Source organism: Hymenobacter perfusus, from assembly GCF_003944765.1.
GTDB classification, from domain to species: domain Bacteria; phylum Bacteroidota; class Bacteroidia; order Cytophagales; family Hymenobacteraceae; genus Hymenobacter; species Hymenobacter perfusus.
This window is the reverse complement of sequence record NZ_RWIU01000001.1, coordinates 114965-172635: the sequence shown is the minus strand read 5'-3', so window position 1 is coordinate 172635 and position 57671 is coordinate 114965. Positions and strand designations below refer to the sequence as shown.

Sequence of the window (57671 nt, the reverse complement as noted above, 5' to 3'; positions counted from 1 at the left end):
GCGGGCCATGTACAGATCTTCGTCAATAACGCTGTGCAGACCGCGCATTTTGCGCTTGGAAGAGAAAATGAGCAGGTCAGCATCGGCGTTCAGCGTAGGGCCGTAATCCTCGCGCTGGGAGTTGATGGCGTCGCCCATGCTGGTGTACACGCCCTTGGGCGGCCGGAACGTCGCAATGTTTTTCCGGTACTCTACAATGTCGTAGTACGTGCGCAACGGTACGTACAGATCGGTTTCCTTCTGCTCCAGCGAGTCGTAGTACTGCTGTACTTTGGTCAGGCTCTGGCGGCGGTGCTTGAGGGCGAGGCGGTAGTAGGCCTTGGCGCGGTCTTCGTTGCCGGCCTTCTCCCAGAGCTGGCCCAAGCGCCAGAGCATGTTGGTATCCTTGTAAAAATTCTCAATGCCAAACTGGCTCACGTAGGCATCCAGCAGATTGCGCGAAGCCGCCCAGTTTTTGCGCTTTTCAGCCTTCTGAATCTCGCGAAGCAGCTTCTTGTCCTGGAAATAGGCCACGCGGTTGATGTTCGGGAAGTCGGGCGTGGCATCGGTACGGGCCCGGGCCTGGCGGATGACCTTGGCCGTGAGCTTGCGCTGGGTAGTAGGAAGGCCGTTTTTTTGTTGGGCACGAAGCGCAAAGGGCTGGCTCAGGGCAAGCAGCAACGCACACAAAGTCAGCAGACGGGCAATGGAAAACATAGCAATGATAAAGCACAAAGGCGGTGGGAACCGGCAAGCATCAAAAATAGGAAAATTTGGATGTGAAGTTGATAAGGGAATGGGGGAATTGTTGAACTGCTGAATGGTTGAACTGATAGACGGGCGGATAGCACAGGAGCTGTCATCCTGAGCGGAGCAAAGGACCTTATCACGCGTGAGCAGGTCGTCCCAACGTGATAAGGTCCTTCGCTCCGCTCAGGATGACAGTTCATCTACCCATTCAGCCATCCAACCCTCCACTTCTCCACCTGCCGATGTGGCGGCTTGTGGTGGTGGCACGGCACTTGCCGAATCCGTACCTTCGAAAATGCCCCGCCGCTTAGGGGCCGAAGCTGGCCCGTTGGTCTGTCATTGTGGCACCCGGCTTCGTTTTGCCTGCCTTTCCTCGCATGAGTCGCTATACTCCGCCCAAGTCGCCCTTATCCTCCTTGCTACTGATGACTGAAGACCCCGCCGAAATGGTATCCATTGTGGCCGCCGACCCCGACCAGCCCCTTGGGCCCGATGAGTCGCCGGAGGTACTGCCGCTGCTGCCCGTGCGCAACACGGTGCTGTTTCCCGGCGTGGTGCTGCCCGTGACGGTCACGCGCAAGAAGAGCATCCGACTGGTACGCAAAGCCTACCGGGGTAACAAGATTGTGGGCGTAGTAGCGCAGAAAAACGGCCAGAGCGACGACCCGACGCTGGCCGACCTGTACCCGGTGGGCACAATGGCCAAAATACTGAAGCTGCTGGTGCTGCCCGATGGCAATACCACCATCATCATTCAGGGCCAGTCGCGCTTCAAGATTGAGGAAGAAATCCAGAGCACGCCCTACATGACGGCCCGCGTGAGCTACGCCCCCGAAACGTTTCCCGGCAAAACGTCCAAGGAAGTCAAGGCGCTGGTATCGTCGCTGAAGGAGGCGGCGGCCAAGATGCTCAAGCTCAACCCCGAAATTCCGCAGGAAGCCCAGCTGGCGCTGGATAACATCGAGTCGCCCTCGTTCCTGACGCATTTCCTATCCTCCAACATCAACGTGGAGGTCAGCATCAAGCAGAAGCTGCTGGAAATCAACGACGGCGTGGAGCGCGGTACGCACCTGCTGGAGCTGATGCTGAAGGAGATTCAGCTGCTGGAAATCAAGCGCGAAATCCACACCAAAGTCCACACCGACATCGACCAGCAGCAGCGCGACTATTTCCTGCGCCAGCAGATCAAGGTATTGCAGGACGAGCTGGGCTTCGATGGTCCCGACCAGGAAGTGGACAAGCTGCGTCAGCGTGCCAAAACCAAGAAGTGGCCCGAGAGTGTGGGCAAGCACTTTCTGAAGGAGCTGGACAAGCTCACCCGCATCAACCCCCAGGCTGCCGAGTACCCGGTGAGCCTGAATTATGTGGAGTTTCTGCTGGATCTGCCCTGGGCCGAGTACACCAAGGACAACTTCAACTTGAAACGTACCCAGAAAATCCTCGACCAGGACCACTACGGCATGGAAAAGGTGAAGGCGCGTATCATCGAGTATCTGGCCGTGCTCAAGCTCAAAAACGACCTGAAGGCCCCGATTCTGTGCCTGTACGGCCCGCCCGGCGTGGGCAAAACCAGCCTGGGCCGCTCCATTGCCAAGGCCCTGGGCCGCCAGTACGTGCGCATGAGCCTGGGCGGCGTGCGCGACGAGGCCGAAATCCGGGGGCACCGCAAAACTTACGTGGGGGCCATGCCCGGCCGCATCATCTCCCAGATCAAGAAGTCCGGGGCCTCCAACCCGGTTATTGTGCTGGATGAAATCGACAAGCTGGCCTCCGACTTCCGGGGCGACCCGTCGTCGGCGCTGCTGGAAGTGTTGGACCCCGAGCAGAATTCCACCTTCACCGACAACTACTTGGAGGTAGAGTACGACTTGTCGAAGGTGCTGTTCATTGCCACGGCCAACTCGCTGGAAACGATTCAGCCCGCTTTGCGCGACCGGATGGAAATCATCGACCTCACGGGCTACACTTTGGAGGAGAAAACCCAGATTGCCAAAAAGCACCTCTGGCCCAAAATGCTCCACGACCACGGCCTGACAATTAAGGACGCGGGTATAACCAACGCCGCTTTGCAGCGCGTGATTGACGATTATACCCGCGAAAGCGGCGTGCGCAGCCTGGAAAGGAAGCTGGGCGCCCTCACCCGCAATCTGGCCAAAAGCAAGGCCCTGAAAGAGGAGTTTCCGGCTACGCTGGAGCCCAAAGACGTGCGCCGCATTCTGGGGGCGCCCATCTTCGACCGGGACCAGTACCAGGACAACGAAACCGCCGGCGTGGTAACGGGCCTGGCCTGGACCAGCGTGGGCGGCGACATTCTGTTCATTGAAAGCCTGCTGAGCCGGGGCCGGGGCAAGCTCACCCTTTCGGGCCAGCTCGGCGACGTGATGAAGGAATCGGCCGTGACGGCGCTGAGCTACCTGCGCAGCCGGGCTGAGGAGTTGGATATCGACTACCGCCTCTTCGACCAGTACGACCTGCACATTCACTTCCCTGAAGGCGCCGTGCCCAAAGACGGCCCTTCGGCCGGTATTGCCATTTTCACCAGTATTGCCTCGGTGTTTACGCAGCGCAAAATCCGCAGCCATCTGGCCATGACGGGCGAAATCACGCTGCGCGGCAAGGTGCTGCCGGTGGGCGGCATCAAAGAGAAGATACTGGCGGCCAAGCGTGCCGGCGTGCGCGACATCATCCTCTGCCCCAAGAACAAGAAGGACATCGACGAAATTTCGGCCGAGTACCTTAAGGACCTCACCATTCACTACGCCGACCGGGTGGACGACGTGCTGCGGGTGGCTTTGCTGGAGGAAAAAGTAGCTTACCCCATGAAGCTGGTGGTGCGCGACGAAAACCCGGTTCCGGCTGCGCCCAGCGTGGAAGTTAGCTAAAACGCGGATTATGCGGATTACTCAGATTTCGCGGATTTTGGATACAATTTTCAGTCGTGGGTTCGTTCACTAAACGCAGTGGACCCGATCAGAGCCTAGCTGACTGACGCAAGGATAGGTAACCTTGGCGTGTCCGAAATCCGTGAAATCTGAGTAATCCGCACAATCCGCGTTTCAGCATTTATCTTAGTTGCTGATGAATCTACTCTTACGCCGCGCCGTTGCTGTTTCTGGTCTGCTCCTGTTGGGCCTCGTTCCTGCCGTGCAGGCCCAGATTGGCGGACAGCAAGCCTTTTCCTTTCTGAATCTGCCTACCAGTGCCAAGCTGGCCGGGCTGGGTGGGGCCAACGTATCGGCCCGCGACGCGGATGGGACTATGCTGTACGGCAACCCGGCCCTGCTCAACAGTGAAATGGATGGCCGCCTGGCCTTGGGCTACGTCGATTATCTGGCTGATATCAAGCAAAGTACGGCGGCTTACGTGTTCAATACCCAGAAAGCGGGCCGTTTCGGCGTGGGCCTGACCTACCTGAGCTACGGTAATTTTGAGCAGTTTGACGTGGCTGGCAATTCGCTGGGACAGTTTTCGGTGAATGAGTACGCGCTGAGTGTGGCCGACTCTTATACCACCGGTGTCTTTACTATCGGGGGCACGCTGAAGCTGGCGGGTTCAGGTATTGCCGGCAACCACTCCTTTGCTGCCCTGGCCGATGTCGGGGGGCTTTTTAAACACCCCGATCAGGACTTTACGGTGGGCTTAGTCGTCCGCAACGCCGGTATTCAGTTCAAGCCCTACGACGGAGCCGACCGGGAGCCCATGCCCCTGGACGTACAACTGGGCACGTCTTTTAAGCCCGAGCATCTGCCGTTGCGCTTTTCTTTCACCGCTCATCACCTCCAGCAGCTTGATATCGTGTACCTGGACCCTAACCAGCGCGGTCAGCTGGATGAGAATGGGGAAGAGGTGAAGCCCAAAAAGAGTCTTGGAGATAAAATTGCCCGACATTTTGTGGTAGGAGGGGAGCTGCTGCTGAGCAAGAACCTGAACGTGCGGGTGGGCTACAACCATTTGCAGCGCCGGGAACTGCGCCTGGAGAATACCTCGGGTGGGGCCGGTTTCTCGTTCGGCGTGATGCTGCGCGTAAGTCAGTTTCAGCTCGATTACACCCACGCCGGCTACCACGCCTCGGGCGGAGCCAACTACTTCACCATTGCCCGCAACCTCGATTCGCTGTTCAAAAAACAGCCTTAGCACAACGGTGCGTGCGAAACACAAACTTTTAGCATCCTGCCGTAGTACTACTCCTTCGGTACAGCAGATAGCCTGCTTCTTCCTATTGCCTTATGCTTGATTCCGCTGAGTTTCTGACGCCGGCCCAAATTGTGGCCGAGCTTGATAAGTACATTATCGGCCAGCACGAGGCTAAACGCCATGTGGCCATTGCCCTGCGCAACCGGTGGCGCCGCCTGCATGCCGCCCCCGACATGCAGCGCGAAATCGTGCCCAACAACATCCTCATGATTGGCTCCACGGGCGTGGGGAAAACCGAAATTGCCCGCCGTTTGGCCAGTATTTCCGGCGCCCCGTTCACCAAGGTGGAAGCCTCCAAGTTCACTGAAGTCGGCTACGTGGGCCGCGACGTGGAAAGCATGGTGCGCGACCTGGTGGAGCAGTCGGTGAACATGGTGAAGCTGCGCCGCAAGGAAGAGGTGAAAGCCCAGGCCGCCCAGGCCGTGGAAGACCTTATTCTGGATATCCTGATTCCGCCCGTAACCAATGCGGCCCAGCCCGCCGCCAAGCCGGCGCTGGGCTTTCCGGTAGCTGCCCCGGGCGAAATGCCCGATTCTGACCATGAGCTGAACGAGCGGACCCGGGAGCGGTTTCGGGAGAAAATTCGCAATGGGGAGTTGGATGAGCGCAAAATTGAAATCCGGGTGCAGCACACCAGTGGCCCCGGCATCAGCGTGATGGGCGGCCCCGGCGGGATGGACGAAGCCAGCATGGCCGGCATCCAAGACATGCTGGGATCTATGCTGCCCAAGAAAACCCGCAAGCGCAAAGTTACCGTGGCGGAGGCGCGCAAAATTCTGCTCGATGAGGAAGCCGCCAAGCTCATCGATATGGATGAGGTGAAGGATGAAGCCATCCGGCAGGCCGAAAATGCCGGCATCATCTTCATTGATGAGATAGACAAGGTAGCCAGCCGCAGTGGCAAAGGCGGTGGCGGCCCCGATGTAAGCCGGGAAGGCGTGCAGCGCGACCTGCTCCCCATCGTGGAAGGCTCGGCGGTAAACACCAAGTACGGCATCATCCAGACGGACCATATTCTGTTTATTGCCGCCGGGGCCTTCCACGTTGCCAAGCCTTCTGATTTGATTCCCGAGCTGCAGGGCCGCTTCCCCATCCGGGTGGAGTTGCAGAGCCTGACCAAGGAGGATTTCTTCCGCATCCTGAAAGACCCCAAAAATGCCCTTACCAAGCAGTATGAGGCCCTGCTGCAGGCAGAAGGCGTTGTGCTGACCTTTGACGATACCGCTTTGGAGCGGTTGGCTGAAATTGCTTTTGAGGTCAACAGTGAGGTAGAAAACATTGGGGCGCGCCGGCTGCATACGGTCATGAGCCGCCTGTTGAACGATATTCTGTTCGACGTGCCGGACCGCATCGGCCCCAACGCCCACATCCTCATTACCCGGGAACTGGTAGAAGAGCGGCTGCGCGACATGGTGCGTAACCGCGACCTAAGCCAGTATATTCTGTGAGTTGTCGCACGTTTTTGGCTGTAGTAGCAACAAAAAGAGGCAGTGCATACTGCCTCTTTTTGTTTTATCCCGTATTCCAGACTGCCTCATCTTACCCGAAATCCAATGCATTACTACATCATTACCGGAGCCAGCCGCGGCTTAGGTAAAGCCTTGGCCGAAACTCTGCTGCAGCAACCTGATACCCAGGTCATCGGCGTATCACGCCACGCCACCATCGAGCATGCCCGTTACCGTCACCAGCCGCTCGACCTTTCTGATATGCTGGCTGTGCAGAACAACCTGCATAAGGTCTTTCCTCCTTTACCGGACGCCGCCAGTATCACCCTGATCAACAACGCCGGTGTATTGGGTGATATCGGGTACATCGGGGAGCTACCAAACGAGCATTTTGAGTTCGTGTTCGATGTGAATCTGATTGCGCCGGCTATGCTCATGAATACCTTTCTGAGCACGTATGCCAGCCTTACCGTTTCCCGGACTATTCTCAACATCAGCAGCGGAGCCGCCCAGCGTGCCGTGGATGGCTGGGCCGCCTACTCTGCTTCCAAAGCCGCCCTCGATGCCCTTTCCCGCACGGTGCAGAAGGAGCAGGACCTGCGCGGCACCGGTGTCCGTATCCGCAGCCTCTCCCCCGGAGTGCTCGATACGGCCATGCAGGAGCATATTCGCTCGGCGGATATAGCGAATTTCAGCGAAGCTGAACAGTTTACAGACTTAAAGCAAAGTAGAAACTTGGTGGCACCTGATAAAGCTGCCAGCCTAATTATTCAGTGGCTTCAGCAGCCCATGACTTCTAACGAACCGGTAGTGTTGCGTATGAGAGATCTTCACTAACTAAAAAAGGCCGACTGTTCAGTCGGCCTTTTTTAGTTAGTGAAGATCTCCGATTAATAACCGGGGTTCTGAACCAAATTGGGGTTCTGCTGGATGTCAACCAATGGAATTGGCAGAATAGCTCTGTCGGCACCATAGGTAACCCGGCTGGAGTTACGTTTGTAGCGCATCAGGTCGTAGTAACGGTGGCCTTCGAAGGCCAGTTCCAGACGACGCTCCAGTAGAATAGCATCAATGAGTGCTTGTTTCGTAGCAAAACTGGCTACAGTGTAGGAAGCAGTTGCTGCTGGCTTAGACCGGTCACGTACTTGATTGAGCAACGTAACGGCTTCGCTGCTTACACCGGTTGCCACTTGCGCCAGACCTTCGGCACGGTTCAGCAAGGTCTCTGCGTAACGAGCAATTGGCGCATAATCAGCAGAAGCCTCTCTGTATTTCTGCGTCAGCACCAACGGGCTGTTAGCTGCGCCAGGAATGGCAGTTGGTGACAGCAGTAACAGACGGCGGCGGTCATCTGCCGGAAACTGCGCAACTGGAATCAGCGCGTAAGGATTTACGCTGATGTCCCCGCTACCAGCCCGGCTGCGATAATGCTGGCCAAGTGCGTTGTTGGTATTAGGGTTGTCACTCACGTTATTGGCTACCGAGAAAATCGACTCGGGGTTCTGGAACGTAGCAAGTGTGAATGGTACGGCCGGCGTTGCTGCTAATGAATGGCGTCCGCCAGTGATTACCGTCCCTGCCAGCGCCGCTGCCTCAGTATATTTGCCCTCGTATAGATATACGCGGGATAATAGAGTACGTGCAGCATCTTTGGTAGCCCGTGCCGTTCTTTCGAAAGGAGTAGAATACGTTTCAGGCAAACTAGCAATAGCGTCGTTCAGATCAGTCTCAATCTGAGTGTATACTTCCCGAACCGTAGAACGAGGCTTAGCCTGAGTTGCGTCGAACGCATTGCTGGCATCAGGTGCGGTCAACTGCAATACCACGCCTGGGTGCGAGGCATCGGCCGTGAAGTTGTAAGGTTGAGCGAACAGGTTTACCAAGTGGAAATAAAGCAAAGCCCGGATGAATTTTGCCTCACCAGTATATTGTGCCTCCAACTCAGCAGATACTTTGCCCGTGTTCTTAGGCATTTCCTGCAGGAAGAAATTGGCACCGTACAAAGAGCGGTAACCGCCCGTCCAGGCGGCGGTTACGGTTGCATCATTGGCCAATGCCGTGAACGTGCCGATGCCCCCAAAGAAGGAAGCAGGGTTGGTGTCATCACTGCGAACGTCGCTGTAGATCAGCGCACGGCCACCCAAAAACTCCGGATTTTGAAGCTGGTCATACATGCCAATGGCCGTCTTTTGGATGCGGTCAGCATTAGCAAACGCATCTTCTTGGGTCAAAGCTGCGGGTGGATCTTGGTCTAGGACGTCATCACAGCTGGTTGCTGTGGCCATCAGTAGTGCGCACAACACAAGTTGACGCAGAGTGGAAGTGTGGAACATATAAGGAGGAGAAAGCAAGATTAAATACCCAGGTTGACGCCGAAAGTGAAGCTGCGCGTTGGAGGAACTGAGCGACCATCTACTCCATAAGCTACGTTAGCACCGGTGTTAGCCGCGTTAACGTTGGAGTTTACTTCCGGATCAAGGCCTTTGTATTTGGTGAAGGTGTATACATTCTGCACTAGGGTGTACAGGCGCACATTGTTCAAACCAATACGCTTAGCTATGTCCGATGGCAGGTTGTATCCTAGACTCAACTGACGCAGGCGCAGGAAATCACCGTTTTCCAGCCATCGGGTGGAGGCTATGTTGGATTGCGCATCACGCAACACTTGTTTCGGAATGTCCGTGTTTTGACCAGGCGCAGTCCAGCGGTCTTTGATTTCGTTGATGTTGTTCTGGAAATTGCTGCTGAGCAACGCCTGACGGTAGCCATTGTAAACCTTATTGCCACCGCTGTACTGCAGGAAAACGCCTAACTCGACACCTTTGAAGGCAAACGTGTTATCAAATCCACCGAAGAAAGTTGGATATCCGCTTTCTTTCGTGTATTTGAAATCACCCGCGTTGATAGCTGTAGTGGGTTCTCCGTTGGCATCCAACCAGCGGCCGATAGAGAAGCCAGTGCCGGCTGGAGTTGCCCAGGCAGCATCATACTGCTTGATGTTACCATCCTTATCGTAGAACTGAGCGTTACCATTATCAGGATTTACTCCGGCCCATACCGGCAGGAAATAAACACCTAGGCTTCTACCTACGCTGGCGCGCTGGTTGGCCTGAATGATGTCGTTAGGAGTCGACAGACTAGTTACCCGGTTTTTGATGATGGAACCGTTAATAGAGGAAGTCCAGGAGAAACCATTTTCCAACTGTATGTTCGTCGTGTTCAAGGTCAGTTCCACACCCCGGTTATACATCGAGCCGATGTTGCGGCTGATGGAGGTGTTTGGAACACCTGTGGTCCGCAGGGTTGGGGCCAACAGCAACAGGTCGCTGATGTCGTTGTTGAAATAGTCAAACACAACGTTCACCCGGTTGTTCAGCAAGGAAGCATCAAAACCAATGTCCAGTTTCGTTGACTTTTCCCACTGTAACGAAGGGTTACCTACCTGAGTGATCGTAAAGCCGTTCAGATCGGCGTAGAGGCCACCACCAACAAGAGTACGGGAGGCATAATTGCCTATACCATTGGAGTTACCTACCGATCCATAGCTGGCGCGGAGTTTCAGGTCATTGATGACCGATATATTCTCCATGAAACCTTCCTCAGAAATACGCCAGCCGATGCCACCACCAGGGAATATACCGCTTTGGTTATTAGCTCCAAATACAGATGAGGCATCTCTACGCAGCGAGAACGAAGCGTAATACTTATTCGAGAAAGTATAGTTTGCGCGTCCGAAGTAAGACTGAAAGCCGTTAGCTGCCAGACCACCGCCGCCAGGAGCCTGCGAGGTGAAAACGTTATCGATGATCGACTGGAACTTGGTGTCAGAGAAACCACCAGCAACAGTATAGATCTGCCGGACTTTAGTTTCTTGATATTCAACGCCAGCAGTAACGTCAACCGTATGATTTTCGGCGAATGTATTACTATAGTTGGCATAGTTCTGCCAGTTGAATTGGGTGCGGTCTGTATTGTAATCCTGCACCAAGCCTAGCTGCCCTGGGCCCAACGCAAACCGGCCTAGACCAGCAATACGTGGGTCGCTATACTGTTCTTCGAAGTTAGTAGTGTAATCGACACCATATCGGGTGGTTAGCTGTAGGCCTTTAATCGGCTCTACAGTTAGATAACCGTTGCCCAAGATTCGTTGCGACGTATTCTCGTTTTTGTTGAGATTAAGTACTGCCGGAATATGGTTAAAAGCATTGGGTGCGTAAGAAGCATTTGGCAGCAAGTTGTTACCATTGCCAATGTTGAATACACTATTTAGATAGTAAGAACCATCTGGATTGTATGCTGGCACGTTAGGTGGAGCCGTGTAGCCCGATACCGTTGCACCAGCAAGAGCGGTTTCGCCGTTAATACCTTGGTTGAATGCTTTCGAGTAGCTAAGGCTGACACCTGATTTGAGCCACTTTTTAGGCGTTAAATCCAGATTTAATCGTCCTGAACCGCGCCGTAAGCGGTTGTTCACAATGATACCCTTCTGATCATTCCAGTCGCCGGAACCATAGTAGCTTGCAAACTCATTGCCGCCCGATAGAGCTACTTGGTAGTTCTGTTGCGTACCATCTTGGAAAATCTCCTTGATCCAGTCAGTTTCATCATTGATACCATCCCCGTTTACATCAACAGGCTGTGCGATATTGATGGGAAACGTAGTATTAACGACCCCATTCGAGCTACCGAAGCGGCTATTATTAGCCTTCTCGTTGCTTATGGTCTGAAAGTCAGCGGCATTCAGCAAGTCAGGCGTGCGAATAGCTTGCTGAAATCCGTAGAAAGAGTTAATTGAAATACGGTTTTGACCAGATTTACCACGTTTGGTAGTAATAATAATGACCCCGTTAGCAGCACGCGAGCCGTAGATAGCCGCGGCAGATGCGTCTTTCAACACGTCTACCGATTGAATATCATTGGGGTTGATATCTGCCAAAGGGTTATAGCGTGTGGAAAGCACATTGCCCTGAGGTGCAGTGTTCAACGGAACACCGTCCAAAACATAGAGGGGCTCTGAGCTACCGCTAATGGAGTTGGCGCCACGAACGCGCACAGCAACCCGGTCGCCCAAGGTACCACCCGTGATGTTGGCATTTACGCCAGCCATACGACCTTGCAGTGCTTGGTCAACGCTTTGTACTGGCTGGAGCAACAGTTTCTCTTCCTTCACCTGTGCTACTGAGCCAGTGATGTCTTTCACATCCTGTGAGCCACCGTAGCCAGTAACTACCACCTCACTCAAAGACTTAGTGTCAGGTGCTAAGCCTATGTTGATCGGGCCATCAGTTATAGGGAGTTCAATAGAAGTGTAGCCAACTGAACTGATGGAAATAGTAGTAGCTGACGTAGGTGCTGTTAGCGTAAAAGTACCATCAGAGTTAGTGGATACCCCGTTAGTTGTACCCTTAACCAGTACCGTCACACCTGGCAGGCCATCACCGGTGGTGCGGTCTGTCACCCGGCCGGAAATAGACCGGGTCTGTGCAGTTGCCTGAGTCGCTACTAAGGCAACTAAGGGTAATGTTGTGAGCAGAAGTTTTTTCATGAAGAGCGGGAAAAATTAGAAAGGTGTGTGTGAATTGCTTCTTTATCTAAGGTATTGCTAAAATACTACTTGAATCTTTAATAGAATTGCATTTTGCTGCTTGGCTCTGCCTATTCTCGCTGAATGCGTCCTTTTACCCTGCAAGAGTGCCTGTTTGCATGCTGCAAAGGCATATAAGGCAGTCAAGGCAACAAACATTTTCGGCTAAGAAAAGGAATGCCCCGTGTTGTGAATATTAAAATATAATTTAAAAATTGTATATATTTTATATGATTATTTTGTGATAATATAAATATATATGAGTAGAATGCTAGTGATTTGTACATATCTAACCTTACACCAACCTGCGTCGCTGATTTGCTGTGAGACAAATGAGTGACGCCACCAACATCACGGTTTCCGGTTTGGCTAGCGCAAGTCTGTCGCTGAAATCAACCTCGGAAGACAGGTAATTCCCTGTTAGACCGCTCTTATGCACTGGTCTGCCTCGCGCATAAAGTTCGGCTGCAGAGTTATCCGTAGAGAGGAGAAGAATGCATGTTATGGCATTGAATTGTTTTTAAGCAATTTTTAATATGATTAAATTTACTATTGATGAAGATATGCTTACATAATAGAGCCGCATGGATTAGAGTTTCAATAAATGTTCATGTAGTTGATTACTTTTAGCGAAGAATTAAGAGCAATGGTTGAAACTTTTCAGTTTTGAACATCAAATCCTATCTTGGAACTCAGTTTAACTCACCAAACCTTTTTCACTCACATGCGGAAAATTTTATTGACGGCGGCTCTTGTCGCGCCCGTACTGTTGCAGCAGGCGGCCGCGCAGAACCGGCAAATCTCTGGGCGGGTCACTGACCGCGCTACAGGTCAGGGTCTGCCAGGTGTTACGGTACTCGTAAAAGGCACAACCAACGGGGTATCCACTAATTCTGATGGGTCCTATACCATTAGTGCTCCTGCAACTGCAACTACTCTGTCGTTTTCATCTATCGGCTTCGTAGCGGTAGAGCGTGCCATTGGCGATGCTTCTACTATTGATATCGGACTGGCTACTGATTCTAAGCAACTTAATGAAGTAGTTGTAACTGCCGTAGGTATCGAACGTCAAGAGAAGACGCTGGCCTACTCTGTAGACGTAATCAACAACCGTTCGCTTACGCAAGGCCGTGAAACAAACCCCATAGCAGGCTTGCAGGGTAAAGTTTCTGGCGTGAATATCTCCAAGTCAGGCGGTGGGGTGAACAGCGCTACCCGTATTACCTTACGTGGTCAACGTTCTTTGCAGCAAGATAACCAGCCACTTTTCGTTGTGGATGGTATTCCGATTGACAATTCTAACACTCTAGCTACTAATGCTGGTGTAGATACCGGTAACCGTGTGGGTGATATCAACCCAGATGATATCGAAACCATGACGGTGCTGAAGGGCCCAAGTGCAGCAGCTCTATACGGTTCGCGAGCTTCCAATGGAGCTATCATCATCACTACCAAAACAGGTAAGGATGCCGCAATTCGTGGAAAAAAAGCGGAAATAACTTACACCAGCTCCTTTACCGGAGAAAGTGTTCTGAAATTTCCGGATTTCCAAAATAGCTATGGTAGTGGTTATGACCTGGATACGTACATTCCTTATGAGAATACGAACTATGGACCTCGCTTCGATGGTAGCCCAGTTCAGCTAGGGCCACCAGCACTAGATGGCTCTATTCAAACTATTCCATACTCCGCGGTTAAGGATAACGTTAAGGACTTCTTCAACACGGGTACTACGTTCCAGAACACGTTGGCTTTCCAAGGTGGTACAGCTAAGTCAAACTTTTATCTGTCGTTCTCCGATGCCAAATCAAAGGGCATCATCCCGGACGATGAGTTCCGTCGTAATACGCTCAAACTGACAGCGGCTACATCTTTAGCTAATAAAGTAACAGCTAGCACTTCCATTAATTACAACCACAATAAAACGGATGTAACGTGGAATGAGAGCAATGCTGGTGTAATAAATAACGTATTTCAGGTTTCGCGGCAGGTTGACCTATCTAAGTATAAGGACCTGAACGACAAGTTTTCGAGCCGAGACGGTTTCTTCAATGGTTACTATGCTAACCCTTACCAAACCATTGACGACAACCGGTACATCAGCAATCTTGACCGTGTAATTGGCAACGTTACGCTGGGCTATGCCGCTACGGATTGGTTGAACTTTACCTACCGTATAGGCTCGGACGTTTCTTTTGACCGTCGGAAGGAGCGCTCGGCTATTGCCTCTTACGTTACAAGAGCTGGGGTAGACAGACCAACCGCTACTCCAGGCTACTTACGCGAGGGCTCGATTTTCGTTAGCGACCTGACCAGTGATCTGTTGGCAACTATCAAGCGGGACATTACGCCTGATTTTTCGTTCCAATTGATCTTGGGTAATAACATTCGTTCGCGCAATACCCAATCTACCGGCGTTGTTGCTAATGCTCTGGCTCTACCTGGGTTCTATAATCTGAGCACACGTATCGGTGAATTAGGGGGTGAGGAATCTACTAACAGGAGACGTTTGGTAGGTGCTTATGGTGACCTTACCCTTTCGTTCCGGGATTACTTATTCGTGACAGCTACTGGTCGAAACGACTGGACTTCTACGTTGCCAAAAAGCAACCGTTCCTACTTCTACCCTTCGGCTGGTGTCGGCTTTGTATTCACAGAAGCAATTTCGGCTCTGAAGGATAATACCATATTGACCTATGGTAAACTACGTGCCAGCTACGCGCAAGTAGGTAGTGACACTGACGCATACCAGTTGAACACCACTACTCCAGCTGGGGCAGGCTTTCCCTACGGATCTAATGTTGGTTATACCCTCAGCAACACCAGCAATAACCCCGATCTAAAGCCTGAACGTACTACTTCTTACGAAGGTGGTATTGAATTTGGCTTCCTGGATGACCGTATTGGTGGTGAGGCCACGTATTATCAGTCCAGAACGACGGATCAGATCATTCGTTTGGGCGTGCCTTCTACCACTCTATTCTCTCAAGCTAACCTGAACGTTGGCGAAGTGAAGAATAAGGGGTTTGAATCTTCCTTGCGAATTACTCCCGTACGCACGGAGAGTGGTTTCCGCTGGGATATTGGTGCCAACTTCTCTACCAACAAAAACGAGGTAGTAAGCTTGATCGGTAATATCAGAGCACTGGATATCAGCACCTCTCTTCGTGGGGTGGTAGCAGCAGCCGTAGTAGGAGAGTCATTCCCAATGCTTCGTGGTTCCGCTTTCCTACGGGACCCTCAGGGCCGCGTTGTAGTGAATGGAACGACTGGCTATCCGATTCGGGATACCCAGACTCGCAACTTAGGTCAAGTCAACCCCAAGTATATTATCGGTGGCAACATGACTTTTGCCTATAAAGGGCTTCGGTTGACCGGTGTTATCGATATGCGCCGTGGTGGGTATATGTACTCGGGTACCAAATACAACCTTGCGTTTACGGGGTCTTCTGTTGAAACGGCGGAGTATGACCGTCTGCCGTTTGTATATCCGAATTCGGTAATCCAAAATGCGGATGGCACATTCACGCCGAATACTACGGTGAAAACGGCAGATGGCGGATTCGATCTGTTCTATAGCAACCTGTCCAACGCTGTTGCAGAGTACAATATCATCAAGTCAGACTACTTCAAGTTGCGCGAGGTATCGTTAACCTACGATCTGCCACAAACCCTACTTGAAAAGTCTCCCTTCGGCCGGGCATCTATCGGTGTAAATGGACGGAACTTGCTGCTATTTGTTCCTGGTGAGAACAAGTTCATTGATCCGGAATCCAACCTGCAGGGTAGCTCTAGTAATATTCAGGGTATCGAATACAATGGTATTCCAACAACCCGCAGCTACGGCGCTAACCTCACAATTACTTTCTAATCTTTCTGATTAGAGGGAACTAACGATAGGTTAGTTATGCTAACCTTAAATCACGACTTCTTCTTTTTCATCATATGAAAAACCTCTTTTTGCGCAAATCCGTTCTGGGCGGATTAATGCTGGGAGCTCTTGCGTTAACTGCTTGCGATAACTTTCTCGACGTTAACGAAAACCCCAACAACCCGGAGAATGTACGATATCCCCTAGTTCTTCCCAATGCGCTTAATAGGCCATTGGCGACAGTAGGTAGTCCTCTTAACATCTTGGGTAACCTGTGGACGAACAACTGGGCGCAGGCTTCTGACTTCCTGTTTTATTTGCCACAAAATCAGTACAACCTAACGCCCACTACGTATGATGGCTCTTGGCAGAATATGTACTCGGGGGCAATAGCTGATTTGCGTTACATTGAGGTAAATGCACAAGAGGCTAGTGATAAAAACTATGTGGCCATTGCTAAAATTATGGAAGCATATAGCTTCCAGATTTTGGCAGACGGCTGGGGAGACATTCCCTTTACAGATGTTTTGGCTATCGATCCGCGTAAACCCGTAACGAATCTGACGCCTAAGTATGATGCAGCGGAAAGCGTGTATGACGGTATCATCACGCTACTCAATGATGGCTTAGCTCAGATTGATGCAAATGCTCCCCGCCCTAATGGTCAGCAGGACATCTACTTCGGGGGAGATATGGCTAAATGGCGTCGTTTTGCAAATACGCTGAAGCTGCGTGTTTACATGCGTCAAAGCCGGGCTAGAGATTCCAAAGCCAAGGCTGGTATTCAGGCTATGCAACAAGCTGGAGCCCAATTTCTGGGAGCTAGCGACAATGTGGCTGGTAATCCTGGATATAGCAACGCAACTGGACGCCTGAATCCCCTGTACGAAAGCATTGGCTTTACGCTCACGGGTGCCAATACTTCAGGTTACAATGCTACCAGGGCTAACGTATTCGCGCTTAATTATCTTCGCGAAACGGGAGATACTTTACGTCTGAAAGCCTTGTATGCGCCACGTCCTGGCACTACTACAAGTAGCTCTAAAAACTACTACGGCGTTGTAAATGGTGTTGGTACTTATGCTCCCTCTGTTTCGCAGCAGGTGTCACCTGTAGGCCCAGCAATTATTCGCTCTTTTGCAAACCAAGGTTTTGCTGCTCCTGTGTACCTGATGACGGCTGCAGAGTCATATTTTCTGCAAGCTGAAGCTGTTGAACGAGGGTATATGACTGGCATAGCTAAGACACTGTATCAGACCGGTATTGAGGAGTCGTTCAAGTTACTGGGGTTAACGACTGCACAAGCTAGTGCTTACTATAATACCTCTAAATCCAATCCTGCTCCTAAAAACTACTACGGCATTCAGCCTGCTGCAGTTTTGAACGCGGCGGCAGGGCAGTTGGATTTGAAAGTAGTAAGCCCTAAGTACGATGATGCTACTTCTACGGAGCAAAAAATTGAGGCCATTGTAACCCAGAAATGGATTGCTAATAATGGCTACAATGGTTACGAATCTTGGAGCGAGTTCCGTCGCACAGGATATCCCCGTGGTAACTATATCTCTCTTAGTGCACGTCAGCGTAGCTTCCCTGTTCGGCTACCTTATCCACAAACAGAGGCAAATAACAATCCCAACACTCCTACTGGTGTCACGTTGTTTGCACCCCGTTTGTTCTGGGATATAGACTAGACAAAATTAACAACACAAAAAAGCCCGCTGAATTAATTCAGCGGGCTTTTTTGTGTTGTTAATTTTAATCAATTAACGCATTGGCAATATGAAACAGAGGACATCATATTGCTGAAGACATCAACTCTGCATCAGGTACCCCTTGATGTACTCCTCCAAATCTCCATCCAGCACGTTTTGCACATCCGTGCGTTCAATACCGGTGCGCAAGTCCTTGATGAGCTTGTACGGGTGAAGAACGTAGTTGCGGATCTGGGAGCCAAAGTCAATGCGGCGCTTGCCCGCTTCTACGGCGTCGCGGGCAGCGTTGCGCTTGTCCATCTCAATCTGGTGCAGCCGCGACTTGAGCATGCGAAGAGCGTGCTCTTTGTTCATGAGCTGACTGCGTTCAATCTGTACGGCGATGATAATACCGGATGGGGCGTGGGTTAGGCGTACGGCCGTTTCTACCTTGTTCACGTTCTGGCCACCGGCTCCGCCAGCCCGGAAGGTATCCCAACTGATATCGGCCGGATTTATCTCGATCTTGATGGTGTCATCAATAACCGGATAGGCGAAAACCGACGCGAAGGAGGTATGACGTCGACCACTGCTGTCGAAGGGTGACATCCGCACGAGGCGGTGGACCCCTATTTCGCTTTTGAGGTAGCCGTAGGCAAACGGGCCATCTATTTCCAGGGAAGCGGACTTGATACCGGCTCCTTCGCCGGGCTGGTAGCTGACTTGGCGCACCGTGAAGCCCTGCTTTTCGCCCCACATGATGTACATGCGCATCAGCATCTCGGCCCAGTCCTGGCTTTCAGTACCACCGGCCCCGGGGTTGATGTCGATGATAGCGGAAAGCTGGTCTTCCTCGTTGGAGAGCATCCGTTTAAACTCCAGCCGCTCTACTGCCTGTTGGGCCGCATTAAACTCCTGCTGAATTTCGGATTCCTCCACGTCGCCTTCACGGTAAAAATCGTAGAGGACTTCGACGTCACCGACTAGCTTTTCAACGGCTTCGTAGTCGTCAGTCCAGACTTTAACAGCCTTGATTTCCTTCATCACGGCCTCTGCTTTCTTGGAATCATCCCAGAAGCCCGGAGCTGTGGTCTGTTGTTCGGTTTCTACTACCTGAGCTTTGCGACTATCGTAGTCAAAGATACCTCCTCAGGGCCTCAGCGCGGCCCTTCAACTCCTTCACCTGGTCGTAGGTCATGGAAAAAAATGCGTGAATGGATAAAATGAGAATAGGCACTGCTTAGGAAGCACAGCCTGATCAAAGGTCGGAAGAAAATAGCCGGAAAATGAAACCGGGTGCTACCAGTGGCTGGCCAGCCACTGGTAGCACCCGGTTCAGGTGTCTGAATAAAGCGGGCTAGCTCTGCACGCGTACCATCCAACCGTGAGTATCAGTAGCCTCACCGCTGCGAATGGCGGCCAAGGTAGCCGAAACCCGGTGAGAGAAGGCATTAGCTGGGACAGTCGGCAGTGTGTAGTCGTCACCCTGGTAGCCGATGACGGCAATAGGTGCGATGGTAGCGGCCGTGCCTACGCCGAATGCTTCCTGGAGGGTTCCCGCAGCGTGAGCCGCCAGAATTTCCAACGCGGATACTTTGCGCTCTTCAACCGGCATGCCCCAATCGTGAGCCAATTGCAATACGCTACGGCGGGTAATCCCATCCAAGATGGAGGTGCTAAGGGCGGGCGTCACCAAGCGGCCGTCGATAACGAACATGGCGTTCATTGTGCCGGATTCCTCCACGTATTTGTGCTCCGAGGCATCGGTCCAGATGAGCTGGTTGTAGCCTTCCTGCTGAGCCAGTTTGGTAGGGTACATGGCGGCGCCGTAGTTGCCGGCATTCTTGGCGAAGCCTGCGCCGCCTTCGGCTGAACGCACGTACTTCTCCTCGAAGCGCACCCGCAGTGGCTTGCTGTAGTACAGCCCTACCGGGCAGGTAATGATCATGAAGCGGTAGGAATCCGAGGGGCGCACGCCCAGCATACCGTCGGTGGCAAACATGAAAGGACGAATGTAGAGGGCACTACCCGTAAAGTTGGGTACCCACTCCGCATCCAGCCGAATCAGTTGGCTCAGGCCCTGCATAAAAATATCCTCCGGAATGGCAGGCATGCACATGCGCTCCGCTGAAGCATTCAGACGGTGCCAGTTGTCAAGCGGCCGAAAAATATAGATGTCGTTATCCTGGTTCTTGTAGGCCTTCATGCCTTCAAAAATGGCTTGGCCGTAATGCAACGCCGAGTTGGCGGGGTTCACGGATATGTCACCGTAAGGCACAATCTGCGGTTCCTGCCACTCGCCGTTCTCATAGTCAACCACCAGCATGTGATCAGCAAATGTTTTGCCGAATTCAAGCTGGTCAAAATCTACTTCCGGCAGGCGCGAAGACGTAGCGCGCTGCGTTGGGATGGTGAGGGTGTCAATCATGCGAAATGGGGTGGGAGAAGGTGGAGGAAACACAAGGGCCGGTCATCTTGGGGGCAGGGAGATACGAAACCATTGTGCGGAGCGGGTGGGGGAGTAGGAAAGCGGAACGAGTAGTAAAGGTGCGGAATTTCTTCCGAACACTTGTTAGTCTGGCATAGTGCCGGACCTCACATACGAGGTTCCCATTTCACTTCTTCGGCGTTCAGTTCATGGGCCATCTGGCGGCTGAGAACGAAGAGAAAATCGGAGAGGCGGTTGAGGTACATGATGACCAACTCAGCCACGAAAGATTCTTCCTGGAGCTGAATGACCAGTCGCTCGGCGCGCCGGCAGACGCACCGGGCAAGGTGAGTAAATGACACCGCCTGATGCCCGCCGGGCAGAACAAATACGCGTAGCTCCGGCAAACCGTCATTCATGCGGTCCATTTCCTGTTCCAGCAGCGTAATGTCCTCCGCGTGCAGGTCGGGAATCTTCATTTTCGACTTCTCGGGGTCGGAAGCCAGTGACGCACCGATGGTGAATAGGCGGTCTTGGATTTCCTTGAGTAACGGGCGACGGGCGGCATTCACCTCTTGGTCGCGCACGAGGCCGATATAGGAATTTAGCTCATCCACCGTCCCGTAGCATTCAATACGCAGACTGGACTTGGGCACACGCGTGCCGCCGATGAGGGAAGTCAGGCCCTTGTCGCCGGTTTTGGTATAGATTTTCAAAGGAGAAGCAGAAAAAAGGTGGAAGGAGAATCCTACTACCCGCAACGCCCCAAAAGGTTCCGGAGAACTGGCTAGTGATTGGCCAACTGATGCGCGGCTACGTCCTGATTAAACACATCAGATTCCACGAGGCCGTCGCGCAGACGCACAATACGGTGCGCGTGCCGGGCAATATCCTCTTCGTGGGTAACCATAATAATGGTGTTGCCACGCACGTACAGGGCCTCAAACAGCTCCATGATTTCATGGCTGGTGCGGGTGTCGAGGGCACCGGTTGGTTCGTCGGCCAGGATGATGCTGGGGTTGTTGACGAGAGCCCGCGCAATGGCGACGCGCTGGCGTTGCCCACCCGAAAGCTCATTGGGCTTGTGCAGAGCCCGTTCTGCCAAACCTACGCTGCGTAATGCCTCCCGAGCCATTTCCTGCCGCTCACTCTTGCCATAGCCGGCATAAATAAGTGGCAGAGCTACATTATCAAGGGCAGTGGCGCGGGGCAGCAGGTTGAAGGACTGAAATACGAAGCCGATTTCCCGGTTACGCACATCTGCCAGCTGATTGTCCGTCATGTTGCTGACGTCCTTCCCGTTGAGGATGTAGCTGCCGCCTGAAGGCGTATCGAGGCAGCCGACGATGTTCATGAGGGTAGATTTGCCTGAGCCCGAGGGGCCCATAAAAGCAACATACTCGCCGCGCTGAATGGTAATGGATACCGATTGCAGAGCGTGAATTTCCTCCGTCCCCATCCGGTAGACCTTGGAAATATCAGTGGTTTCGATGACGGGAGGCAGCATAACCGAAGGGCCGGGGTTAGTTCCAGGGGGCGGTGGCGGCCGACTTAGCCGTGCGGCGCGCCTCATACTCTGTACGAAAGGTAGCGTAATCTACGGGGGAAAGCAATGTGCCCAACCGGTAGAGCGGTGACTGGGCATACTCCGTGAGGCCTACCGGTACCGAGGCCAGCACGTAGGCTTTTAACAGCGCAACGGAGCCGGGGTTTACTTCAATGCCCCGGAGCAACGTGTTGTAGGCCGCATTATAATCGCGCCGGGTGGTATGAAAAGCCGCCGCCGCTACCAGCGCATTTTCGGCAAAGGGCGCTTCCCGAACCAGTTGCGCGTACAGGCGGGCAGCCTCCTGAGGTTGCTGGGCAGCCTCGGCGAGAATAGCCTGAAAGTACAGGCGCTGAAACAGGTCGAAGCCTGTAAAACGGCCTTTCTGCACCAATTGACGCAACTCCGGTACCTGTCGGCCGCGTACGTACAATTCCCCGCGAAGCACATTCCAAGGCGATGCTCCGATGGCGGTTATGGCTGGCGCGTACTGCTGCACCGCCTGTTGCGTAATGGGCAACTGCCCCGACTGCAGCGCCCGGGGCAGCTGGGCCAGCAACGCAGTATTGCGCAACGCCTCATTTGTAATTGACAGAGCGGCCGGCACCTGCTGAGCAGCCGGTAGCTCGTCGCCACGTACTACCAGGTATTGCGTCCGTAATGAGTCGGGGGCCTGGAGGTAGCGGGAACGGAAATCCGGTTCCAGAATGGTGAGCAGCCGTTGGATGGAAACTGCCCCGGCAGGCGTAGCACCCGTGAGGGCACGGGCGGCAACCCGGCGGGCGGAATCGGGCTGGTTAATGAGCGCCAGCGCGTAAGCTTCCGGTAAGGCCACCAGCGAAGATTCGTTTTGCCGAGCTTCGTTAAGGCGAGCTGCCGCCGGTACTGTCAAACCCTGGTCAATCAGCCACAGGCCCTGCAGTTGCTGGTAATACGCCGTGGCCGGGCTGGAGCCGGTAGCCAGCGGCACAATGGTCGTCTGAGCAGCCACGGGACGGCCGCCGTAGTGCTGGGTAAAGGCCCTCAGGAACGTCAGCTGGTCTAGGTAGCCTTCATTAACCGGACGAGCAGCCAGACGGGGCAGTACAGGCAGCAGCGTTGTATCGTGACGTAAGGCACGGGACAGGCCCTCGTGGTATAGCCGCGCGAAACGGGCGGGGGAAAGTACGGTTGCCGTGTCGGGCGAATCAGTAAGGGAAGCGGGCTGACCTGTGAGCTGGGCCAGCAGCAGGACGTTACTTTGCACGGCAGCATCGGGGCTGGCGGCGGAGACTTGTGCCAGTTTGGCGGCCTCGGGCCACTGCTGCTTGCTGATGAGGTAAGCCAGCTGGTTGGCCAGGAACGTGGGGTTATCGGGGGAGGCTGCCTCAGCGCGGTTCTGGTAGAACGCTACCGAATCGGTTAGGCTGGAGCGGGAGTAGAGCTGGGCCAGGTCGCTGTTGAGGGCCGCGCTGTTGGGAGTGGTTTTCAGGGCCTGACGCAACACGGCCAAACGGTCGAAAAAGTCGCTCGGCTCATTGTAGAGAGCCGCCAGCCGCAGGGAAATCTTTTCGGAAGGGCGGCGGGATAAAGCGCGACGCAGAATGTTAATTTCGTTCTGGCGTTGCAGCCGGAACCGGTAAAGAGCCGCCCGGCCCAAGCTGGCCTTGTGGTTATGCTGGTCGAGAACGTCACTCTCCGCGTAATACCGCTCGGCCAGTAAGGCCTGCGCCATATCGTCGGGCGCATATTCGCTTTCCAGGCGCGACAGGTCGCCCAGGTTATTGAAGGAGGCTGCCTGTACCTGATCCAGCAGAAAGAAGTTATTGCGCATTTCCACCGCTGCCAGCACTGCCAGGCCCAGGATGTACATGGCATAGAACGGAAAGCGTCGCGGCTCGAAAACTACCCGGTGCACAGGTAGCTTTTTGCGCAGCAAGGGAGCAAAATTCAGCAGCACGTACAGGAGGAACGCCCCACCCACGCATAGAAACGCTAGGGCCGTGAAGTCGCGGCCGGCCTGTAGCATGGGGTCGTTGGCGGTGGCCAGAGCATAGCCCAGCACTGCTGCCGCCAGCAATACCAGGACGAGGTATACCGTAGGCGCGGCCAGTTGAGCGGGCACCCAATCGGCAAACGTAACGGCCCGGCGGCGCAGGCCCAGCCAGCCAATCAGAACGGCCGGAATCAGCAGCACGAAGGGGTCGAGGTGCAGGCTGGGCAGCACCAGTAGCTCACTCTGGTTGAGATAATACAGCAGCAGCATGCCCAGATACAACCCGCTGGCCAGCAGAAAAGGCAGCAGCCCGTAGCGGCCGGCCGGTGTTTCGGCCTGGGTATTGAGCCAGAGCAACCCGTGAAGGTTTTCAAACGCTACCCAGACTACCAGTAAGGCGAAAGCAACGGCTCCGCTGGCCGTGAAAAAGGCACTCAGATGCAGGGCCGTAACCTCTGTCGGACCGGGGCTGCGCAGGAACAGCAGTGCCCCAAGCCCCACCACCAGCGCGGCAAACACCCCCAGGCGTAGGCCAAACGAAGTATCAGGGCGGAAGGCGTGGAAGTAGTAGGCCGGAAGGCCCAAGCCTGCCAGCGCCAGCAACAGAAAGTACTGCTTCTGCCCATCGAAAACGCCCAGCAAATCCGCATTGAGCGACATCAGCAGGAAAATGACCAGCGCCATACCGGCAATAAAGGCCGGCCGCGCCAGGCTGTTGACCGTGGCCAGAAAATATACCAGGGCCACTCCCAGCAAGGCAACTAAGGCAAAAGCCGCGTCGGGCCGCAGGAAGGGGCCGGCTACGTCGTAGGTCTGGGTGATGAGGTAGCCGTTGGCCTGTATGGGTAGGTTTTCGGTCCCGATGGTTACCTGGGCTACGGTAGCCGGTATGGGCGTCAGCTGAGCTACCGCCTGCACGGGCAGCACCGTGTCTTCGGCGGTGAAATAATGCCAGCCTGCCAGTACTACGGCCACCGCCGCGCACAAAGCCAGAACCAGGAGCGGGCCGCGCCAAAAGGTGGGACGGCCGGGGGCGGGGAGCAGGGCAGGAGCAGGCACCGGCAGCTATTCCAGTACTTTAGGTACGCGGAAATAATCGGAATCCTTGCGCGGGGCGTTGCGCAGGCCATCCTGGTGGCTTACCGTATTGTGGGCCTCATCGGGGCGCAGCACGTTGATTTCCTGGGAGAGGTGCACAAGGGGCTCCACGTCATCGGTATTGAGCTGGCGGAGCTGGTCTACCCAATCCAGAATCTTATTCAGGTCGCCGAGCATCTGCTGCTCTTTGGTATCGTCGAATTCGAGGCGGGCCAGATGGGCCAGGCCGCGGAGAGTGGCAAGGTCGGTACTCACGGGGAGGAGAAAAGTAAAAGAGGGAAAGTCAAAAGTAAAAGTCGGCGGGCAAAGCTAGGCGGGCGTCCGTTTCCGCGCTGGCTGTGCCGGCTCGGTTTTCGGGCGGCGCCAGGTACTGGGTTCCGGAACGCCGCCAGCTTCTGGCTGCAGGGCACTGGCAATAACGTCGTAGGCACGCTGCTTGATACGTGGTGCATCGGCCGCCGTGAGGCCAGTGGTAACAATCGGCTCGTGTACGATGATGGCCAGGGGCGAGTAGCGCACCCGCAGCCCCCCGGGAACATCGGGCATGAAGCGGTGGTTCAGCGGCATGGTAATGGGTACAACCGGTACGCCCGCCGCAATAGCCAGCTGAAACGCACCGTCCTTGAATTCGTCCAGCTGCTGCCCCGGCTGCTTGCCAATACGCCCTTCGGGAAAGATAACCACCGAGCGGCCCGCTTCCAGCGTGCGGCGGGCCTGCACCATGGCCCGACCCCGGCTCACGGCACTGTCCCGGTCAACGGTGATATAGGCACTGCCGAAAATAGGTCCCCAGGCGGGTACTTTGGCCAGGGAGCTTTTGCCCATGATGTTGAGCCAGCCCGGAATAGTACGGAACAGCAGCAGAATATCAATGTAGGAGCTGTGATTGGCTACGTACACATACGGCTGCTGCGCCGGCAGCGCAGAGGCCCGCACCGTTTTAACCGGTACGCCCCACATGAGAATAGACAGCCGGCTCCAGGCCCGGTTAAGCGTATGCAGATGCCGGTGCCATTGCGGCCGGCGGCTCAGCAGTAGTTGCAGCGGGTACGTCAGCACAAAAGGCAGCACGAACCAGAACGTAGCCCAGGTGGTGTACAACCGATGACCGACATAGCGAAGCAGACGCGACATAAGCACAAAAGTACGGTGTTAAGCGAGGAATGTGGCGAAGCCGGCAAGAACCGCCCGTCCGCGTGAACAACCGATGAACTGCCCGGCAGCTTTGGCCAGCCAGGACGGGCCACGCCGAAACTACCTCAACTGCCCAGCAGCCGTGCGGCTTTCAGCAGGCCGGCCACGCTGATGGCATCGGTAATACGGTTGTCCATTACCAGCTGCACGGCCTCGCTCAAGGGGAGTTTCCACAGACGCAGGTCCTCGGTTTCTTCCGGCTCAGTTTCGCCCTGGGTCAGGTCCTGGGCCAAGAATACGAAGCCTTCCTCGTCCGTCACCGAGTTGGAAGTGTGTAGGCGCATGATGTTGGTCCAGCGGGCGGCCAGCAGGCCGGTTTCCTCGCGCAGTTCCCGCTGGGCCGACTCCAGAATATCCAGCTCCACGGGGCCGCCGCCCATCGGAATTTCCCAGCTGTATTCGTTCAGGGTATAGCGGTACTGGCCCACCAGCCAGGTATTGCCGTCGGCATCTACCGGAATGATGCCCAGGGCCTTGTTTTTCATCGATACCACCCCATAGATACCCGGGTTGCCGGCCGGGTTGATGATCTGGTCCTCACGGACCCGAATCCAGGGGTTCTGGTACTTTAGGTCGGTGCCCTGTACCTGCCAGGGGTTGTGCGTTTCGTCGAACTCAGGGCCGGAAAAGGTGGGCATGTGCGGTAGGATAAACAGTACCAGAAGGCTGTAAAGATACGAGTCCGGCAGGCCTTACTCCGGGAAGATTTCCTCTCGCCGGGCGGAATCCGCCGTTGGCCGGGTAGCATGCCTTGTTAATCAAATAAAGCGGCCACGGGCTACGCAATCCTATACCTTTGACTTACTAATTATTCAGCGCGCGTAGGGTTCATGGAAAGGAAGACTCTCACCGCGTAGTGTTGGTGCCTGGCAAAAGGAGTAGGGTGGATGAATGACATTTTGCCGGCCAATGCGACGGAAAAGGCCGCTGCCTCGGGCAGCGGCTTTTTTATTTTCCGGCCACTCTCAGAAGTGTGTTTAGGCGGCTGCTTCGTACGCCGGCCCAAATCCTGTAAGCTCTGGAAGCCAACCCCGCACGAAACGGCCGCGTAACAAGCCTCTACCAGCCGTTCACTTTCCGGCCGGTGTCTTGTTTTATTATGGCGAACCAATCAAAAAACCAGACTTCTCAACCCCAACCCGGCGACCCACTATTCAACCTGAAACACGCCGAAGCCGAATCGGCGCTGGCTCAGAATACCGGCGGCCTTGGCCCCACCACCAACGTGTATACCACCACCGACGAAGAGGAAGGCCTGGATGAAGGCCCCCGCGACAAACAGGGCTTCCGTCGGGGTGAATCGGCTGCTCCCGAAGCCGGCTCCACGGCTGGCAGCCACTAGCCTTTGTGCTACGCCTGGGGCGTATGCTTTGTATAAGACTCCGAAGAGAAGCCTCCGCAGGTGCTACGGCCACTGCGGAGGCTTTTTGTTGTCTGGGGTAGCCCGGCCCAGGAGTCAGGCGCGTATTTTTGCGGCCTATGCTACTTGTTTCCCATACCGGCGAACCGCTGGAAGCCGGCCTCGACGAAGCTGGCCGGGGCTGCCTGGCGGGCCCGGTGTTTGCCGCCGCCGTTATTTTGCCCCCCGATTTTGCCCCGCAGTTCCTCAACGACTCCAAGCAGATGACTGCCAAACGGCGGGAACTGGTGCGAACTGAAATCTGCCGGGAAGCCGTAGCCTGGGCCGTGGCGGAAGCCTCGCCGGAAGAAATTGCCAGCATCAATATCGCGCAGGCCAGCTACCTGGCCATGCACCGGGCGGTGGCCCAGCTGGCCGTAATGCCCACGCATCTGCTCGTAGATGGCAACCGGTTCAAGATGCACGCCACGCTGCCCCACACCTGCATCATCGGGGGCGACGGAATTTACAGGAGTATTGCAGCGGCCTCGGTGCTGGCCAAAACGTTTCGTGATGAGCGGATGAGTGAGCTGGCCGTGCGGTACCCGGCGTACGGCTGGGAGCAGAACGCCGGGTATCCGACAGCCCGACACCGCGCCGCCATCCGTGAGTTCGGTCCCACCGAGCACCACCGGATGGGCTTCCGGCTGTTGTAAGCTCACAACTGCTCCCGACGCACACCGGCCCGGCAACTGTTGGTTGCCGGGCCGGTGTGCGTCGCAAGGAAAACAGGCAGTTGTCAGCCCTAGTCCTTCAGTCGTAACAGATCCAGAAACAGGCTGAAACCATCAACAGTGGTACCGCCTTCCCCGAAACTATCGAAGCTCAGGGGCTTGATGATGTAGCCGCTCACGGCCAGGTCCTGGGCTTTTAGACGGTCGGTTTCCAGGTCGGAGGTGGTGGTGATGAACACGTTAAGGCCCACAAAGTCATGGTCGGAGCGCAGGATTTCGAGCAGTTCCAGGCCATTCATGCGGGGCATATTCAAGTCAAGCATCACCACGCTGGGCTTCGGAATCTGGTCCTGGCCGCCTTCGCCGCGCAACATGTTCAGAGCCTCGCGGCCGTTGCGGGCAATGTGCAGGGGTACGTTCACGTTGTGCTTACGCAGCTCCCGCTGTACGTTCATGATATCCATCTGGTCATCTTCTACCAGCAGGATGCTTGGTTGTGCCGTTTCAGAGTTCATAAGTGAAAACGCGTTGTAAAGGCCACCTAAGGCGGGCATTTATACGGCAATTAACGCCCAAGGGTGGGATTTGTCGTGGAAATGGTCGGTTCAGTCCGGCGGCGGGGCGGTTCCTTGGGCCAGGTGAAAACAAAGGTGGCCCCCTGTCCCTCAGTCGATTCAACGAGGATGGAGCCGCCCTGGCGCTCCACAATCTTCTTTACAATGGCCAGGCCCACGCCAGTGCTTTCCAGCGTATCCCGCTCCGTGAGCGTCTGAAAGATGATGAAAATCCGCTCGTGGTATTCCGCCGCAATACCGGGGCCGTTGTCAGCTACGGAGAAAGTGTAAAACTTGGGACCTTCCACGCAGCCAATGCGCACCAGTGCGGTTTCAGGCCGGTGGTGGTACTTCACGGCGTTGCTGATGAGGTTGGTGAACACCTGTTGCAGCTGCACGCGGTTGGTCTGGATGGTGGGCAGATAAAACGGCAGCTCCACCTCAAAGCCGGCCGGCAGCTCCAGCGAGTCAACGATTTCGCGCAGCAGCTGGCGCACGAACACGGCCTCATCGGCCTGGGGCGTGCGGCCGATGCGGGCCAGGTCCAGAATGCCGGTAATCAGGTTTTCCATGCGCCGCACCCGGGTCCGCATCAGCACCAGAAACTCCTTGATGTGGTCGGGCAGGCTTTGGCCCAGGTCCTCCTCAATCCAGCGCGAAGCCGTTTCGATGCCCCGCAATGGCGCTTTCAAATCGTGTGACACCACGTAGGCAAACTGGTCGAGCTCCTGATTGCGCCGCTCCAGCTGCCGGATATTGGTGTTGATGGTATCGGTCATGGTATTGAGCGAGGCCGTCAGCTCCGTCAGCTCGTCATCGGCCGTGTCCGGCATCTGGGTCGAGTAGTCGCCGCCGGCAATGCGCTGGGCCTGCACCACCATGCCGCTGATGCGCTTGGAAAACTGCCGCACCAGGTACGAGGCGTACAGCAGCCCCAGAAAAATAGTGGTCAGCGTAATGCTCACCGACAGAATCCGGGTTTCGCGGATGCTGTCCTGCAGCTTCATGCGCTGCTTGAGGCGGGTTTCCGATTCCTCCTTATCAAACACCCCAAACAACACCCGGATCTGATCCATCAGCACCTTGCCGGTGAGGTCGGTGGTAAGGTTGCGGTGTTCCAGGCCGTCGAGGCCGGTCTGGGTGGGGTTGCGCCGCAGGGCTTCGCGCTTTTCGCCAATAAGCAGGTGCGAATACGCGGCCCACTGCTGAAACAGGTATTGGGCCCGCACCAAGCGCTCATACTGCGGAGTGCCAAGCATGAGTTCATTACGCAACTCAGCAAAACGCCCCAACAGGTTCCGCTCGCCCTCGTAGTAAGGAGCAAGCACGGTTTCGTTGCCGATGAGCAGGTAGCCCCGGAAACCGGTTTCCATATCAATGATGTTGCGCAGCAGCGTGGTGGCCTCGCCAGTAATCCGCTGGGAGCGTTCTACGCGCTGGGAGTTGCGTAGCACCGCCCGCGAGAGTTGGTAGTTGATGACCACCACCGCCGCAAACAGCGCCGAAATGACCAGAAAGCCCGCGAATAGTTTGGTAGAGAGTTTCAGCTTCATGCAGCAGAGGCAACGGACGCAGGCGGTTACCGGCCGCCCCGAATGGATTCCTCAATGGTACGCAACAGCCGGGTAATGTGGTCGGCCAGGCGGTTGATTTCGGCCAACTCGCCAATAGCCGCGTCCTGCTGGCCGGCGTGGTGCATATCGAGCAGGCGGCTGGCTTCGCGGTGAATCTGGTTGTGCAGACGGTCCAGCTCCCGGCTTTCGGGTAGGTGGCCAAAATCGGTGAGCACCCGCTGGGTAAGCCAGTGGCCGAAGGCGCACTGCTGTGGGTCGCGGATGGGGCCCTCGGCGGTTTGGCTGCCGAACAGGGCGGAGCGCAGCTTGGATTTGAATAGCATGTGCTTGATGCGGGCAGCATCAAATTCCTGCTTGAGGTCGTCGGACATGAGGGGAGGAAATGCCGTAGGCCGGCTGGTTGCAGGCCGGCCTGGGCGTCGTATGCAGGCAAAGATAACGAAACCCGGCCGCGTCCGCCCGGCCATAATTGGCTACTTTCGCGCCGCCACCACGGGCCGGCCGGCGCGCCGCGCGCTGGGGGCTTGTCTGGTACCTTCGTTTTTTACCTTCCCACTCCACCCCATGTCCGACACGCTCAAAACCGTTCCGCTCAATGATGTTCACCAGCAGCTGGGGGCCAAAATGGTGCCCTTCGCGGGCTACAACATGCCCGTGCGCTATTCCTCCGACCTGGACGAGCACCACACCGTGCGCCGGGCCGTGGGCATGTTCGACGTATCGCACATGGGCGAGTTCCGGGTGCGCGGCCCCCAGGCCCTGGACCTGATTCAGCGCGTAACCAGCAACGACGCCAGTAAGCTCGCGCCCGGCAAGGCCCAGTACAGCTGCCTGCCCAACCAGCAAGGCGGCATCGTGGATGACTTGCTGGTGTACATGCTGGCCGAGGAAGACTACCTGCTGGTCGTCAACGCCTCCAACATCGACAAGGACTGGGCCTGGATTCAGCAGTTCAACACCGCCGGAGCCGAAATGCAGAACATTTCCGACGAGATGAGCCTGTTCGCGGTACAAGGCCCCAAAGCTACGGCCGCCCTCCAGAGCCTCACCGACGCCGACCTCTCGGCCATTCCGTACTACTCCTTCGTGCAGGGCACCTTCGCCGGCGCGCCGGATGTAATCATCTCGGCCACCGGCTACACCGGCGCGGGCGGCTTCGAGCTGTACGTGCCCAACGCGCATGCCAGGCAGGTATGGGACGCCGTGATGACGGCCGGCCAGCCCTACGGCCTCAAGCCCATCGGCCTAGGGGCCCGCGACACGCTGCGCCTGGAAATGGGCTACTGCCTCTACGGCAACGACATCACCGACACCACTTCGCCTCTGGAAGCCGGCCTGGGCTGGATTACCAAATTCACCAAAGACTTCACTAACTCCGAGAGCCTGAAGGCCCAGAAGGAAGCCGGCGTGGCGCGCAAGCTGGTGGGCTTCCTGATGGACGGCCCCGGTATCCCGCGCGGCCACTACCCGCTGGTAAATGAAGCCGGCGAACCAATTGGCGAAGTAACCAGCGGCACCCAGTCGCCGAGCCTGGGCAAGGGCGTGGGCCTGGGCTACGTGCAAACCGCGCTGAGCAAGCCCGGTAGCCAGATTTTCGTGCAGGTGCGCGGTAAGAATCTGCCGGCTACCGTAACCAAGCTGCCCTTCGTACCCGGCACCGAAGAGGTGTAAACGGATCTATTTAACCGTCATGCTGAGCGAAGGCGTAGCCGCAGTCGAAGCATCTCTACCTCTGGCTAATTCTTTGGATTACCCTCAGTAGAGATGCTTCGGCTACGGCTGCGCCTTCGCTCAGCATGACGTTTTTTAACTTTCTCCGATGACCAATCAACTCCCCACGCTCGACGTGTGCTTTTCCCCCGAGCTACTGCCGCTGTACGACCTGCGCGGCAAAGTAGCCGTGGTGGTGGACGTGCTGCGAGCCACCAGCAGCATCGTCACGGCGCTGGCGCAGGGCGTTACGCATCTGGTGCCATTCAGTGAGCTGGATGCATGCCGGGCGCAGGCCGCGGCCGGCTACCTCACCGCCGCCGAGCGGGACGGCCGCCAAGCCGAGGGCGTGGACCTGGGCAACTCGCCTTTCGGCTACCTCGATGGCGTGGTGCCCGTGCGGGGCCGGGCGGTGGCCATTACGACCACCAACGGCACCCGCGCGCTGCACCTCTCCGCCGCTGCCGATGAAATTGTGGTGGGTGCGTTCCTGAACCTGGGAGCCGTGGCCGACCACCTGTGCCACCTGAACAAGGACGTGGTAGTGGTGTGCGCCGGCTGGAAAGGCCTGTTTTGCCTTGAAGACACGTTGTTCGGAGGTGCCCTGGCCGCCCGCCTCCAAACCGATTTCGACACCACCGGCTCCGACGCCACCCTGGCCGCCCTCGACCTCTGGCGCGCCGCCGAGCCCGATCTGGCCGGCTACCTGCTCCAGTCGGCCCACGTCCGCCGCCTCAACAGCCTCGAAGCCCATAAGGACATGGAGTTCTGCATTCGCCAGGATGAGTACAACCTGGTACCCATCTTCGACGGATCACGGATTACTGCGGATCACTGATTACACGGATTTTTCGACGGATTTCACGGATTTTGTGGACGATTGTAGCACGCGCTTTAGTTTGTGGTGTGGGCCGTATATCAACTCCGGATAAAACAAAAAAGGCTTGCCACACGGCAAGCCTTTTTTGTTGATAGCTCAATTTCTGAGCAGGATTCGGCGCAGGGCACAAGCTAAACCGTGTGCCACAATCGTCTGCAAAATCCGTGAAATCCGTCTAATCCGCGTCAATCAGTGATTAAATTGGGCTTCCTCGGTGCTGCCGACCAGTGCGCCGGTGCTGCTGAGGCCGCTGGTAACCACGTTCTGCACGGCGTCGAAGTAGCCCGTGCCCACGAAGGCCTGGTGTTTCACGGCCTTAAAGCCGTGGGGCTGGAGGGCAAACTCGCGCTGCTGCAGCTCGGAGTAGCCGGCCATGCCCCGGTCGCGGTAGGCCACGGCCAGCTCGAACATGCTGGTGTTGAGGGCGTGGAAGCCGGCCAGGGTGATGAACTGAAACTTGTAGCCCATAGCGGCCAGCTCCTCCCGGAACGTGCTCATTTCCTGCTGACTCAGCTTGGCGGCCCAGTTGAACGAGGGCGAGCAGTTGTAGGCCAGCAGCTTGCCCGGAAACTGGGCGTGAATGGCGTCGGCGAATTGGCGGGCCTGCTCCAGGTCGGGGTGGGAGGTTTCCATCCAGATGAGGTCGGCGTAGGGGGCGTAGGCCAGGCCGCGGGCAATGCCGGCCTCCACGCCGCAGCGTACCCGGTAGAAGCCTTCGGACGTGCGCTCGGCTTCCTGCAGAATGAACGGCTGGTCGCGCGGGTCCACGTCGGAGGTGATGAGGTCGGCGGCATCGGCGTCGGTGCGGGCCACTACCAGGGTGGGCACGCCCTGCACATCGGCGGCCAGGCGGGCGGCCACCAGCTTGTTGATGGCCTCCTGGGTGGGCACCAGTACCTTACCGCCCAGGTGCCCGCACTTCTTGGCCGATGACAGCTGGTCCTCAAAGTGTACGCCGGCGGCCCCGGCCTCAATCATCATCTTCATCAGCTCAAACGCGTTGAGGTTGCCCCCGAACCCGGCCTCCGCATCGGCCACGATGGGCACCAGCCAATGCACCGCGCCCTCGCCCGATACGCTCTGAATCTGGTCGGCGCGGAGCAGGGCGTTGTTGATGCGGCGCACCACGTTGGGCACCGAGTCGGCGGGGTAGAGGCTTTGGTCGGGGTACATCTGGCCGGCACCGTTGGCATCGGCCGCTACCTGCCAGCCGCTGAGGTAGATGGCCTTGAGGCCGGCCTGCACTTCCTGCACGGCTTGGTTGCCGGTAAGGGCACCCAGGCCGGCCACGTATTCCTCAGAGTGCAGTTGCTGCCACAGCCGCTCGGCACCCTGGCGGGCCAACGAATATTCAATCTGTACCGAGCCGCGCAGCTTCAGCACGTCCTCGGCCGAGTACGGCCGCTCAATACCCCGCCAGCGCGGATTCGTGGCCCAATCCTGTTGTAAAGCGGCAATGCGTTCCTGCTTGTTCATGGCGGTAAGTGGTTAGGAGGGAAGTAGGGGAAAGTGAAGGCAAAGGGGGAGCTGTCCGCTCTAAAAAGCGGGTTGAGAAGGGCGGTAAATGAAGGGTTGTCATTCCAAGCGTAGCGAGGAATCTGAGTTAAGTCGTTGATGCAGTAAACCAGATTCCTCGCTTCGTTCGGAATGACAGTCAGGCCAGTTGCTCGTAGGCCGGCACGGTCAGGAACTCGATGAATTTCTCACTGGTTACGAGGCGGTCGAAGAGGCGGGCGGCTTCCAGGTAGCGGCCGGCCGCGTACCGCTCGGGGCCTAGTACCGCCTTGATGCGCTCCAGTTGATCGGGCAGCAGCTGGCGGTACAGCTCCAGCGTCACGGGGCGGCCGTCGTCGAGGGTGGTACCGGGCGTGTGCAGCCACTGCCACACCTGGGCCCGACTGATTTCGGCGGTGGCGGCGTCCTCCATCAGGTTGTAAATCGGCACGCAGCCATTGCCCCGCAGCCACGATTCGAGGTACTGCACCGCCACATCGAGGTTGAGGCGCAGGCCGGCTTCAGTGATGGGGCCTTCGGGGGCCCGCACCAAATCCTGGGCCGTCACGTGCACGTCGTCGCGCTTGTTGTCGATCTGGTTGGGCTGGGGCATCAGCTCATTGAACACGGCCAGGGCCACCGGTACCAGGCCGGGGTGGGCTACCCAGGTTCCGTCGTGGCCGTTGCGGGCCTCCCGGATTTTATCCTGACGCACCTTCTCCAGAGCTGTTTCGTTGGCTTCGGGGTCGTTTTTGATGGGAATCTGGGCGGCCATGCCGCCCATGGCGTGCACGCCCCGGCGGTGGCAGGTCTGGATAACCAGCTGCGAGTAAGCCGCCATGAAGGGCACCGTCATGGTAACTTCGGCGCGGTTGGGCAGCCGGAACTCGGGGTTCAGGCCCAGCCGCTTGATGTAGCTGAAGATGTAGTCCCAGCGCCCGCAGTTCAGGCCCGCCGAGTGCTCCCGCAGCTCCCACAGAATCTCGTGCAGCTCGAAAGCGGCCGGCAGCGTCTCAATTAGTACGGTGGCCTTGATGGTGCATTTGGGCTGCTTCAACGACCACTGCGCAAACCCGAACACGTCGTTCCAGAGGCGGGCTTCGAGGTGGCTTTCAATCTTGGGCAGGTAGAAGTAGGGGGCCGTGCCCCGGGCGCACAGCTCGTGGGCGTTGTGAAAGTAGTAGAGCCCAAAGTCGAACAAGGAGGCACTGACCGGCTCCCCGTCTACCAGCATGTGCTTTTCCAGCAAATGCCAGCCCCGGGGGCGCACCATCAGCACGGCGGTCTGCTCGTTCATGCGATACTCCTTGGTGGGGGTACTCAGGGAGATGGTGTGGCGCACGGCGTCGCGCAGGTTGCGCTGGCCCTCCACCACGTTGGCCCAGGTGGGGGAGTTGGAGTCCTCCAGATCCGCCATGAACACTTTGGCCCCCGAGTTCAGGGCGTTGATAATCATTTTGCGCTCCACCGGCCCGGTAATTTCTACGCGGCGGTCCAGCAAATCGGCCGGGAGCGGAGCCACCGTCCAGGGCTTTTCCCGGATGAGGCGGGTTTCGGGCAGAAAGTTGGGCAGCTTGCCGGCCTCGAACTCCTGCTGCCGCTCCTCACGCCGCTTCAGCAACGCCCGGCGCGTGGCATCGAAGCGACGGTGCAGCTCGGCCACGAAGGCCAGGGCCGAGGGCGTCAGGATTTCGGCGTATTCGGGCGAATAGCTTCCCAGCACTTTTACCCGCTCCGGGGTGAGGAAGGCAGGTGGTGGTATCAACGTCTGCGGTTCGGCGAAGGGCGACATAAGCAAGGCGGTTAGGTAAGTGGCAGATAGGAAAGAGGTTCCGAGTGAACACATCAAACGTACGAAAGCGAATTTTATATAACAAGCGAATATTCGCTAATTTTTCAGAACAAGTACAAAGGCGTAGATTTGCGCAGTACTGCGGGGAACAGCGGCGGGCGTGCAAACACAGCACGCTTTTCCTGCTCCAGTTGCGCTATTTTGCCCTCCTTGTACTTTACCACCTTCCCCTAATGCTGAGTCACGGCCAGGTTGTCCGGTTAATTTTTGGCCTGAAGCTGCGCGAGCTGCGCCAGGAGCGCGGCTTTACGCCCGCCGAGCTGGCCCGCGCCTGCGACGTCTCGGTGTCGTACCTCAATGAGATTGAGAAGGGCAAGAAGTACCCCAAGGCCGACAAGATTCTGAGCCTGAGCAAAGTGCTGGGCGTGACCTACGACCAGCTCACGTCGCTGACGCTGAGCCGCCGCCTGGAGCCCATTTCCGAGCTGCTACAGTCGGACCTGCTCAAGGAGTTTCCGCTGGATATGTTCGGGCTGGACCCGCTGCGCATCGTGGAGCTCATTGCCGACGCGCCGGCCAAGATGAACGCCTTCATCAGCACGCTTTTCGAAATTGCCCGCAACTACGAGATGCGCCAGGAGCACTTTTTCCTGGCCGCGCTGCGCTCCTTCCAGGAGATGCACGACAACTACTTTGAGGAGCTGGAGCAGGACGTGCGCACGTTTCTGGTGGAGCACAAGCTGCCCGCCGCCGCGCCCTTCGACCGCACCCAGCTGGAGCGCGTGCTGATGGACAAGTACGGCTACACCCTGGACCGCGCCGGGCTGGATGAGTACCTGCACCTGGGGCGGCTGCGGTCGGTGTTTCAGCCTAAGTCGCGGCGGCTGCTGCTGCGGCAGGGGCTGAGCGGGGCGCAGGAAGGCTTTGTGTTGGGCCGCGAGGTGGCCTTCAACTACGTGGGCCTCAAGGAGCGGCCCTACGTGAATGCCTCCTTCCCGGTGCGCTCCTTCGAGGAAGTGCTCAACAACTTCAAGGCCAGTTACTTTGCCGGGGCGTTGCTGATGGAGGAGGAAACGCTGGTGCGCGACCTGACGCGCTTTTTCAACGCCAAAAAGTGGGAGCCGGCTTTGCTGCTGGAGCTGTTGGCCAAGTACGATGTGTCGCCGGAGATGTTCATGCAGCGCATCACCAACCTGCTGCCGCGCCATTTCGGCATCCAGAGCCTGTTCTTTTTGCGCTTCGACCAAGCCAACTCCTCGGCCGCCTTCAAGCTCACCAAGGAGCTGCACCTCTCGCGTCTGCACAACCCCCACGGCAACGAGCTGCACGAGCACTACTGCCGCCGCTGGATTTCCCTGCGCATGATTGCCGAGCTGCGCCAGCAGCCCGCCACCCCCGATGCGCCCAACTACACCCTGGGCGCGCAACGCTCCCTCTACCCCAACGGCGACGAGTACCTGTGCCTGACGCTGGCCCGCGGCGGCTCGGCCACCGAGCCCGCCGTGAGCGTGACCGTGGGCCTGCTCTGCGACGATAACCTGCGCCAGAAGGTCCGTTTTCTCGATGATGCGGCCATTGTGCAGAAGGAGGTCAACGAAACCTGCGAGCGGTGTACCATCCCGAACTGTGAGGTGCGCGCCGCTGCCCCCGTGGAAGTGGAACGCCGCCAGCGCCAGCAGGAGCTGGAAGCCGCCGTGGCCGCGTTAGTGAATCAGTAAGGCGATATTGCGGTTATCCTGAAAAGTGAACTGTCGTCATTCTGCTCAGGATGACAGCGTAACCCATCCAATGCTTGCGTAAATTCTGGCTGATTTTCCTGCTGACCCTGAGCGTTGCTGTGCTGGCAGGGCTGGGCGGGGCGTGGTACATGCTCTGGAAGCCCAACGTGCGATACTCGGCGTTTGGGCCGGCGTATCTGTACATCCGCACGGGTGCCGATTACGGGGCGGTGCTCGATTCCTTACGTAAATACGAGCTGCTGCACGACGAAGCCAACTTTGATAGAGTGGCGCGCTGGCAGAATTATCCGGCCCGGGTGCAGCCGGGCCGCTACCTGTTGCGGCCGGGGCTGGGTAACCGGGCGCTGGTGGAAATGCTGAGCCGGGGTGAGCAGGATACGGTGGCTTTCACCCTCGATGCCTTCAAGTACAAGCCCCAGCTAGCCCGGCAGGTAGCCCGCCAGCTCGAAACCGACTCGGTGGGCCTGCGCCGCCTGCTGCAGGACAACACCGACTTGCAGCGGCGGTACCAGCTTGATACCACCACCGTGCTGACCATGTTCCTACCCGGCCCTTACCGCCTGCTCTGGAACACCTCGGCCCGGCAGTTCCTCGACTCGGCCGCCGCCACGCACCGCCGCTTCTGGACGCCGGAGCGCCGGCGTCAGGCCGATTCGCTGGGGCTCAGTCCTACTGAAGTGCACGTGCTGGCCAGCATTGTGCAGCGTGAAACTGCCCAGAAAACCGATAAGCCGCTCATTGCCGGGGCCTACCTCAACCGCCTGCGCCGGGGCATGCGCCTGCAGGCCGACCCCACGCTGCTCTGGGCCATCGGCAACTTTGGAGTGAAACGGGTGCTGAATAAGGACAAGCTGGTGGACTCGCCCTACAATACCTACAAGCACAAAGGTCTGCCGCCCGGCCCCATCACCTCCGCCAACCGCCAGACGCTCGACGCGGTGCTCAAGCCGGCCCGCCACGACTACGTATTCTTCTGCGCCCGCCCCGACGGCAGCGGCTTCTCTGATTTTGCGGCCACCTACGCCGAGCACAAGCAGAATGCGCGCCGCTACCAGCAGCGCCTAGATAGTCTGGGCATCAAGCGGTAGGAAGCAAAAAAGTAGCCCCGTAGTCAATCTTGCGCGTGCAATATTCGGCTCTCAACTCAGCTGAATTCCAGCTACCTTTGCAGCCTATTATCCGAAAAACTGCCTGCATGACGCGACGTTTCCTCCCTGTTGGTTTCTTGTTTCTTTCGTACGCGGCCTCGGCTGGCGGTTTCCAAAATGGCCCCCAGAATGCCCGCCTGCTCGGCCTGGGCGGGGCCGCCACGGCCTACTCCCGTGACCCTTCCGGTATCTTCTACAACCCCGGCATTCTGGGCCACCTCGATTCGCTCACGCACCTGAGCTTCGGCGGTATGGGCACGGCCCGCACCACCTCATTTCTGGGTACCGATTCCCGGCGGCAGACCAAGCAGGATTTTGCGGTGATGCCCGGCGGGTATTTCTACGCCACGCACCCCATCAACGACCGGGTGAAGGTGGGCCTGAGCATTAACACCCCCTTCGGCTATGATACCAAGTGGCCGTCCTTCTGGGAAGGCAGCAGCGTAGTGCGCTCGGCCAGCATGCAGACGCTGTTTGTGCAGCCCACTGCCGCTTTCAAGGTGAATGACAACTTCAGCCTGGGAGCCGGCGTCATTTACGCCCACGGCAGCCTCAAGCGGGAGCGGAGCCTGGGCCAGTACGATGACCTGGAGGCCACGGCCCGCTACGAAGGCAGCGGCAGTGGCCTGGGCTACAACCTGGGCATGTACGGCCGCACCGGCGAAGACCTGTCTTTCGGTATCAGCTTCCGGGGCCCGGTAACGCTGAAGGTGGATAATGGCACCGCCGAATACCAGAATGTGCCCGCTCTGGACGCTGACCGGTATCCGGCCAATTCCGGCTTCAATACAGAGGTAAAGCTGCCGTCGTCGTTGGCAGTGGGGCTGGCTGATCAGATGACCGATAAGCTGCTGGTTACGTTCGACTTTGCCCTGACCGGCTGGAGCAGCTACGATTCACTCAACTTTGAAGCCCAGACCGGTCCGCGCGTGCGCAACGGCCGCCGCTACGAAGACGCCATGGCCTTCCGGGTGGGTGGGGAGTATGAAGTTTCGAAAGACCTGCTGCTGCGGGCCGGCGTGAGCTACGACGAGTCGCCGGTGCGCGACGAGTACATTTCGCCGGAGCTGCCCGATGGCAACCGGCTTGGCGGCGCGCTGGGCGTGAGTCTGCGCCTCAGCAAAGTGATGCTGGACCTGGGCTACAGCCTGGATGTGGCCGGCAACCGCACCGCCCGCGTGAACCGCACGCAGTACCAGTCGCCCAACATTGCCGGTACCTACCGCACCATGGTGCACACCCTGGCCGCCGGGGTATCGTATTCGTTCGGCTCCAAGAAATAACCGCTACCGACCTTCCCCATGCAACGCTTTCATCTTCACTTTTCGGGGCTGACGTTTCGCCAGTCGATGCGGTACGCGCTTCTGCCATTAGCTGTGGGCAGCCTGCTGGCCGGCTGCACGCCCGACCAATCGGAGCCCACGCCGACTGCCGGCACGCTGGACGTAGCGAAATATCTGGCCGTCGGCGACGGCTATACGGCGGGCATCAGCGACGGTGGTCTGACGGCCACCAGCCAGCAGTATGCGTATCCGGCACTGCTGGCGCAGCAGTTCATTCGCATCAACCCCCCGGCTGTTTTCACTCAGGGGCTGCTGCCGGCCGGTACCGGTACGGGCTACCTCACCCTGCGCGGTATTGATGCGTTGGGCCTGCCCCAGACTACCCGTGTAACGAAAGGCCGGGCGGTGCGCGGGAACTACATTGCCAACCCAGCTGCCTGCGGTGGGGCCGATACAACGTTTCTGTACGCGCAGGCTCCCGCCTCGGCCCTCAGCCAGAACCTGGGAGTACCGGGCCTGGGTCTGACGCAGGTGGAAGTAGCCGGCTTGGGCAACACGGCCAACCAGTCGCGCACGGGTACTTTTAACCCGTATTTTGAGCGTCTGCTGCCCACCAACGACAACCGGACCTACCTACAAACGGTAACCGATGCCTCGGCCAATGCCACGTTCTTTACCTTCTTCATGGGCCTGGGGGATGCGCTGCCCTATATCCTGAATGGTGGCGAGTGCGGCACGGCTCCCAGCAGCTCGCTGCTGAATGCCAATGCCAAAAAGGTGCTGGACCGCCTCACGGCCAACGGCCGGAAGGGGGTAATTGCTTTGTTGCCTACTATTCAGAACCTGCCCGTACTGCGGCTGGGAGGCAAAGACGGCATTCGGGGAACCCTGACGCAGGGAAAAAGCCCGGACTCCATCTATGTGCGGTCCTCCATTGCCAATATTGTGCGGCCGATTGATGCCGGTGACTTTATTCTGCCCGCAGGTCTTAGCCGGCTGGGTGCGGCGGAGCAGGTCACGCTGCCCAATGGTACTGTTGTTACGGCCCGCTACGGCCTGAGCAAACGCAACCCCATCGTGCGCCGCGACGTGCTCGACTACACCGAATTCAGCCGGGTGAACTCGCCGCTGCTGGCCCTCAATACGGAACTGAAACGCCTGGCCGATAAAGTGTACCTGCTGCCCACCGTGGATCTGGAAAACGAGTTGTTCTTCCAGGTAAACAAGCGCATTTCGGTAAACGGAGTGGAGTATTCCTCGGAGCCGGTGCGGGGCAATTTCTTCTCGCTCGACCTGTACTCGCTCACGCCCCGGGGCAATGCCCTGCTGGCTAACGCATTTATCAAAACCATCAATAACAGCTACCAGGCAAATATTCCGTTCGTTGATCCGAACAGTCTGCCTACCACGGCGCGGCCTCAGTAGCTGGTCTGCCAGATAACTGCCCATAGAAACCGGCTCCGCTCAGCGGGGCCGGTTTGCGTTATACCCACCTTGTTTCAGAGGGTGAGTAGCCGCAGCTGGATGCTATCCTGGCGGGCAACTCGTTGCAGACCCAGGGTTTCCTCGTAGCCTAAGCCCGTGAATTCGGAGTGCTCCAGAAACAGCAGGGGCGACGTCAGCATCGGCTCCGGCCATGCTGCCACGGCTGGCAGCTGCTGTAATTGCCGGAACTGCCGCACATTGGTAACGCGCCAATACGCATCAAGTAATACGTAGCGGTACCCTCGGCGGCGCAGGGCGGACAGGTCCTGTTCCCGCATAATCACCCGCACTGTGTCGTTAGGGGCTCGAAACGGAGCCAGGCCCAGACCCACGGAACTGGCCACCGAACCGGCCGCATGAGCCCGCAGCCAGTTGGCCACGGCCGGGTAGCTGGTAGGCGAATACGCGTAGATTTCCTGCTGAATCCGAAAGAGGTTGAGGCCGATGGCAGCCAGTAATACGCCGGCCAGGGCCAGAGTCGGTAGCCGCCGCAGTTGCAGCAGGCCTAAAGCATACCACAGTCCGTAGGCCCAGAGCAACCCCCGGGGCGCCTTTACCAGCAACGACATTCCCGCCAGCAAGCACCAGCCCCACACGGCCAGATACAGCTCCAACCCGGGCGGCATACCCCGCCGCAACCGCCGCAGCAGTAGCACCGGGCCCAGCAGGCCCACCCACACTAACCCCGATTCAAAGTCGCGGAGGTAACGCAGGTAATACAGAAAGTCGGGGTGGAGCGTAGCCGCGCGGCCGGCGGCGTTGGCAGCATCCGGAAAGGCCACTTTATAGTAAATAGCCGGCCACAGATACCAGGGTAAGCCGGCCACTACGCCCACCGTGCCCAGCACCAGATAAGGTAGAGCCAACAACCCTAGGAGGCGCCACCAGTGCCCGTTCTGCCACAGCAACCCATCGGCCCGCCACCATTCCAGCACGGCCAGCACGGGCAGTGTGAGCAGGAATTTATAGTTGAAGCACAAGCCCAGCAGCAGCCAGATACCGACGCGGTATAACGTGCCGGAGGCCGGAAAGTGCAACCGTTGATAATAGGCCCTCAGTAATCCGGCAAAACACAGCAGGCTCCAGGCACTCATCGTGAAGTCGCGGCCGGAAAAGGTGAGGAACACACTGGTGCCCATCAGCAATACCAGCAGGCCGGTTTGCCAGCCGCTCAACCGCGCTTCCCGCGCTACAAACCAAGCCAGCGGCCCCACCGCGGCCACGGCTACCCCGGCGTTCAGGTGCTGGAAAACGCGGTAGTCAGTGGTAAACCACGCCACGGGCGCATACACCAGCGCGAAGGCGGGGCTGCCGTGGTGAAACAGGTGCTGCAACTGGCCCTGGGCTATTTCCTGCACAATCTGCCAGTTCCGTACCGAGTCGTAATCGGGCAGGGCCGCTGCTGCCAGCCCGTGCAGCCGAATGGGTAACAGCAGCAGTAGCGCCGCTATCAGCCAGAGCAGGTGATGCTGAGTAAGAAAAGAGCAAGTCCGAGGCAAGACGTACGAGGCGGAAAGAAGTAGGAAAAGATGGGCCGAAACAGTTAGCTCATGAGAGTTATTGCACCGGAATAGTGCTGATTACGGCCAATACCACCGTACTTGCCGCTTTCTTATCTCCCGCAAATTACCCTGATTTCCTTATGCGCATCGTGCTGCAACGTGTCCGGCAGGCCAGCGTGACTGTGGAAGGCCGCCTTACCGGCCAGATTGGCCCCGGGCTGCTGGTTCTGGCCGGCTTCGCCCCCGATGATAACGCCGTCCGCTTGGACTGGATGGCCCGCAAACTGGTGCAGATGCGCATCTTCTCCGATGAGGAAGGGAAGATGAACCGCTCAGTGCAGGACATTGGCGGAGAAGTTCTGGTCGTAAGCCAGTTTACGCTGCTTGCCGACGCCCGCAAGGGAAACCGGCCCAGCTATACCGGGGCCGCCCCGCCACCCGTTGCCATTCCACTCTACGAGCAGTTTGTACAGCTAGTGAGTAACCTCCTGGGCCGGGCCGTAGCTACCGGTGAGTTTGGGGCCGATATGCAGGTAGAGCTGCTCAACGACGGCCCCGTAACCATTGTGCTGGACTCGCCGGAGAAACACTGAGCTAGGTGGTTTGCCTGTACCTTACGTCTTCGTTTCGCAACATCTCCGCCATATGACTATCGAAGAAGCCCAGCAAACCGTCGACCATTGGATTCAGACTACTGGGGTTCGGTACTTTAATGAGCTGACCAATATGGCCATGCTGACCGAGGAAGTGGGAGAAGTGGCCCGCATCATTGCCCGGCAGTACGGGGAGCAGTCGTTCAAGGAATCCGACAAAGACAAAGTGCTGGCCGATGAGCTGGCTGACGTGCTATTTGTGGTCATCTGTCTGGCCAATCAAACTGGCATCAACCTGACCGAAGCCCTGCAACGCAACCTCCTCAAGAAAACCCAGCGCGATGCTACCCGCCATCAGCAGAACGAAAAGCTGAAGTAAGTACGGCCTGCCATGCAGCATAACCAGAAACGGCCGCCCGATGCTATATCGGGCGGCCGTTTCTGGTTATGCTGCTTCCGTTACCCCTGCAGGTCGAAGGGGCGGGCAATCTGCTGAAAGTCCAGCTCGTGCTTTTGGGCCGTTTCTTGTAGCAAGGCATGCTGCCAGGGCCGGAGCGTCTGGTCGGCCCCCTGCTCAATAATATCGGCAATGAGCCGGTTGCTGAGGACCAGATTCGCCATAATGGGGCTTTGGTCTTCGGCCAGGTGGTTTTTCAGGGCCAGCAACAAGGCTTCACGGGCATCGGCCTGAGCGGCTTTGGCGCCGGTGAGCCGGCGGCGGAATGGGAAGCGGCGCTGCTCGGCCGGCAGAACCGGCTCGGCGGGGCGGTCTTCGTTGGCCAGTTCCACGAGGCGCTCAGCAAAGGGGCTGCGTTTTAGCTCAGGGTGCAGGCCGGGAGCGTTGCGCAAATGGCCGGAGCTGGTAACGGGCAGCCGGGTCAGCTCGGCCAGCCGGTCGTTGCTGGCTACCATGTACGAAGGCCGGTCGATGTGGCGGGCTACCTCATCACGCAGCAGAAACAGGTCGCGGAACATAGGCAACTCCTGGGGCTGAATGCGGTATTTGCCCGCCAAGCGTAGGTAAGGCCGCTCGTCGCGGGTGTAGCGCACTTCTTCCAGTGCCTGGTTTTCCTGCTCCGACCACGCCGTGCGGCCCAGCGCGGCCAGCTTGGCCTGCAGGCGGTCCGTCAGTTCGAACAGGTAGAGCACGTCGTTGGCGGCGTACAGTTTCTGTGCTTCCGTCAGCGGCCGTTTCAGCCAGTTCGATTTCTGCTCGCCTTTATCTACCTCCAGACCCAATTCCTGCTGAATCAGGCGGCCCAGGGAAATGTTGTTGTCGGCTTCGGCCAGCAGCGTGTACTGCACGCTCGTGTCGATGATGTTGCGCACATGCACATCGTACAGCTCATCGAGGAGCAGAATATCGGACTTGCAGCTGTGGAAGACCTTTTCCACCGCCGGGTCGCGCAGGATGGCCCACAGCGGCTCCAGGTCGTGGGCCGGGTTGGTAAGGGGCAGCGGATCAATCAGGTAAACGATTTCGCCGTCAAAAATCTGAATCAGGGCGAGGTTGCGGCCGTACCGGTGGCGCATGTCGTCAAACTCCAGGTCGATGCCCACGCGGGGCCGTTGCTGCAGGGCCTCAGCTGCCTGGGCAACTGCGGCGGCTTCGGTGATATACTGGATATCAGGCATTAATAGTACAGGTCGGAATGTGAAGGGCCGGGAACTGTCCGGCAGGTTGGAGTAAAGGTAGGGAGTGGGCAAGTCTGAAACCACCCGCCCGCCCTGAGCAGGATACTGAGCTGGCTAGTAAGATGGGAAAAGGCCTCGCAAAACACTCTAATTGCCTATAAAATGTGTTTATTCGAATGCCTTGTCACAGGGAATATTCAGGTTAGACAATGAAACTCTATTACCTTACGGACTTGAATTTCTTTTACCGGGGAGCTGCCCCGGATTTTTTTCACTCTAATCGGCCTCAAGGAGGGCTTGGTTGTATGAAACACAAATACTTGATTCCACTTAGCTGTGGAGTGCTTTTCGCCGCTACTGCCGCGGCTCAGACGCGTACCGTAAGCGGCCGGGTAACGGATGCGGCGGGTACGGGCTTGCCCGGGGTTACGGTGCTGGAGCGGGGCACTTCCAATGGCACCAGCACGGCGACGGACGGAAGTTTTACGCTAAGCGTACAACCCGGTGCTACGCTGGTGCTAAGCTCCATCGGATTTGAAACCCAGAACCTGGTGGTCGGGGACCGGACCAGCGTGGCGGCTACCCTGAAAACCGCAGCTAATGAACTCGGGGAGGCCGTAGTAGTGGGCTACGGCACGCAGACCAAACGCGAGTTGACGGGCGCTGTCACGCAACTGGGCAGTAAGGACGTAGAAAATGTGCCGACCGTTAGCTTTGAACAGGCTATTCAGGGACGTACGCCGGGTGTGCAGATTAACCAGGGCTCCGGTAAGCTGGGGGCCGGCGTCCAGATCCGGGTGCGGGGCTCATCGTCCATTAGTGCCTCTAACCAGCCGCTCTATGTAATTGATGGCATTCCGGTAACCTCCCAGGACTTAGGTCTTGGTTCTTCGGAGCCGATAAATCCGCTGGCTGACCTTAACCCCAATGATATTGAGAATATCACGGTGTTGAAGGATGCTGCTTCAGCGGCTATTTACGGCTCCCGGGGCTCTAACGGGGTAATTCTGGTAACCACCAAGAAGGGCCGTCAGGGCACTACGCGGGTAAACGTGGGCGCGTATTTTGGCACGAGTAAAGCAACCCGTATCCGTAAATTTCTGAATGCTTCGGAGTACCGCGAGCTGTTTACCGAGTCCATCAACTATGGCCTGACTACCCCTGGCTCCATTCTGCGCGAGGATTATGGGTTTACTGAAAACGACACTCCACAGGACGTTTTCTCCTACTTTGCTGGCAGTGATTTTGACGCGAACAACGACACGCCCTGGAATGAGCTGGCCTTCCGGAAAGGCCAGGTGATGCAGTACGATGCCAACGTGAGCGGGGGAGATGCCAAAACGCGCTTCTACCTGAGTGCCTCGTATAATGATCAGAAAGGCATTATTATCGGCAACCGTTACCGGCGGGGCTCCATTCGGACCAATCTGGACCACTCCATTTCGGAGAAAGTGAAGGTGGGTATCAATTTCTCGCTAACCCGTTCGATGAATGATCGGGTAGCGGATGACAATGCCTTCACCAACCCGTTGCAGCTGAACGCCATGCCGCCCATGCAGTCGCCCTACAACGCGGCTGATCCAACGGGCTTCAACCGCTCTTTGCTCTATGAAAACGCGCTGGTAGCTTCTAACCGGAACAATAACCAGTCGGGCAACTACCGCATTCTTAGCAATGTGTTCCTGAGTTACGAGCCTATTAAAGGCTTGATTCTTCGCTCGGAGTTCGGGGGCGACATCCTGAACCTGCGGGAAGAGCAGTATTACAGCCGTTTCACCAACGACGCGGCCGGGCAGGGGTACGGCTACAGTAATCAGGTACAGGCCGTAAACTATACCACCAACAACACGGCTACCTGGCTGAAAACGTTTGGTACGGAGCATACACTGGAGGCCCTTGGTGGCTTTACGTTCCAGCGTTTCGACCAGGATCAGACGGCCGTTGAGGGCCAGGGCTTTCCCAATGATAACTTTCGGCGGATAGCGTCGGCGGCCCGCTTTACATCGGGTAGCGGGAGTTCTGGTACTGGCTATTCCTTCGTGTCGTTGCTGAGCCGGGTCAACTATACCTTCCGCAACCGGTACCTGGCTTCCGTTAGCGTGCGGGCTGATGCTTCTTCCCGCTTCGGGCGAGACAACCGCTGGGGATACTTCCCGGCCGGCTCACTGGGCTGGGTGCTCTCCGATGAAGCTTTCCTGCAGGATAACGCGGTTATCAGCCTGATTAAGCTACGGGCCAGCTACGGCGTAACGGGTAACGCGGAAATCGGCAACTTCTCTTCCCGGACGCTTTACGCCGGTAGCCAGTATGACACGCAGCCGGGTATTATTCCGCTGACTACGCTCGGTAATAACGAGCTGACCTGGGAGAATACCCGCCAGGCTAACCTGGGGTTGGATTTCGGCTTTTTCAACGACCGGATTACCGGGGAAGTGGATGTGTACCAGAAGAACACAACCGACCTGTTGCTGAATCAGCAATTGCCCCTGACCGGCGGCTATCAGTTGGTGACCCGCAACCTTGGTAAGCTCAACAATAAAGGCCTGGAGGTATCCGTCAATACCCGCAACATTGACAAGGAGTTTAAGTGGTCAACCAACTTCAATATCTCGTTCAACCGCAATAAAGTAACCGATTTAGAAGGGCAGGAGCTGGTTTCCGGTTCGCGCAACCTCGGCCGGGTGCGCGAAGGAGAACCCATTGGCGTATTCTGGGGCCGGGAGTATGCCGGCGTCGATCCGGAGAACGGGGATGCGCTGTATTATCTGAACACGTCCAACGCGGATGGCTCGCTCAACCGGAGCACGACCAACCTGTACAACAGTGCGGCCAACGTACGGCTGGGCAATCCTAACCCCAAATTCACCGGTGGTTTGTCGAATACGTGGTCCTATAAAGGCTTTGAGCTGAACCTGCTCACGCAGTTTACCTACGGCAACGACCTGTACAACATTGCCGGTTTGTACCAGTCGGCCAACGGCGACTACTTCGATAACCAGACGGTAGACCAGTTGAAGCGGTGGCAGAAAGCCGGTGACATCACCGATGTGCCACAGGCCCGCTTGCTCGAAGGAAATGGCACGGGTGCTTCTTCCCGCTGGATTCAGGACGGCTCTTTCTTCCGTTTCAAAAACCTGACGCTGGCGTACAACCTGCCGAAAACTTTGACCTCGGCGGCCGGAATGCAGAACGTGCGCGTGTACGTGACCGGCCAAAACCTGATAACCATTACCAACTACACCGGCTACGACCCGGAAGTGAATACCTCCGGCCTGAACGGCGCGGCAGTGAACTACCTGCTGGGCCATGATTTCTACACGCCGCCACTGGCCAAAACGTGGCTGGTTGGCATCAACGTAGGATTCTAGAACGTCACTTTCTGATTGTAATTCGATGAAAAAGATAACACTTCACGCTGCCCTGGTTGCTTTGTTGCTGGGCGGTGGTATACTGGCTTCCTGCGAGAAGCAACTAGAGCTTGAGCCTGAACAGCAGATTCCGGCGGAAACCGCTTTGAGCGACCAGCCAAGCGTTGAAACTGCCGTAACGGGGGCCTACTCCCGCCTGTTTGCCGGGGGCCTGTATGGCAACAACCTGATTCTGGTCCCTGATCTATTAGCTGGTTCCGGCTACCTGTCATGGCAAGGGACGTTTCAGTCGTTCAGGGAAATGGCTACGGCGCAGATCACAACTGTAAACGCCGACGTTTTGCGTACCTGGCAGGAAGGCTACCGCCTGATTAACATCAGCAACTTAGTGCTGGATGGGGTAAGCCGGATAACCTTCACCAATAACACCCGGAGAACCGAAATCGAGGGCGAAATGCAGTTGATGCGGGGACTCATGTACTTTGAGCTGGTACGGTTGTATGGCCAGCCGAACATCAGCAGCCCCCAGGGTATTCCTATTTCCCTCAACCCGGTAACCACCGTGGCCGAATCTTCCGTGCGGCTGCCCCGGGCCTCCGTGCGGGAGGTATACAACCAGATAATTGCCGATATGGAAGCGGCTATTCAAAAGCTCCCTGAAGAGGCTGATGCCGGACGGTTTGATACGTATGACGCCACTGCTCTGCTGGCGCGCGTACGCTTGCAACTGGGCGAGTACGCCGCTGCCCGCACCCTGGCCAATGAGGTAATCAGCAACAGTGGGGCTTCGCTCAACGCCTCGGTACTCACGGCATTCACAACCAAAGGAAGCCCGGAGTCCTTGCTGGAGGTACTGCAGAACGATCAGAACAACTCGAACAACGGCAACGACGGCTTATCTACTTTCTACTCGGGCAAATCGGTGGGCTACCAGGGCCGGGCGGATATTGCCGTTGTAGCGGCTTTTGCCGGGCAATACGAAGCCACCGACCTACGGGGCCGGCAGGCCGCAATAGGAGAAGGCCTGATCTACCTCGGCGACGCTGTTCGACCCAATATTTTGCGTTCGTTCAAGTGGAATAGCCAGGGGCAAAACATTCCGGTAATCCGGCTGGCGGAAATGTACCTGATCCGGGCCGAAGCCAACCAACGGCTCGGTACTACCATTGGCGCTACTCCCCTAGAGGACGTCAACGAGTTGCGGCAACGTGCCGGAGCCACACCGCTCGCGCAGGTTACCCTGGATGATGTTCTCAAGGAACGAGAGTTGGAGCTGGCGTATGAGGGCTTCCGCATCCATGATTATCGCCGTACCGGCCGTAATGTGGGCACGCAGCCATCAACCATTCCTGCGCGCGTTTTGCCTATTCCACAGTACGAAATCAACCTGGGTAATTCCTTACCCCAGAACGAGGGATACAACTAAACCGCTGGGATATCTCAACTGTCAAAAAAGGCCGATCCGGATACCGGAGCGGCCTTTTTCAGCGTAAAAACGGATGGTTTATTCGTCTTCGTCCTCTTCGCTCAGGTGCGTAAAATCAAGCTGCGGGGCCAGGCGTAGGGCTTCCCGGATTACATCGTCCATCAAAGGCTGGGAATCCGCGTCGAGGGCGCGCTCAAAGAGGTTCAGCAACTGCTCGCCCTCTTCGTTCACGTACAGGTTGGTGTAGAGCTTCTCGAAGGTGTTGGCTTCCTTGTGGATGCTTGCGTCGATAGCGGCTACGGAAGGAGCCTTCAGGGCCTTGTGCAATACGTCCAGCACCGCGCGGGCTTCCTGCAGGTCGCCCAGGTCGGAGAGCAGCTTCATCAGGGACATGGCTACCCCCAGGCGCACCCGCTCGAAGCGGTAGGCAATATCGGCGGGGCCGGCCTGCTCAAACGTGCGGTAGGCGGCTGTGGTGGTAGGATGGAGGTAACGGGTGGCATCGGCTTCCTGTGGGAAAGCCAGCTGAAGCAGCCGCTGGTAAGGAGGAACAAGCATGAAAAGGCCAAATAAGCCAGCCCAGGGCGGTCTGGCAAAATATAGTTGAGGTCTGACGTAACCCCACAGCACAAAGGTACGATTGTGTAAGGTGAAGCCGCTGCCACTGGCAGCAGGCTTCCCAACCTCTGCATCTCTTTTACTTACTCTCCTGCATTCCCGATGACGCACAAGGAAAAATGGTTGACTTTTGCCCCGGCTGGCCTGATGACCATTGGTCTGGGCAGCTGCCTGGTACAATGGGCCGCCGATAAGAAACGTAATGGCCGCCCTACTTCAGAGTGGGTAGCCGCTGGCACCGTGGCACTGGTAGTATTTAATGCCGGTATCAGCCTGTTTGGACGAGGAGTGGTAGAAAAAGTGCGGCACGAAATAGCAACAAAGCCATTCGAGCTCGACTATGCCAACGTAGCCCGGTTGTAAGCTGCATGCAACACTGTGCGAGGTGTAGTATTCAATGCGAGCTATTAGCCCGCGTTGAATACTACACCTCGCACGCTCTTTTTCAGTGCCTGCACTGCTTACTTGAAATAGGTGCAGCCAGTGGCAGTAGCATCGCCAAGCAATAAGCCAGGTGCAGCCAGATATAGCTGTTTCGTAAACGCTGTACGTGTGCTGTAGAGACGCGACACTTCGCGTTTCCGCGTTAAACGCCCTCGGTGAGGCGGCGCACCAGAAGACGCGAAGTGTCGCGTCTCTACACCGTTCGCGAAATTGCTATAAGTAGTGGTGTAAAGCAGATATAGTGGCTGAAAAGCAGGAACGGAGAAAATAGAATGCCGATTGACGAAAAGAAGGATGCATTCAGAAGCGTAGAATTACGTCTTTTGCTGCGTTGGTTCTCGTCTCTTTGGGTCTGACATCCTGTTTCACGCCGCCGGTTTCGGCGGCCTTATCGTCTGTTCTGTGAGAAAAAACTACTCCCGGATTATCTGTCTGTTTCTGTTTGGGTTGCTGCTAGCCCCGGGCGCATTTGCCCAGGCCGCGCTGGCCGATGTGCCGCTGCTTACGCCCCGGCAGTTCCTGGGCTATGAGCTAGGCACGCGCTTCACGCCTCACGCCGAGCTGTTGCGCTACGTCGACCATGTAGTGCAGCATAGCCCCGGCCGCATGAAACAGCAGCGTTACGGCCGCACCTACGAAAATCGTCCGCTGGAGCTGGTGTACGTGGCTTCGGCCGGGAACATGACCAACCTGGAGGATATCCGGCGCAATAACCTGCGGCTGGCGGGGCTGGAAACGGGCGCCGCCGCCACTAAGCAGCCAGCCGTGGTGTGGCTCAGCTACAACGTACACGGCAACGAAGCGGTGTCTTCTGAGGCGGTGATGCAGGTACTCTACGATCTGGCCGACCCCCAGAACCAGCAGGTTCAGCAATGGCTGCAAAACATAGTGGTCATTGTGGACCCCTGCGTGAACCCCGACGGCCGTGACCGGTATGCACAGTGGTATAACCGCGTGGCCAATCAGCGGCCCAACTCCTCGCCCCTGAGCTGGGAGCACCATGAGCCCTGGCCCGGTGGCCGCTACAACCATTACTACTTTGACTTGAACCGCGACTGGGCCTGGCAAACCCAGCAGGAAAGCCGGCAGCGCATTGTGGTGTATAACCAGTGGCTGCCCCAGGTACACGCCGATTACCACGAAATGGGTCCTTCGGCTCCGTACTACTTTTCGCCGGCAGCCAAGCCCTTTCACGCCGACCTCACGGAGTGGCAGCGCAAGTTTCAGAACATCATCGGCGACTACAACCGGAAAGTCTTTGATAAGAACAACTGGCTGTACTTCACCCGCGAAACCTACGACCTGTTCGCGCCTTTCTACGGCGACACCTGGCCCAGCTTCAACGGGGCCATTGGCATGACCTACGAGCAGGGCGGCGGCGGCCCGGCCGGCGTGAGCTACGCCAAAGCCGATGGCGATACGCTGACGCTGACGCAGCGCATTGAGCACCACCACGCCACCAGCCTGGCCACCATGCAGGCCGCTTCCGACCGCCATGAGGAGCTGATTCAGCAGTTTCAGAAGTTCTATACCGACGCCCGCACCAAGCCGAAGGGCGAGTATAAATCCTACGTGCTGGCGGGCTCCTCCGACCCCGGCCAGGTGCGGGCCCTCACCCAGTACCTCGACCGGCAGCAGATCAGCTACGGCTTTGCGGCCAAACGCAGCCGCCAGAGTGGCTACAACTACACCACCGGCAAAACCGAAGCCGTGCAGCTGGAGCCCCGCGACGTGGTCATCAGCATGTATCAGCCCAAGTCAACGTTGGTAAAGGTGCTGTTCGAGCCCCAGGCCCAGCTGGAGGATTCGCTTACCTACGACCTCACGGCTTGGTCATTGCCTTATGCCTTCGGCCTGAAAGGCTACGCCCTGAAAGGCCAGGTAGCTACGGCCAGCGCGCCGCCCGCGGTGGCTACGGTAGTGGAGAAAGGCGGGAAGGCTGCCCCCGCCCCAACTGAAACCCAACCTGCCGCCGACCGGCCCTATGCGTATCTGGCGCGCTGGAACAACCTCCAGGATGTTCGGTTCCTGAGCCGGCTGATGCAGCAGGGCGTGAAGATGCGGGTAGCAGATGAGCCTTTCGAAACGGAAGGGCAGAAGTACCAGCGCGGCACCCTGATCATTCCGCGCACTGGCAACGAGCGGCTGGGCACGCGCTTCGACCAACTGGTACACGCCCAGGCCGACTCGGCGGGGGTGATGGTGCAGGCTGTGCAATCAGGGTTGTCTACCACCGGCGGCGACCTTGGCTCCCGCTCCGTGCGGCCTCTCAAAATGCCTAGCGTAGCCATTCTGGCCGGCCCCGGTATTGATGCTACTGCTTTTGGGGAAGTCTGGCACTTCTTTGAGCAGCAGGTGGGGTACCCCGTAACAGTGCTGGGAACGGATTATTTCAACAGTGTTCCGCTAAGCAAGTTTGATGTGCTGGTGCTGCCCGATGGCAGATATGATGATGTACTAACGGAGCGCGGCCTCGAAAATGTGAAGACGTGGGTGCGCGGCGGTGGTCGTCTCATTGCCCTCGAAGGAGCATCCCGCTTTCTGGCTGGCAACAAGGATTTCCTGCTCAAAACCAAGCCGGCTGATACGGCGGCCACCGGCAAAAAAGCCAACCCTTACACCGCCCTACGCCGCTACGCCGATGCCGAGCGGGAGGAAATCGGGGAACGGGTGCAGGGCAGCGTTTACCGAGTCCAGCTCGATAATACCCACCCGTTGGCGTTTGGCTATGGCGAAACGTATTACGCCTTGCTGCGGGATATTCCCAACTATCGTTTCCTGCCCAAAGGCGGCTGGAACGTAGGCGTACTGAAGAAGGACAGCTACGCGTCCGGCTTTGCCGGCCGCCGCGCCCAGCGCGCCCTCACCGACAGCTTCGTACTCGGTACCCAGGATATGGGACGGGGCCAGGTTATCTACCTCGGCGACAATCCGCTGTTCCGCGCGTTCTGGCAGGGCGGCAAGCTGCTGTTTGGCAACGCCGTGTTTATCGTCGGGCAATAGAAGCGAGAATTGCAGCTAAGCAAAAGGCCCCGCCAACTGAGTTGGCGGGGCCTTTTGCTTGGTTACATAGTAGACTAGTCTACTACGTCTTCCGTTTTGTTTTTAACGGCTTTAGCACCTTTTTTCACGGCGCTACCGGTTTTTTTGGCACCCCGCTCTACGGCGTTACCCGTTTTCTTGCCGGCGTACTTCACATCTTCCTTGGTGTTGTAGGCCTTCTGACCGGCTTTAGTGCGGCCCGTGCGGGACTCTACTTTTACCGTACCGTTGTCGCGCTCCGAAACGGTGGTTTTGGCACCGGTGGTTTCGTCACGTACGGTTGTTTTATCACCTTGAGCGAAGGCGGCCGTCGAGAAAACTACGGCGGCGGCCAGGAGCATTATCTTTTTCATGAGGAGAGTCTGATTGAGAAAACTAGGTTCTGCGTCCTTATACGGTCCTGCAAAAAATAGTTTTACTCTCCCTCGTGATACCAACCGATTACGCTGCCTGCACCCGCGCTACGAAAGCAACAGGGAAGAGTCGCCGTAGCTCAGAAAACGATAGTTGTTTTCCAGTGCATGCTGGTATACCTGCCGCCAGCCGGGGCCGAGCAAAGCAGCTACCAGCAGCAGCAGGGTGCTTTCCGGCTGATGGAAATTGGTGATGAGGCCGCGCACCAGCCGGAACTGGTAGCCGGGCGCAATCAATAACTGGGTAGTGGCATGAAGCGTATCGGAACCGGTTGTCTCCAACTGGCGAAGCAGCGCGGTTAAGGCATCTTCCACGGGTATTTCCCGCTGTTCTTCGTACGGCTGCCATTGACTGACGTGCCAAATAGGTTCTGCGTCCGGGTGCTGCACCAGGCGTGCGCCCAGCCAGTACAGACTTTCCAACGTGCGCAGACTGGTGGTGCCTACCGGAATAATTGGCTGGGGCAAATGAGCCAGCAGCTGCCGCAACGTAGCCGCCGTCACGCTGATTGGCTCTCCGTGCATGGCATGGGCCGCCATGTGCTCCGCCTTAACGGGCTGAAAAGTGCCCGCGCCAACGTGTAGCGTTACGCGGGCGGCCGAAATTTGCCGTTCCGTCAGCTCTGCCAGTACCGCCTCGGAGAAGTGCAGGCCGGCAGTAGGAGCAGCCACCGCTCCCTCGTGGGCTGCGTACACCGTTTGGTAGCGCACGGCATCCACGTCGGTATCGGCGCGGTTGAGGTAAGGGGGAAGCGGCAGGTGGCCCGCTCCATGCAGTACCTCGGCGAATGGCAGGACTGCCGGCTCCCAGCTAAACCGAATCAGCGCGTAACCGTCGTGCTGTTCGACCCGCTCGGCGGTCAGCAGCGCCGGTTGGCCGAGGGCTTCAAACTCCAGCGTTACGGGACCCTCCTTCCACCGCCGCCCATTGCCCACCAGGCATTTCCACACGCAGCTGCTCGTTTGTTGCATGGCGGGCTCAATGGCCTGGTAGGGCGCTACCGGCTCCAGGCAAAACAGCTCTACCATCCCACCCGTAGGCCTTCGTGCGAACAGGCGGGCCCGCACCACCTTGGTGTCATTGAAAACCAGGAGGCTACCGGCCGGCAGCAGCGCGGGCAGTTCCTGAAACTGCCGGTCAGCTATGCTGCCCTGCTGGTACAGCAACAGCTTCGATTGGTCCCGATTGGGTAGCGGCTCCGGGGCAATGCGCTCGGGAGGCAGCTGGTAGGTGAAGTCGTGAATAGAGAGCTGACGCGGGTCGGGAGGCAGAACTGACATGACCACAAAGGTAATGCCCGCGTGCCACCCAGCCACCAGATCAGCCCGGCCGGAGTTAGCGCTGGAAAATCAGCAGATGCTGCTGCGGCAACGATTCAATGGAATCCGTCAGGCGTAACCCCAGGGCCGCCATTTCGCGCCGGGCCTGGGCGATGCTCATCTTGTGAATGCGCTTGATGGGCACCTCAGCGTCTTCCGCCCGGTATTCCACCAATGCTACCCGGCCCGCCGGAGCAAGGGAGTTCCGGATGGCCCGCATCATTTCCCGGGGATGGTCGAACTCGTGGTATGCATCTACAATGAGTACCACATCCACGCCTTTGGCGGGCAGGTTGGGATTATCAGTAGTGCCGCGCACCGGCACCACGTTGCGGACCTGCAGCCGGTCCTTGGTTTCGCGCAGGGCCGTTAGCATCTCCGGCTGAATGTCCACGGCCAGCACCCGGCCCCGGGGTACCAGCGGACTTATCCGGAAGGTGAAAAAGCCGGTGCCGGCTCCAATGTCCGCTACTACATCAGTAGGCTTCAAGTTCAACTCCCGCAGCAGAATGTCAGTGCCTTCCTCCTGCTGCCGGTCGGCGCGTTCCAGCCAGGAAGCGCCTTCGTGGCCCATTACGTGCGCAATCTGGCGGCCCAGGTAGTATTTGCCAATGCCATTGAGGTCCTGCGGCGCGCGACGCTCATAGCCGCTGGTATCAGGGGCGGCTTGGCGGCGCGCTTCGGTAAGCTGGGCGGCAGTACTTTCGGTGAGCGGCTGGGTACAGGCCAGCGGCCCGAGCAGCAGACCAGCGGTACTTATCAGCAACAGGAACTTGGGATGGAACGGCATATGCACGGCACAAAGTAACAGTGCAGGCTCAACATTTACCTGCCGATAAGGGTTCGGGCGGAACAAATGTTGAACATAGTAACTAACGCATATGCAGAGCCGTATGCTTTCCAGTCGCTAAAAAAGACTGTACTACAGAAAGAATAAATCCTGTTTTTTGCCGCCTTTTCCTAATTTGGCCCGTACAAGACCCGTTTGCATACCATTCACTAACCCCCTTTCCCTATGAAGCACCTGTCCGGTCTCCTCCACAAGCTTACGGCCGTTGCCGCCGTAGCCGTAGCCCTCAGCAGCTGCAACCGCGCCGAGTACGCCATGCTGCCCAAGACCTCCTCGGCCTACCACGGCACTCAGCGCGCCGTAGCGGTAACGCCTGCTCCGGTTGCTGTAGCCCAAGCCCCCGCTACCACTGAAGTAAGCAATCCGGCCGTTGCTGCACCCGCCGTTGCTGCCCCGGTAGCTGCCGAAAAGCCTGCTGTAGCTGCCGCCCCGGCCAAAGCTGCTGCTCCGGCTCCCAAGCTGAACTTCGCTCAGAAGGCCCTGGTTGCCAAGCTGACGAAACAGGCCAACAAGCTGTCAGCTAAAGCACAGGTAAATAAGAAATCGGAGGTTGCCGCCAAGGAAGATGCTAATGCCATCAGCCGGAACATCAAGCTCGGTATTATCCTGCTGCTGATTGGTATTCTGGTAGGTCTGATTGTCCCGATTCTGGGTACCGTCATTGCCATTATCGGCATCGTGTTCATCGTACTCGGTCTGCTCGACGAAGTGTAAATCGTCGGAGTAACTCTGTCGTAAATAGAAAACGCCCTGGTAGCTACCAGGGCGTTTTTTTATGTCCTTACTTATGCGTTGTTTGCCGCTCGTTAGCCACTTGTTTTTATTCACTTTATCATAATTCTACTCATGCGCTTTGTTTCGTGGAGTATTCTGGTGCTCACTATGCTAGTGAGTGGTTGCCAAAGCAGCCGATTTGCTGCTTTCCGGCCCGATGCGCCGGCCTATCATGCCCTTCCGTCATCCCAACCTG

Annotated in this window: 43 protein-coding genes (1 of these 43 cut by a window edge); 21 read left to right on the top strand and 22 right to left on the bottom strand. The window is 57.3% G+C overall.

Features of this window, described 5'->3' with window-relative positions:
- Window positions 1-696, bottom strand: the 5' portion of a protein-coding gene (locus tag EI293_RS00700; protein ID WP_125434738.1) for an OmpA family protein. 1374 nt of this gene lie to the left of the window's left edge; only the first 696 of its 2070 coding nucleotides appear in the window; its start codon is at window positions 694-696; its stop codon lies off the left edge, out of view.
- A gap of 458 nt (window positions 697-1154) precedes the next feature.
- Between EI293_RS00700 and lon the strand changes: the two genes are divergently transcribed.
- From lon to EI293_RS00680, 4 genes are all read left to right on the top strand, one after another.
- A complete protein-coding gene (gene lon, locus EI293_RS00695) occupies window positions 1155-3611 on the top strand; it encodes an endopeptidase La (RefSeq protein ID WP_125436230.1) in 2457 nt (818 codons plus the stop codon).
- A gap of 196 nt (window positions 3612-3807) precedes the next feature.
- Window positions 3808-4863 (top strand): type IX secretion system protein PorQ, encoded by a 1056-nt coding sequence (porQ, locus tag EI293_RS00690; protein ID WP_125434736.1) that lies wholly within the window; start codon window positions 3808-3810, stop codon window positions 4861-4863.
- Between the two features lie 92 nt (window positions 4864-4955).
- A complete protein-coding gene (hslU, locus tag EI293_RS00685) occupies window positions 4956-6371 on the top strand; it encodes an ATP-dependent protease ATPase subunit HslU (protein WP_125434734.1) in 1416 nt (471 codons plus the stop codon).
- 42 nt (window positions 6372-6413) lie between these two features.
- A complete protein-coding gene (locus EI293_RS00680; RefSeq protein ID WP_246010493.1) occupies window positions 6414-7208 on the top strand; it encodes an SDR family NAD(P)-dependent oxidoreductase in 795 nt (264 codons plus the stop codon).
- Window positions 7209-7261: 53 nt separating this feature from the next.
- On the opposite strand, the gene EI293_RS00675 is transcribed toward EI293_RS00680, so the two are convergent.
- A complete protein-coding gene (locus EI293_RS00675; protein ID WP_125434732.1) occupies window positions 7262-8704 on the bottom strand; it encodes a RagB/SusD family nutrient uptake outer membrane protein in 1443 nt (480 codons plus the stop codon).
- A gap of 20 nt (window positions 8705-8724) precedes the next feature.
- Window positions 8725-11916, bottom strand: a complete 3192-nt coding sequence (locus EI293_RS00670) for a SusC/RagA family TonB-linked outer membrane protein (protein ID WP_125434730.1) — start codon at window positions 11914-11916, stop codon at window positions 8725-8727.
- 763 nt (window positions 11917-12679) lie between these two features.
- On the opposite strand from EI293_RS00670, the gene EI293_RS00665 reads away from it, so the two are divergent.
- On the top strand, window positions 12680-15826 hold the full coding sequence (locus EI293_RS00665; RefSeq protein ID WP_125434728.1) for a SusC/RagA family TonB-linked outer membrane protein: 3147 nt from the start codon (window positions 12680-12682) through the stop codon (window positions 15824-15826).
- Between the two features lie 74 nt (window positions 15827-15900).
- A complete protein-coding gene (locus tag EI293_RS00660) occupies window positions 15901-17517 on the top strand; it encodes a SusD/RagB family nutrient-binding outer membrane lipoprotein (protein WP_125434726.1) in 1617 nt (538 codons plus the stop codon).
- A 120-nt stretch (window positions 17518-17637) separates the two neighbouring features.
- Here the strand turns inward: EI293_RS00660 and prfB are convergent.
- The 8 genes from prfB to EI293_RS00620 form a co-directional block, all read right to left on the bottom strand.
- Window positions 17638-18715, bottom strand: a protein-coding gene (gene prfB, locus EI293_RS00655; protein ID WP_125434724.1) for a peptide chain release factor 2 whose coding sequence is annotated in 2 segments (ribosomal slippage) — window positions 17638-18654 and window positions 18656-18715 — 1077 coding nt in all. Because the reading frame shifts where the segments join, the coding sequence is not laid out codon by codon here.
- Window positions 18716-18874: 159 nt separating this feature from the next.
- A complete protein-coding gene (locus EI293_RS00650; protein WP_125434722.1) occupies window positions 18875-19945 on the bottom strand; it encodes a branched-chain amino acid aminotransferase in 1071 nt (356 codons plus the stop codon).
- Between the two features lie 167 nt (window positions 19946-20112).
- On the bottom strand, window positions 20113-20661 hold the full coding sequence (locus EI293_RS00645; protein WP_125434720.1) for a cob(I)yrinic acid a,c-diamide adenosyltransferase: 549 nt from the start codon (window positions 20659-20661) through the stop codon (window positions 20113-20115).
- Window positions 20662-20732: 71 nt separating this feature from the next.
- Entirely contained in the window at window positions 20733-21452 is a 720-nt protein-coding gene (locus tag EI293_RS00640) for an ABC transporter ATP-binding protein (protein WP_125434718.1), read from the bottom strand.
- Window positions 21453-21468: 16 nt separating this feature from the next.
- Entirely contained in the window at window positions 21469-24525 is a 3057-nt protein-coding gene (locus EI293_RS00635; RefSeq protein WP_125434716.1) for a tetratricopeptide repeat protein, read from the bottom strand.
- 6 nt (window positions 24526-24531) lie between these two features.
- Window positions 24532-24819, bottom strand: coding sequence for an Asp-tRNA(Asn)/Glu-tRNA(Gln) amidotransferase subunit GatC (gene gatC / locus EI293_RS00630; RefSeq protein WP_125434714.1), 288 nt, complete (start codon window positions 24817-24819; stop codon window positions 24532-24534).
- Window positions 24820-24873: 54 nt separating this feature from the next.
- Window positions 24874-25698 carry a lysophospholipid acyltransferase family protein gene (locus tag EI293_RS00625; protein WP_125434712.1) on the bottom strand — a complete coding sequence of 275 codons (825 nt, stop codon included), beginning with the start codon at window positions 25696-25698 and terminating at the stop codon, window positions 24874-24876.
- 125 nt (window positions 25699-25823) lie between these two features.
- Window positions 25824-26396 carry an NUDIX domain-containing protein gene (locus tag EI293_RS00620; RefSeq protein ID WP_125434710.1) on the bottom strand — a complete coding sequence of 191 codons (573 nt, stop codon included), beginning with the start codon at window positions 26394-26396 and terminating at the stop codon, window positions 25824-25826.
- Window positions 26397-26857: 461 nt separating this feature from the next.
- Between EI293_RS00620 and EI293_RS00615 the strand changes: the two genes are divergently transcribed.
- Both EI293_RS00615 and EI293_RS00610 read left to right on the top strand, forming a co-directional pair.
- On the top strand, window positions 26858-27100 hold the full coding sequence (locus tag EI293_RS00615; protein ID WP_125434708.1) for a hypothetical protein: 243 nt from the start codon (window positions 26858-26860) through the stop codon (window positions 27098-27100).
- A 137-nt stretch (window positions 27101-27237) separates the two neighbouring features.
- Window positions 27238-27813, top strand: coding sequence for a ribonuclease HII (locus tag EI293_RS00610; protein ID WP_125434706.1), 576 nt, complete (start codon window positions 27238-27240; stop codon window positions 27811-27813).
- 89 nt (window positions 27814-27902) lie between these two features.
- On the opposite strand, the gene EI293_RS00605 is transcribed toward EI293_RS00610, so the two are convergent.
- From EI293_RS00605 to EI293_RS00595, 3 genes are read right to left on the bottom strand one after another with little or no spacing between them, the layout of a single operon-like run.
- Complete coding sequence (locus EI293_RS00605; protein WP_125434704.1) at window positions 27903-28346, bottom strand: response regulator; 444 nt, start codon at window positions 28344-28346, stop codon at window positions 27903-27905.
- Between the two features lie 50 nt (window positions 28347-28396).
- Entirely contained in the window at window positions 28397-29938 is a 1542-nt protein-coding gene (locus EI293_RS00600) for a sensor histidine kinase (protein WP_246010492.1), read from the bottom strand.
- A gap of 26 nt (window positions 29939-29964) precedes the next feature.
- A complete protein-coding gene (locus tag EI293_RS00595; RefSeq protein WP_170170188.1) occupies window positions 29965-30330 on the bottom strand; it encodes a CZB domain-containing protein in 366 nt (121 codons plus the stop codon).
- 193 nt (window positions 30331-30523) lie between these two features.
- Between EI293_RS00595 and gcvT the strand changes: the two genes are divergently transcribed.
- On the top strand, window positions 30524-31630 hold the full coding sequence (gene gcvT, locus EI293_RS00590; protein ID WP_125434700.1) for a glycine cleavage system aminomethyltransferase GcvT: 1107 nt from the start codon (window positions 30524-30526) through the stop codon (window positions 31628-31630).
- A gap of 148 nt (window positions 31631-31778) precedes the next feature.
- A complete protein-coding gene (locus tag EI293_RS00585; protein ID WP_125434698.1) occupies window positions 31779-32507 on the top strand; it encodes a 2-phosphosulfolactate phosphatase in 729 nt (242 codons plus the stop codon).
- A 231-nt stretch (window positions 32508-32738) separates the two neighbouring features.
- On the opposite strand, the gene aceA is transcribed toward EI293_RS00585, so the two are convergent.
- Both aceA and aceB read right to left on the bottom strand, forming a co-directional pair.
- A complete protein-coding gene (gene aceA / locus EI293_RS00580; protein WP_125434696.1) occupies window positions 32739-34025 on the bottom strand; it encodes an isocitrate lyase in 1287 nt (428 codons plus the stop codon).
- 178 nt (window positions 34026-34203) lie between these two features.
- Window positions 34204-35835 (bottom strand): malate synthase A, encoded by a 1632-nt coding sequence (aceB, locus tag EI293_RS00575; protein WP_125434694.1) that lies wholly within the window; start codon window positions 35833-35835, stop codon window positions 34204-34206.
- A 233-nt stretch (window positions 35836-36068) separates the two neighbouring features.
- On the opposite strand from aceB, the gene EI293_RS00570 reads away from it, so the two are divergent.
- From EI293_RS00570 to EI293_RS00555, 4 genes are all read left to right on the top strand, one after another.
- Window positions 36069-37553: a helix-turn-helix domain-containing protein gene (locus tag EI293_RS00570; protein ID WP_125434692.1), complete on the top strand. Its 1485-nt coding sequence runs from the start codon at window positions 36069-36071 to the stop codon at window positions 37551-37553.
- Window positions 37554-37627: 74 nt separating this feature from the next.
- Window positions 37628-38662: an endolytic transglycosylase MltG gene (gene mltG, locus EI293_RS00565; RefSeq protein WP_125434690.1), complete on the top strand. Its 1035-nt coding sequence runs from the start codon at window positions 37628-37630 to the stop codon at window positions 38660-38662.
- Window positions 38663-38799: 137 nt separating this feature from the next.
- Window positions 38800-40005 carry an OmpP1/FadL family transporter gene (locus tag EI293_RS00560; RefSeq protein WP_170170187.1) on the top strand — a complete coding sequence of 402 codons (1206 nt, stop codon included), beginning with the start codon at window positions 38800-38802 and terminating at the stop codon, window positions 40003-40005.
- An 18-nt stretch (window positions 40006-40023) separates the two neighbouring features.
- Entirely contained in the window at window positions 40024-41430 is a 1407-nt protein-coding gene (locus EI293_RS00555) for a hypothetical protein (protein ID WP_125434686.1), read from the top strand.
- 74 nt (window positions 41431-41504) lie between these two features.
- Here the strand turns inward: EI293_RS00555 and EI293_RS00550 are convergent, their stop codons facing one another.
- A complete protein-coding gene (locus EI293_RS00550) occupies window positions 41505-42989 on the bottom strand; it encodes a hypothetical protein (RefSeq protein ID WP_125434684.1) in 1485 nt (494 codons plus the stop codon).
- Between the two features lie 143 nt (window positions 42990-43132).
- On the opposite strand from EI293_RS00550, the gene dtd reads away from it, so the two are divergent.
- Together dtd and EI293_RS00540 are read left to right on the top strand one after the other, a co-directional pair.
- On the top strand, window positions 43133-43585 hold the full coding sequence (gene dtd / locus EI293_RS00545) for a D-aminoacyl-tRNA deacylase (protein WP_125434682.1): 453 nt from the start codon (window positions 43133-43135) through the stop codon (window positions 43583-43585).
- 52 nt (window positions 43586-43637) lie between these two features.
- The gene (locus EI293_RS00540; RefSeq protein WP_125434680.1) at window positions 43638-43964 is read left to right on the top strand and encodes a nucleotide pyrophosphohydrolase; all 327 of its coding nucleotides are present in this window, start codon (window positions 43638-43640) and stop codon (window positions 43962-43964) included.
- 80 nt (window positions 43965-44044) lie between these two features.
- On the opposite strand, the gene EI293_RS00535 is transcribed toward EI293_RS00540, so the two are convergent.
- Window positions 44045-45220 (bottom strand): ribonuclease D, encoded by a 1176-nt coding sequence (locus tag EI293_RS00535; RefSeq protein WP_125434678.1) that lies wholly within the window; start codon window positions 45218-45220, stop codon window positions 44045-44047.
- 305 nt (window positions 45221-45525) lie between these two features.
- On the opposite strand from EI293_RS00535, the gene EI293_RS00530 reads away from it, so the two are divergent.
- Together EI293_RS00530 and EI293_RS00525 are read left to right on the top strand one after the other, a co-directional pair.
- Window positions 45526-48588: a SusC/RagA family TonB-linked outer membrane protein gene (locus tag EI293_RS00530; protein WP_125434676.1), complete on the top strand. Its 3063-nt coding sequence runs from the start codon at window positions 45526-45528 to the stop codon at window positions 48586-48588.
- Between the two features lie 25 nt (window positions 48589-48613).
- Complete coding sequence (locus EI293_RS00525) at window positions 48614-50014, top strand: RagB/SusD family nutrient uptake outer membrane protein (RefSeq protein ID WP_125434674.1); 1401 nt, start codon at window positions 48614-48616, stop codon at window positions 50012-50014.
- 78 nt (window positions 50015-50092) lie between these two features.
- On the opposite strand, the gene EI293_RS00520 is transcribed toward EI293_RS00525, so the two are convergent.
- Window positions 50093-50572 carry a hypothetical protein gene (locus EI293_RS00520; protein WP_125434672.1) on the bottom strand — a complete coding sequence of 160 codons (480 nt, stop codon included), beginning with the start codon at window positions 50570-50572 and terminating at the stop codon, window positions 50093-50095.
- 162 nt (window positions 50573-50734) lie between these two features.
- On the opposite strand from EI293_RS00520, the gene EI293_RS00515 reads away from it, so the two are divergent.
- Both EI293_RS00515 and EI293_RS00510 read left to right on the top strand, forming a co-directional pair.
- Entirely contained in the window at window positions 50735-50995 is a 261-nt protein-coding gene (locus EI293_RS00515; RefSeq protein ID WP_125434670.1) for a hypothetical protein, read from the top strand.
- A 483-nt stretch (window positions 50996-51478) separates the two neighbouring features.
- Window positions 51479-54079: a M14 family metallopeptidase gene (locus EI293_RS00510; RefSeq protein WP_125434668.1), complete on the top strand. Its 2601-nt coding sequence runs from the start codon at window positions 51479-51481 to the stop codon at window positions 54077-54079.
- A 74-nt stretch (window positions 54080-54153) separates the two neighbouring features.
- Here EI293_RS00510 and EI293_RS00505 read toward each other — a convergent pair whose 3' ends face one another.
- From EI293_RS00505 to EI293_RS00495, 3 genes are all read right to left on the bottom strand, one after another.
- Window positions 54154-54471, bottom strand: coding sequence for a hypothetical protein (locus EI293_RS00505; RefSeq protein WP_044002837.1), 318 nt, complete (start codon window positions 54469-54471; stop codon window positions 54154-54156).
- Window positions 54472-54579: 108 nt separating this feature from the next.
- Window positions 54580-55812 (bottom strand): S-adenosylmethionine:tRNA ribosyltransferase-isomerase, encoded by a 1233-nt coding sequence (locus EI293_RS00500; RefSeq protein ID WP_125434666.1) that lies wholly within the window; start codon window positions 55810-55812, stop codon window positions 54580-54582.
- Window positions 55813-55867: 55 nt separating this feature from the next.
- Window positions 55868-56641, bottom strand: a complete 774-nt coding sequence (locus tag EI293_RS00495; RefSeq protein WP_125434664.1) for a class I SAM-dependent methyltransferase — start codon at window positions 56639-56641, stop codon at window positions 55868-55870.
- 225 nt (window positions 56642-56866) lie between these two features.
- Here EI293_RS00495 and EI293_RS22000 point away from each other — a divergent pair, with 225 nt between their 5' ends.
- On the top strand, window positions 56867-57415 hold the full coding sequence (locus EI293_RS22000) for a hypothetical protein (protein WP_170170181.1): 549 nt from the start codon (window positions 56867-56869) through the stop codon (window positions 57413-57415).
- Window positions 57416-57671: the final 256 nt, after the last annotated feature.

Bases quoted from the DNA above. Each gene is read 5' to 3' on its own strand.
- lon (WP_125436230.1), top strand. From the start codon at position 1,155: ATGACTGAAGACCCCGCCGAAATGGTATCCATTGTGGCCGCCGACCCC.
- aceB (WP_125434694.1), bottom strand. From the start codon at position 35,835: ATGTCGCCCTTCGCCGAACCGCAGACGTTGATACCACCACCTGCCTTC.
- EI293_RS00495 (WP_125434664.1), bottom strand. From the start codon at position 56,641: ATGCCGTTCCATCCCAAGTTCCTGTTGCTGATAAGTACCGCTGGTCTG.
- EI293_RS00640 (WP_125434718.1), bottom strand. From the start codon at position 21,452: ATGCTGCCTCCCGTCATCGAAACCACTGATATTTCCAAGGTCTACCGG.
- EI293_RS00615 (WP_125434708.1), top strand. From the start codon at position 26,858: ATGGCGAACCAATCAAAAAACCAGACTTCTCAACCCCAACCCGGCGAC.
- EI293_RS00555 (WP_125434686.1), top strand. From the start codon at position 40,024: ATGCAACGCTTTCATCTTCACTTTTCGGGGCTGACGTTTCGCCAGTCG.
- EI293_RS00600 (WP_246010492.1), bottom strand. From the start codon at position 29,938: ATGAAGCTGAAACTCTCTACCAAACTATTCGCGGGCTTTCTGGTCATT.
- porQ (WP_125434736.1), top strand. From the start codon at position 3,808: ATGAATCTACTCTTACGCCGCGCCGTTGCTGTTTCTGGTCTGCTCCTG.
- aceA (WP_125434696.1), bottom strand. From the start codon at position 34,025: ATGAACAAGCAGGAACGCATTGCCGCTTTACAACAGGATTGGGCCACG.
- EI293_RS00595 (WP_170170188.1), bottom strand. From the start codon at position 30,330: ATGTCCGACGACCTCAAGCAGGAATTTGATGCTGCCCGCATCAAGCAC.
- EI293_RS00675 (WP_125434732.1), bottom strand. From the start codon at position 8,704: ATGTTCCACACTTCCACTCTGCGTCAACTTGTGTTGTGCGCACTACTG.
- EI293_RS00620 (WP_125434710.1), bottom strand. From the start codon at position 26,396: ATGCCCACCTTTTCCGGCCCTGAGTTCGACGAAACGCACAACCCCTGG.
- EI293_RS00500 (WP_125434666.1), bottom strand. From the start codon at position 55,812: ATGTCAGTTCTGCCTCCCGACCCGCGTCAGCTCTCTATTCACGACTTC.
- EI293_RS00570 (WP_125434692.1), top strand. From the start codon at position 36,069: ATGCTGAGTCACGGCCAGGTTGTCCGGTTAATTTTTGGCCTGAAGCTG.
- hslU (WP_125434734.1), top strand. From the start codon at position 4,956: ATGCTTGATTCCGCTGAGTTTCTGACGCCGGCCCAAATTGTGGCCGAG.
- EI293_RS00540 (WP_125434680.1), top strand. From the start codon at position 43,638: ATGACTATCGAAGAAGCCCAGCAAACCGTCGACCATTGGATTCAGACT.
- EI293_RS22000 (WP_170170181.1), top strand. From the start codon at position 56,867: ATGAAGCACCTGTCCGGTCTCCTCCACAAGCTTACGGCCGTTGCCGCC.
- EI293_RS00585 (WP_125434698.1), top strand. From the start codon at position 31,779: ATGACCAATCAACTCCCCACGCTCGACGTGTGCTTTTCCCCCGAGCTA.
- EI293_RS00670 (WP_125434730.1), bottom strand. From the start codon at position 11,916: ATGAAAAAACTTCTGCTCACAACATTACCCTTAGTTGCCTTAGTAGCG.
- EI293_RS00660 (WP_125434726.1), top strand. From the start codon at position 15,901: ATGAAAAACCTCTTTTTGCGCAAATCCGTTCTGGGCGGATTAATGCTG.
- EI293_RS00505 (WP_044002837.1), bottom strand. From the start codon at position 54,471: ATGAAAAAGATAATGCTCCTGGCCGCCGCCGTAGTTTTCTCGACGGCC.
- EI293_RS00530 (WP_125434676.1), top strand. From the start codon at position 45,526: ATGAAACACAAATACTTGATTCCACTTAGCTGTGGAGTGCTTTTCGCC.
- EI293_RS00525 (WP_125434674.1), top strand. From the start codon at position 48,614: ATGAAAAAGATAACACTTCACGCTGCCCTGGTTGCTTTGTTGCTGGGC.
- EI293_RS00520 (WP_125434672.1), bottom strand. From the start codon at position 50,572: ATGCTTGTTCCTCCTTACCAGCGGCTGCTTCAGCTGGCTTTCCCACAG.
- EI293_RS00605 (WP_125434704.1), bottom strand. From the start codon at position 28,346: ATGAACTCTGAAACGGCACAACCAAGCATCCTGCTGGTAGAAGATGAC.
- EI293_RS00650 (WP_125434722.1), bottom strand. From the start codon at position 19,945: ATGATTGACACCCTCACCATCCCAACGCAGCGCGCTACGTCTTCGCGC.
- EI293_RS00535 (WP_125434678.1), bottom strand. From the start codon at position 45,220: ATGCCTGATATCCAGTATATCACCGAAGCCGCCGCAGTTGCCCAGGCA.
- EI293_RS00625 (WP_125434712.1), bottom strand. From the start codon at position 25,698: ATGTCGCGTCTGCTTCGCTATGTCGGTCATCGGTTGTACACCACCTGG.
- EI293_RS00610 (WP_125434706.1), top strand. From the start codon at position 27,238: ATGCTACTTGTTTCCCATACCGGCGAACCGCTGGAAGCCGGCCTCGAC.
- gcvT (WP_125434700.1), top strand. From the start codon at position 30,524: ATGTCCGACACGCTCAAAACCGTTCCGCTCAATGATGTTCACCAGCAG.
- dtd (WP_125434682.1), top strand. From the start codon at position 43,133: ATGCGCATCGTGCTGCAACGTGTCCGGCAGGCCAGCGTGACTGTGGAA.
- EI293_RS00515 (WP_125434670.1), top strand. From the start codon at position 50,735: ATGACGCACAAGGAAAAATGGTTGACTTTTGCCCCGGCTGGCCTGATG.
- EI293_RS00665 (WP_125434728.1), top strand. From the start codon at position 12,680: ATGCGGAAAATTTTATTGACGGCGGCTCTTGTCGCGCCCGTACTGTTG.